The sequence below is a fragment of the Arthrobacter woluwensis genome (assembly GCF_030816155.1).
Lineage (GTDB): Bacteria > Actinomycetota > Actinomycetes > Actinomycetales > Micrococcaceae > Arthrobacter_E > Arthrobacter_E woluwensis_A.
Genome location: NZ_JAUSXR010000001.1, coordinates 1660749 through 1717974 on the forward strand (window position 1 = coordinate 1660749; position 57226 = coordinate 1717974).

The 57226-nt window shown below is 68.9% G+C and carries 48 protein-coding genes, 2 tRNA genes and 2 pseudogenes (2 of these 52 only partly in view); 27 read left to right on the top strand and 25 right to left on the bottom strand.

What is annotated here, in order from left to right; genetic code table 11:
- The 3 genes from QFZ52_RS07525 to QFZ52_RS07535 all read left to right on the top strand — a co-directional run.
- Position 1, top strand: a tRNA-Val gene (locus QFZ52_RS07525); it begins 71 nt to the left of the window's first position.
- 20 nt (positions 2–21) lie between these two features.
- Positions 22–97, top strand: a tRNA-Gly gene (locus QFZ52_RS07530).
- 138 nt (positions 98–235) lie between these two features.
- Positions 236–433 (top strand): antitoxin, encoded by a 198-nt coding sequence (locus QFZ52_RS07535; RefSeq protein ID WP_373425640.1) that lies wholly within the window; start codon positions 236–238, stop codon positions 431–433.
- 128 nt (positions 434–561) lie between these two features.
- Here the strand turns inward: QFZ52_RS07535 and zapE are convergent, their stop codons facing one another.
- Positions 562–1611, bottom strand: a complete 1050-nt coding sequence (zapE, locus tag QFZ52_RS07540) for a cell division protein ZapE (protein ID WP_307496996.1) — start codon at positions 1609–1611, stop codon at positions 562–564.
- Positions 1612–1847: 236 nt separating this feature from the next.
- Between zapE and QFZ52_RS07545 the strand changes: the two genes are divergently transcribed.
- The 3 genes from QFZ52_RS07545 to ybaK are packed head-to-tail and all read left to right on the top strand — an operon-like array spanning position 1848 to position 3777.
- The gene (locus tag QFZ52_RS07545) at positions 1848–2765 is read left to right on the top strand and encodes a sulfurtransferase (protein ID WP_208188902.1); all 918 of its coding nucleotides are present in this window, start codon (positions 1848–1850) and stop codon (positions 2763–2765) included.
- 22 nt (positions 2766–2787) lie between these two features.
- Positions 2788–3282, top strand: a complete 495-nt coding sequence (locus QFZ52_RS07550) for a SufE family protein (protein ID WP_307496997.1) — start codon at positions 2788–2790, stop codon at positions 3280–3282.
- A 6-nt stretch (positions 3283–3288) separates the two neighbouring features.
- Positions 3289–3777, top strand: coding sequence for a Cys-tRNA(Pro) deacylase (gene ybaK / locus QFZ52_RS07555; RefSeq protein WP_307496998.1), 489 nt, complete (start codon positions 3289–3291; stop codon positions 3775–3777).
- Between the two features lie 46 nt (positions 3778–3823).
- Here the strand turns inward: ybaK and QFZ52_RS07560 are convergent, their stop codons facing one another.
- Positions 3824–5095 carry an alpha/beta hydrolase family protein gene (locus tag QFZ52_RS07560; RefSeq protein ID WP_307496999.1) on the bottom strand — a complete coding sequence of 424 codons (1272 nt, stop codon included), beginning with the start codon at positions 5093–5095 and terminating at the stop codon, positions 3824–3826.
- 57 nt (positions 5096–5152) lie between these two features.
- Between QFZ52_RS07560 and QFZ52_RS07565 the strand changes: the two genes are divergently transcribed.
- From QFZ52_RS07565 to QFZ52_RS07605, 9 genes are all read left to right on the top strand, one after another.
- A complete protein-coding gene (locus QFZ52_RS07565; protein WP_307497000.1) occupies positions 5153–5647 on the top strand; it encodes a hypothetical protein in 495 nt (164 codons plus the stop codon).
- A gap of 46 nt (positions 5648–5693) precedes the next feature.
- Positions 5694–6113, top strand: a complete 420-nt coding sequence (gene msrB, locus QFZ52_RS07570; protein WP_208188907.1) for a peptide-methionine (R)-S-oxide reductase MsrB — start codon at positions 5694–5696, stop codon at positions 6111–6113.
- 337 nt (positions 6114–6450) lie between these two features.
- Positions 6451–7821 (top strand): DUF6421 family protein, encoded by a 1371-nt coding sequence (locus tag QFZ52_RS07575; protein WP_307497002.1) that lies wholly within the window; start codon positions 6451–6453, stop codon positions 7819–7821.
- A gap of 37 nt (positions 7822–7858) precedes the next feature.
- Complete coding sequence (locus QFZ52_RS07580) at positions 7859–8581, top strand: SDR family NAD(P)-dependent oxidoreductase (RefSeq protein WP_307497003.1); 723 nt, start codon at positions 7859–7861, stop codon at positions 8579–8581.
- Positions 8582–8634: 53 nt separating this feature from the next.
- Complete coding sequence (locus QFZ52_RS07585; RefSeq protein WP_307497005.1) at positions 8635–9690, top strand: threonine aldolase family protein; 1056 nt, start codon at positions 8635–8637, stop codon at positions 9688–9690.
- 136 nt (positions 9691–9826) lie between these two features.
- Positions 9827–10426 carry a DUF3000 domain-containing protein gene (locus QFZ52_RS07590; RefSeq protein WP_307497006.1) on the top strand — a complete coding sequence of 200 codons (600 nt, stop codon included), beginning with the start codon at positions 9827–9829 and terminating at the stop codon, positions 10424–10426.
- Between the two features lie 45 nt (positions 10427–10471).
- Positions 10472–11770 carry an HRDC domain-containing protein gene (locus tag QFZ52_RS07595; protein ID WP_307497007.1) on the top strand — a complete coding sequence of 433 codons (1299 nt, stop codon included), beginning with the start codon at positions 10472–10474 and terminating at the stop codon, positions 11768–11770.
- A 126-nt stretch (positions 11771–11896) separates the two neighbouring features.
- Entirely contained in the window at positions 11897–13141 is a 1245-nt protein-coding gene (locus tag QFZ52_RS07600) for a thiolase family protein (RefSeq protein WP_066212299.1), read from the top strand.
- Complete coding sequence (locus QFZ52_RS07605; protein WP_307497008.1) at positions 13138–15258, top strand: 3-hydroxyacyl-CoA dehydrogenase NAD-binding domain-containing protein; 2121 nt, start codon at positions 13138–13140, stop codon at positions 15256–15258. Before QFZ52_RS07600 ends, QFZ52_RS07605 begins: the two co-directional genes overlap by 4 nt.
- Before the next feature lie 235 nt (positions 15259–15493).
- Here QFZ52_RS07605 and QFZ52_RS07610 read toward each other — a convergent pair whose 3' ends face one another.
- The 4 genes from QFZ52_RS07610 to dxs all read right to left on the bottom strand — a co-directional run bounded on the left by QFZ52_RS07610 (position 15494) and on the right by dxs (position 19697).
- Complete coding sequence (locus QFZ52_RS07610) at positions 15494–16471, bottom strand: aldo/keto reductase (RefSeq protein WP_307497009.1); 978 nt, start codon at positions 16469–16471, stop codon at positions 15494–15496.
- Between the two features lie 82 nt (positions 16472–16553).
- Positions 16554–17114: a hypothetical protein gene (locus QFZ52_RS07615; protein WP_307497010.1), complete on the bottom strand. Its 561-nt coding sequence runs from the start codon at positions 17112–17114 to the stop codon at positions 16554–16556.
- Positions 17107–17727: a DUF402 domain-containing protein gene (locus tag QFZ52_RS07620; RefSeq protein ID WP_307497011.1), complete on the bottom strand. Its 621-nt coding sequence runs from the start codon at positions 17725–17727 to the stop codon at positions 17107–17109. Before QFZ52_RS07620 ends, QFZ52_RS07615 begins: the two co-directional genes overlap by 8 nt.
- Positions 17724–19697, bottom strand: a complete 1974-nt coding sequence (dxs, locus tag QFZ52_RS07625; RefSeq protein WP_307497012.1) for a 1-deoxy-D-xylulose-5-phosphate synthase — start codon at positions 19695–19697, stop codon at positions 17724–17726. The genes QFZ52_RS07620 and dxs overlap by 4 nt, the downstream gene beginning before the upstream one ends.
- A 275-nt stretch (positions 19698–19972) precedes the next feature.
- Between dxs and QFZ52_RS07630 the strand changes: the two genes are divergently transcribed.
- The 3 genes from QFZ52_RS07630 to QFZ52_RS07640 all read left to right on the top strand — a co-directional run bounded on the left by QFZ52_RS07630 (position 19973) and on the right by QFZ52_RS07640 (position 22587).
- On the top strand, positions 19973–21013 hold the full coding sequence (locus QFZ52_RS07630) for an NADP-dependent oxidoreductase (protein ID WP_307497013.1): 1041 nt from the start codon (positions 19973–19975) through the stop codon (positions 21011–21013).
- Positions 21010–21894 carry an alpha/beta fold hydrolase gene (locus QFZ52_RS07635; protein ID WP_307497015.1) on the top strand — a complete coding sequence of 295 codons (885 nt, stop codon included), beginning with the start codon at positions 21010–21012 and terminating at the stop codon, positions 21892–21894. The genes QFZ52_RS07630 and QFZ52_RS07635 overlap by 4 nt, the downstream gene beginning before the upstream one ends.
- A gap of 87 nt (positions 21895–21981) precedes the next feature.
- Positions 21982–22587: a TetR/AcrR family transcriptional regulator gene (locus QFZ52_RS07640; RefSeq protein ID WP_307497017.1), complete on the top strand. Its 606-nt coding sequence runs from the start codon at positions 21982–21984 to the stop codon at positions 22585–22587.
- Between the two features lie 105 nt (positions 22588–22692).
- On the opposite strand, the gene acnA is transcribed toward QFZ52_RS07640, so the two are convergent.
- From acnA to QFZ52_RS07660, 4 genes and pseudogenes are all read right to left on the bottom strand, one after another.
- Positions 22693–25527, bottom strand: a complete 2835-nt coding sequence (gene acnA, locus QFZ52_RS07645) for an aconitate hydratase AcnA (RefSeq protein ID WP_307497018.1) — start codon at positions 25525–25527, stop codon at positions 22693–22695.
- 106 nt (positions 25528–25633) lie between these two features.
- Positions 25634–26045, bottom strand: a pseudogene (locus tag QFZ52_RS07650) (VOC family protein).
- Between the two features lie 82 nt (positions 26046–26127).
- Positions 26128–27468 carry a class I SAM-dependent RNA methyltransferase gene (locus QFZ52_RS07655; RefSeq protein WP_307497019.1) on the bottom strand — a complete coding sequence of 447 codons (1341 nt, stop codon included), beginning with the start codon at positions 27466–27468 and terminating at the stop codon, positions 26128–26130.
- Positions 27465–29477 (bottom strand): APC family permease, encoded by a 2013-nt coding sequence (locus QFZ52_RS07660; RefSeq protein WP_307497020.1) that lies wholly within the window; start codon positions 29475–29477, stop codon positions 27465–27467. The genes QFZ52_RS07655 and QFZ52_RS07660 overlap by 4 nt, the downstream gene beginning before the upstream one ends.
- Positions 29478–29592: 115 nt before the next feature.
- On the opposite strand from QFZ52_RS07660, the gene QFZ52_RS07665 reads away from it, so the two are divergent.
- Positions 29593–30267, top strand: coding sequence for a potassium channel family protein (locus QFZ52_RS07665; protein WP_307497021.1), 675 nt, complete (start codon positions 29593–29595; stop codon positions 30265–30267).
- Complete coding sequence (locus tag QFZ52_RS07670) at positions 30264–30986, top strand: potassium channel family protein (RefSeq protein ID WP_307497022.1); 723 nt, start codon at positions 30264–30266, stop codon at positions 30984–30986. The genes QFZ52_RS07665 and QFZ52_RS07670 overlap by 4 nt, the downstream gene beginning before the upstream one ends.
- Before the next feature lie 90 nt (positions 30987–31076).
- Here the strand turns inward: QFZ52_RS07670 and QFZ52_RS07675 are convergent, their stop codons facing one another.
- The 4 genes from QFZ52_RS07675 to dut all read right to left on the bottom strand — a co-directional run bounded on the left by QFZ52_RS07675 (position 31077) and on the right by dut (position 33520).
- Positions 31077–31850 carry a DUF3159 domain-containing protein gene (locus tag QFZ52_RS07675; protein WP_307497024.1) on the bottom strand — a complete coding sequence of 258 codons (774 nt, stop codon included), beginning with the start codon at positions 31848–31850 and terminating at the stop codon, positions 31077–31079.
- A gap of 69 nt (positions 31851–31919) precedes the next feature.
- On the bottom strand, positions 31920–32246 hold the full coding sequence (locus QFZ52_RS07680) for a hypothetical protein (protein ID WP_307497025.1): 327 nt from the start codon (positions 32244–32246) through the stop codon (positions 31920–31922).
- A 5-nt stretch (positions 32247–32251) separates the two neighbouring features.
- A complete protein-coding gene (locus tag QFZ52_RS07685) occupies positions 32252–32959 on the bottom strand; it encodes a DUF3710 domain-containing protein (RefSeq protein WP_278266422.1) in 708 nt (235 codons plus the stop codon).
- Positions 32960–33007: 48 nt separating this feature from the next.
- Positions 33008–33520: a dUTP diphosphatase gene (gene dut / locus QFZ52_RS07690; protein WP_444861216.1), complete on the bottom strand. Its 513-nt coding sequence runs from the start codon at positions 33518–33520 to the stop codon at positions 33008–33010.
- A 125-nt stretch (positions 33521–33645) separates the two neighbouring features.
- Here dut and QFZ52_RS07695 point away from each other — a divergent pair, with 125 nt between their 5' ends.
- Complete coding sequence (locus QFZ52_RS07695; protein ID WP_307497029.1) at positions 33646–34128, top strand: DUF3093 domain-containing protein; 483 nt, start codon at positions 33646–33648, stop codon at positions 34126–34128.
- Positions 34129–34315: 187 nt separating this feature from the next.
- On the opposite strand, the gene QFZ52_RS07700 is transcribed toward QFZ52_RS07695, so the two are convergent.
- On the bottom strand, positions 34316–34618 hold the full coding sequence (locus tag QFZ52_RS07700) for a DUF4193 domain-containing protein (protein WP_278266425.1): 303 nt from the start codon (positions 34616–34618) through the stop codon (positions 34316–34318).
- 247 nt (positions 34619–34865) lie between these two features.
- Here QFZ52_RS07700 and sepH point away from each other — a divergent pair, with 247 nt between their 5' ends.
- Entirely contained in the window at positions 34866–36221 is a 1356-nt protein-coding gene (gene sepH, locus QFZ52_RS07705) for a septation protein SepH (protein WP_307497030.1), read from the top strand.
- A gap of 61 nt (positions 36222–36282) precedes the next feature.
- On the opposite strand, the gene QFZ52_RS07710 is transcribed toward sepH, so the two are convergent.
- From QFZ52_RS07710 to QFZ52_RS07720, 3 genes are all read right to left on the bottom strand, one after another.
- Positions 36283–37488, bottom strand: a complete 1206-nt coding sequence (locus QFZ52_RS07710) for an alkaline phosphatase family protein (protein WP_307497032.1) — start codon at positions 37486–37488, stop codon at positions 36283–36285.
- Positions 37485–38183: a DUF5998 family protein gene (locus tag QFZ52_RS07715; protein ID WP_307497033.1), complete on the bottom strand. Its 699-nt coding sequence runs from the start codon at positions 38181–38183 to the stop codon at positions 37485–37487. The genes QFZ52_RS07710 and QFZ52_RS07715 overlap by 4 nt, the downstream gene beginning before the upstream one ends.
- Positions 38184–38300: 117 nt before the next feature.
- Positions 38301–41018, bottom strand: coding sequence for a bifunctional acetate--CoA ligase family protein/GNAT family N-acetyltransferase (locus QFZ52_RS07720; RefSeq protein ID WP_307497034.1), 2718 nt, complete (start codon positions 41016–41018; stop codon positions 38301–38303).
- Between the two features lie 67 nt (positions 41019–41085).
- Here QFZ52_RS07720 and QFZ52_RS07725 point away from each other — a divergent pair, with 67 nt between their 5' ends.
- Complete coding sequence (locus QFZ52_RS07725; RefSeq protein WP_307497035.1) at positions 41086–43566, top strand: DNA gyrase/topoisomerase IV subunit A; 2481 nt, start codon at positions 41086–41088, stop codon at positions 43564–43566.
- 99 nt (positions 43567–43665) lie between these two features.
- Here the strand turns inward: QFZ52_RS07725 and QFZ52_RS07730 are convergent, their stop codons facing one another.
- Complete coding sequence (locus QFZ52_RS07730; RefSeq protein WP_307497036.1) at positions 43666–44496, bottom strand: VanW family protein; 831 nt, start codon at positions 44494–44496, stop codon at positions 43666–43668.
- Positions 44497–44718: 222 nt separating this feature from the next.
- On the opposite strand from QFZ52_RS07730, the gene QFZ52_RS07735 reads away from it, so the two are divergent.
- Positions 44719–45237 (top strand): DinB family protein, encoded by a 519-nt coding sequence (locus QFZ52_RS07735; RefSeq protein WP_307497037.1) that lies wholly within the window; start codon positions 44719–44721, stop codon positions 45235–45237.
- Here QFZ52_RS07735 and QFZ52_RS07740 read toward each other — a convergent pair.
- Genes QFZ52_RS07740 through QFZ52_RS07755 form a run of 4 tightly spaced genes read right to left on the bottom strand, consistent with a single transcriptional unit; the run spans position 45227 to position 52308 of the window.
- The gene (locus tag QFZ52_RS07740; protein WP_307497039.1) at positions 45227–46198 is read right to left on the bottom strand and encodes a GNAT family N-acetyltransferase; all 972 of its coding nucleotides are present in this window, start codon (positions 46196–46198) and stop codon (positions 45227–45229) included. The genes QFZ52_RS07735 and QFZ52_RS07740 overlap by 11 nt on opposite strands.
- A gap of 40 nt (positions 46199–46238) precedes the next feature.
- Positions 46239–49652 carry a thiol reductant ABC exporter subunit CydD gene (cydD, locus tag QFZ52_RS07745; RefSeq protein ID WP_307497040.1) on the bottom strand — a complete coding sequence of 1138 codons (3414 nt, stop codon included), beginning with the start codon at positions 49650–49652 and terminating at the stop codon, positions 46239–46241.
- A gap of 3 nt (positions 49653–49655) precedes the next feature.
- Positions 49656–50705, bottom strand: coding sequence for a cytochrome d ubiquinol oxidase subunit II (gene cydB, locus QFZ52_RS07750; RefSeq protein WP_307497041.1), 1050 nt, complete (start codon positions 50703–50705; stop codon positions 49656–49658).
- A gap of 13 nt (positions 50706–50718) precedes the next feature.
- Positions 50719–52308: a cytochrome ubiquinol oxidase subunit I gene (locus QFZ52_RS07755; RefSeq protein ID WP_307497042.1), complete on the bottom strand. Its 1590-nt coding sequence runs from the start codon at positions 52306–52308 to the stop codon at positions 50719–50721.
- 234 nt (positions 52309–52542) lie between these two features.
- Between QFZ52_RS07755 and QFZ52_RS07760 the strand changes: the two genes are divergently transcribed.
- Positions 52543–52938 carry a BlaI/MecI/CopY family transcriptional regulator gene (locus QFZ52_RS07760; RefSeq protein ID WP_307497043.1) on the top strand — a complete coding sequence of 132 codons (396 nt, stop codon included), beginning with the start codon at positions 52543–52545 and terminating at the stop codon, positions 52936–52938.
- An 8-nt stretch (positions 52939–52946) separates the two neighbouring features.
- Positions 52947–53903: a M56 family metallopeptidase gene (locus QFZ52_RS07765; protein WP_307497045.1), complete on the top strand. Its 957-nt coding sequence runs from the start codon at positions 52947–52949 to the stop codon at positions 53901–53903.
- Between the two features lie 20 nt (positions 53904–53923).
- Here QFZ52_RS07765 and QFZ52_RS07770 read toward each other — a convergent pair.
- Positions 53924–56033 (bottom strand): annotated as a pseudogene (locus QFZ52_RS07770) (DNA gyrase/topoisomerase IV subunit B).
- 198 nt (positions 56034–56231) lie between these two features.
- On the opposite strand from QFZ52_RS07770, the gene QFZ52_RS07775 reads away from it, so the two are divergent.
- Positions 56232–56450, top strand: a complete 219-nt coding sequence (locus QFZ52_RS07775) for a DUF7455 domain-containing protein (RefSeq protein WP_066212230.1) — start codon at positions 56232–56234, stop codon at positions 56448–56450.
- Between the two features lie 191 nt (positions 56451–56641).
- Here QFZ52_RS07775 and QFZ52_RS07780 read toward each other — a convergent pair whose 3' ends face one another.
- Positions 56642–57226, bottom strand: the 3' portion of a protein-coding gene (locus QFZ52_RS07780) for a MaoC/PaaZ C-terminal domain-containing protein (protein ID WP_307497046.1). It continues 339 nt past the right edge of the window; only the last 585 of its 924 coding nucleotides appear in the window; its start codon lies off the right edge, out of view; it ends in the stop codon at positions 56642–56644.

Sequence of the window (57226 nt, forward strand, 5' to 3'; positions counted from 1 at the left end):
ACGGACACGCAAGTGTTCCATGCGGACGTAGCTCAGCTGGTAGAGCACCACCTTGCCAAGGTGGATGTCGCGAGTTCGAATCTCGTCGTCCGCTCCACCTTCTCCCTCGGGCCCTTCACGGTCGGGATGAAGATCTGAAAGACCACCTTCGGGTGGTCTTTTTCTTTTCCCCTCTTTCCACTATGCTCGTTGATCGAACGGGGCGTCTGGCCCCGCCAACGGAAAGGAGGTGCCTGTGTCTGTCTTTGACGATCTGAAGGGCAAGGCCCAGGATCTGGTCCAGGGCAACGAGCAGGCCATCAAGGATGGCATCGAGAAGGTCGGCGACTTTATCGATGATAAAACCGGTGGCAAGTTCGCTGGCCAGGTGGACGCAGTCCAGGATGGCGCTTCCAACTTCGTGGAGAACCTCGAAGGTAAGGACAACGCCTAGGCCGGAAGCCTGAGGCGCCCAAAGCATTTGTCAAGCGAGGCGCCGGTACTGCCGAGAGGCAGCACCGGCGCTTTGGCGTTTAAGTATGCCTTCCGGACGACGGCGACGGCGGGCGGCCGCGTGCGCTGTCAGGCCGCAGGCTCGTGCTGCTGCGCCTCGCGTGCCAGGGCCGTCAGGCGGGACACGGCACGGAAGTACTTCTTCTGGTAACCGCCGGCCATCATCTCCGGGGTGAAGAGCTGATCGAACGACACCCCACTGGCGAGAATCGGCACATCCTTGTCGTAGAGGCGGTCGGCCAGCACCACGAAGCGCAGTGCGACGGCCTGCTCGGTCACCGGGGTGACGCCCTTCCAGACCACGGCCTCCACGCCGTCGAGCAGAGCGCGGTAGCGGCTCGGGTGCACGCCGGCCAGGTGGGAGATGAGGCTCGGGAAGTCGTCCACGGCCACCGTCTTGCCCTCGAACTCCGCCTTCATGCGGGAGTTCAGCTCATCGGCGCGGACCGGCTGAGGGGCCGCCGGCAGGCCGCGGTGGCGGAAGTCCTCGCCGTCCACACGGATCACGTCGAACTGATCGGACAGCACCTGGATCTCGCGCTGGAAGTCGACGGAGGCGAAGCGCCCCTCCCCCAGCGAGCCCGGCAGGGTGTTGGAGGTGGCCGCAAGCTTCACGCCGGCGTCGGCCAGTTCGCGCATGAGGCGCGACATCAGGACGGTGTCGCCCGGATCGTCCAGCTCGAATTCATCGATGCACACGAGTTTGTAGCTGCTCAGCGCTTCCACGGTCTTCCGGAAGGAGAGCGCGCCCACCAGATTGGTGTACTCCACGAAGGTGCCGAAGGCCTTCGGCCCGGGGACGGCGTGCCAGAGCGAGGCGAGCAGGTGGGTCTTGCCCACGCCGAATCCTCCGTCGAGGTAGATGCCCGCCCGGCCGGCGTCCTTCTTCTTGCCGAAGAACTTCCCGAACAGCCCTCCCGAGGAGGAGGTGCCCACGCCGGCCGCGAACTCCCGCAGGGCCTTCACCGCAGCGGCCTGGCTCGGATGCGCAGGATCGGGACGGTAGCTGTCGAAGGACACCTCCCCGAAACGGTAGGTGGGAGCGAACCCCGCTAGGATCTCATCGGCTGAGACGGCGGGCGTCCGGGTGGAAAGCTGTTCGATCTGCAAGGGTTCCATTCCTCCAAGGCACGGCAGCCCGGGCGACTGAACCGCAGTGCCCAGGATACCGGGCCTAGGCCCCTCGACGGGGGCGGGCTTCCTCACACCCCGGGAATATCGACGACGGCGCAGTGTTGCCCCATGTGAACACTCACCTTCCCTGGGGAGCCGGCGTGGTTAAGGTTGACTCAACGGCACAGTCCCGTCCCCGGGGCACGAGCCGATCCTGTCCCCGAAGAAAGCCAGGCTGACCCATGAGCATCGCCCCTGAAGAGAACGACAAGTTCGCCAGCTACGCACACCCGGAACGCCTGGTGTCCACGGACTGGCTCGCCGAGCAGATCGCCTCCGGCGCCGTCGCGGACGGCCGCCTCGTGGTGGTCGAGTCGGATGAGGACGTCCTGCTGTACGAGACCGGCCACATCCCCGGCGCCGTGAAGATCGACTGGCACACGGACCTCAATGACGAAGTGACCCGCGACTACGTGGACGGCGCCGCCTTCGCCGAGCTCGCCGCGTCCAAGGGCATCTCCCGCGACTCCACCGTGGTCATCTACGGCGACAAGTCGAACTGGTGGGCCGCCTACGCCCTCTGGGTCTTCACCCTGTTCGGGCACGAGGACGTCCGCCTCCTGGACGGCGGCCGCGACAAGTGGATCGCCGAGGGCCGCGAGCTCGTCACCGACGTGCCCGCCCCCGCCGCCGGCGACTACCCCGTCGTCGAGCGTGACGACCAGCCGATCCGTGCCTTCAAGGAGGACGTGCTCGCCCACCTCGGCAAGCCCCTCATCGATGTCCGCTCCCCCGAGGAGTACAGCGGCGCCCGCACCCACATGCCGGCCTACCCGGAGGAAGGCGCGCTCCGTGGCGGCCACATCCCCACCGCTGCCTCGGTTCCGTGGGCCCGCGCGGCCGCCGAGGACGGCAGCTTCCGTTCGCGCGAAGAGCTGGACGCCATCTACGGCGGCGAAGCCGGACTCACCGCGGGTGACGAGGTCATCGCCTACTGCCGCATCGGTGAGCGGTCCAGCCACACCTGGTTCGCCCTGAAGTACCTGCTGGGCTTCGAGAACGTCCGCAACTACGACGGCTCCTGGACCGAATGGGGCAACGCCGTGCGCGTCCCGATCGTGAAGGGCTCCGAGCGCGGCGAGGTTCCGGCCGGCTTCTGAGCCAGGCGTAGGATTGATGCCCATGAGCAGTCAGCTTCCCCCCGCCCAGCTTCCGCCAGCACTTCCATCGGCACTGGCCGAGATCGTCGAGGAGTTCCAGGCTCTTGAGGAGCGGGACCGCCTCCAGCTGCTCCTGGATTTCTCCAGGGGCCTGCCGGAGCTTCCCGCCCGGCTGAAGGATCACCCGGAACTTCTCGAGCAGGTGGTCGAGTGCCAGTCGCCCCTCTTCCTCACCATCGAGGCGGAGGGCCGCGGGGCGGACGCCCGGATCCAGCTCTTCTTCCAGGCGCCGGCCGAGGCCCCCACCACGCGCGGTTTCGCGGGGGTGCTCCATGAAGGTCTGAACGGCCTCAGCGCGGCCGAGATCCTCGCGGTTCCGGATGACATGCCGGATCTCCTGGGCCTGACCCGTGCGGTGTCCCCGCTCAGGATGCGCGGCATGACGGCCATGCTCGGAAGGATCAAGCGCAAGGTGACGGCTTACGTGGCCCAGTCCACCGCCGTCGCTCCGTCCTGATCCGGCATGGCCGGTAAGAAACACGGCACCGGGACCCCGGCCACCCTCGCTCTCGAGGCCGCCGGGGTCCCGTTTACGCTGCACGCGTACGAGCACGACCCGCGGAACACGAACTTCGGGCTGGAGGCGGCGGAGGCCCTCGGCTTCTCCCCTGCCCAGGTGTTCAAGACCCTCATGGTGCAGCTCGCGGACGGCATGGCCGTGGCCATCGTGCCCGTGAGCGGCACCCTGGATCTCAAAGCCGCCGCCTCCGCGTTCGGCCAGAAGAAGGCGTCCATGGCCGACCCGGCCGCGGCCCAGCGCCGCACGGGCTACGTCCTGGGTGGGATCTCACCCCTGGGTCAGCGCACTCCGTCACCCACCGTCCTGGACGATTCGGCCTTCGGCCATGACACAATCCTGGTCTCCGGCGGACGGCGGGGCCTCGACGTCGAGCTCTCGCCGGAGGACCTGACCCGCCTCACCGGGGCGGTGCGCGCCACGATCCGCGCCTGAGCGGCACGCCGGCACCTTTCCGACCCCGCACCTTCCCCACCCGGTGTCAGACCGCGGCGGACGGCCCCTTGCGTTCCTCCAGCTGGGCGCCGAGCCATTCCCGGACCGTGGATTCCCAGCGCTCCCGGTCGACGTTCCACTCCCGGGTGTGCCCGGCGCGCTCGAACGGCACGAACCTCACCATCTCGGGATTCTTCGAAGCCAGTTTCCCGGACGGCCCATAGGGGACGAAGTCGTCGTCCACGCTGTGCAGGATGAGCGTGGGAGTGCGCAGCTCGATCGACCGGGTCACCCAGTCCATGGACTTCAGATCGACCGGCGCGGACAAACCCGTCAGACGACGGCCCAGCGGATGGGACAGCATGAACTGCCCGTAGCGCCCCACCTCGGCGGGGATGCGGTTGAGCCGGGCCTGGAAGGCCAGCACGTCCACCCAGTCGATCACCGGCGCATCCAGCACCAGCGCCCGGATGGCATGCCGGTTGCGGGCCTGATCCGCGGCCTGCAGGGAGACGGCGCCTCCCATCGACCAGCCGAAGAGGACCACGTCCGTGGCCCCCTGATCCTGGGCATAGGTGATCGCGGCTTCCACCTCCCGCCACTCGGTGGAGCCCAGCCCGTACCGGCCTGCGTCGGCGGGAGGGGCTTCGCCGTCATTGCGATACGAGATGAGAAGGCTCGGCAGCCCGAGCTCCTGGACCACGGGCAGCGCACGCAGACCCTCCATCCGCGTGGCGCCACGGCCGTGCACCATGATCGCCCAGACGTTCTGCCCACCGGGAGCGGCATGCTTACGGTGCCCGTCACCGGCGCCGTCCTCCGGCGCCGGGACCAGCCAGGCGGGGAACTCACCGATCTCGTCCCGGAGCAGGACCTCGTCGAAGTCATATCCGAGGGCGGCGGGATCCGGATAGGTCGCTCCGCCCCAGCGGCCCCAGCGCACCCGGTCCAGACTGCCGGAGTAGATCTCCTCGATTTCGCGCTGCACCGTGCCCTCCAGGGGCGAATAGGACGTGATGCGGCCGATCCGGGCCAGGCCGGCCTCGCCGTCGAAATGGAAGCTGTAGACGCCCTCCACGGTGTTCTCCGCCGTGGCGCGGAAGATCGCCTCGGGACCATGGTCCCCCTGCACGACGGCGAGCAGTTCCTCCCCCTGGCTCTTCACCCGGTCGGGGGTGATGATGCGCCGGGCGAAGTAGGCGGCCAGGGCGGAGCTCCCAGCCCCCAGCAACGCCGTCGCCGCCAGGGCCGACGCGACCCCCAGTCCCGCGATCCTGAAGAAACCATGACCACGTCCCGTGCTGCTCTGTTCTTCCATGACATCCATTCTGCTGGGTGTGGCCGGGAATCTCCTGTACCGGACTAGTCTTGTCACATGATTCAGCCAATCGTCATCCTGACGGAAACCACACTGGACGACTCGGACCGCACGAGCCTGGAGGAACTCCTGGACGGTGGGGAGTTCTCCGCGAAGCTCCTGGTCCAGGCCGACACGCAGCGCCACCTCCTGGTGGACTTCGTCGAGCACCTCTCCCTCCTCGAATTCGCCGAGGCCTTCCGCGAACTGGGCGCCAAGGCGCCGGATGCCGCCGACGCCCGTCTGGATGCCTCCCAGATCCTGGAGCAGTCGCTGGCCGCTCTGGACGGCCTCTTCCAGGAGATCGACGGCAGTGTCGTCGACGAAGGGTCCGCCGTCCAGGCCCTCGTGGACGCGGTCAAGGAAACCGGCGCCACCCAGGCGGTCGTGTTCACCACGCCCCACGCGGTGCTGGACACCTTCCACGCTGACCTGGCCAGCAAGGCCCAGCACGCCCTCGGGCTGCCGGTGCTGCATCTCTACGCGGGTTCGGGATTCATCGGGGACTCCTGAGCGTTAACACCTGTGCCGAACAGATCATCGGAGTGAGGAGCACATCATGGACCGCCCGGGAAACGGCGCAGAGGTCGTCAAGAGTGACCAGGAGTGGCGTCAGGAGCTGACGCCCGAGGAGTATCAGGTGCTCCGCCAGGCCGGCACGGAGCGCGCTTTCACCGGCGAGTACTGGGACACCAAGCAGGAGGGCGTGTACAGCTGCCGGGCCTGCGGCGCCGAGCTGTTCACCAGCTCGGAGAAGTTCGACTCCCACTGCGGGTGGCCGTCCTTCTTCGCCCCGCTCGCGGAGGGCCGGGTCCGGTATCTCCGGGATTCGACGCTGGGCATGGAGCGCGTCGAGGTCCGCTGTGCCAGCTGCGACTCGCATCTGGGACACGTCTTCGAGGGAGAGGGGTATGACACCCCCACCGACCAGCGGTACTGCATCAACTCGGTCTCGCTGAAGCTGCGGCCCACCGAATAGCGCAGGAAACCACGGCTCACCGGCCGCCCTCTGCGCTCCGGTGAGTCCGCTGTGAGGGGCGTGAGTCCGCTACGTGAGGTAGCGGACTCACGCCCCTTTGCGCTGACTCGGCGGGGCCTGTCGAGGCGCCAGAGGAACCCGCCGGACGGAGCTTCCGCCGTCCGTGGGCCTCGAACCGCCAGAGACCCACCAAGCATAAGAACTGCTGTTGCTTGGCCAGAATTTGCATCAGCCCTGGTTGCTCACGGCTACGCTGAATCCAGATGTCACGGTGTGGCGGATCACACATGATCCCCCGCACCTTCCCCTCGGGGATCAGAGGAAAAGGAGCCTGGCCATGACCGCCACCACCATCGAGACCACCTCCCGCGTCACTGCCGAGCACCCGGCCTGGCAGCGTCTGAAGAACGCCGTCAGCAGCGTGCAGCCGTTCCAGTCCAAGAACGGCGCCATCGAGGACGCCGAGAACCACGCCGCAGCGGCCACGGCTGTCGACACCGTCGTCGAAGCCGTCGCCGAGCTGGCCCCGCACTTCCCGCACGACGCCGAATACCTCACCCTGCTGCAGAAGGACCTCAAGGCCTGGGCCGCCGCGGGCTTCGGCGAGCCGGACTTCCTCGACTCCCTCATGGCCTTCCAGCCGCAGGAGCACCGCATCGACGGCCTCCAGCACCTGGTGGTCTTCCCGATGTACACCCAGAACGGCAGCACCCAGCGTCTGCTCGAAGCCGTGCTGGTGGAGGTCCTGTGGCCCGAGTTCATCTCCGAGCTCGAAGCCGGCGCATACTCCAACAAGCTGTTCGTCCCGCTGAGCTTCGTCGACTTCACGGCCGGTTACGACACCAACTCCGCCGTGCTCTTCCCCGAGTCCGTGGCCGTCCGCGAGACCCCGGCCTTCACCTGGGGCGCCATCTTCCAGGACCGTGAGGCCGCCCGCTTCCGCCGCGTGCTGAAGGCCGCAGCCGAGATCACCTCGCTGGACCTCCCCGAGGACGCCGCCGAGCTGATCGAGGACCAGCAGCTGACGCAGGAGGCCTTCATCATGTGGGACCTCATCCACGACCGCACCCACATGCGCGGCGACCTGCCGTTCGACCCGTTCATGATCAAGCAGCGCATGCCGTTCTTCCTGTACTCCCTCGAAGAGCTCCGCTGTGACCTCACCGCCTTCCGCGAATCCGTCCTCGTGGAGAAGGACGAGAACGCGAGCCCCGAGGCCCGCAAGCACGCCAAGCTCGTGCAGTACGCGGTCATCTTCGACCGGATCTTCCGCTTCTCCATCACCGGCTCCCGCGTCCGCAACTACGACGGCCTGGGCGGACAGCTGCTCTTCGCGTGGATGCACCAGCACCGCGTGCTGCACTGGACCGATGGCAAGATGAGCATCGAGTGGGACAACGTCGCCGACGTCGTCGTGGCCCTGGGTGAGCAGATCGAAGAGCTGTACTGGCGCTCGATCGACCGCCCGAAGGTCGCGCACTGGATCGCCGCCTACGAGATGATCTCCGCGACCGTCACGCCGCACCCGGCCTCCGTGTGGGCCAAGGGTCCGGACGCCCTGCCGCTGACCGGCACCCCGCGCGAGATCACCGACCAGGTCATGGACGACGAGTTCCCGCTCTCCATGTTCTTCGAGGCGCTCGAAAAGAAGATGCGCACCGTCATCGAGTCCACCGCGGGCATCACCGGCGCCACCGCGCTGTCCTGAACCACGGCACCCGGAACAAGAGCCTAGACTCGACATCATGAACAGCCTCACCGTTGTCGTCGCCGGCGGCAGCAGCCCTTCCGGGGTTGCTGCCGCCACGGCGTTTTCCCAGGCCGGACACCGCGTCTACACGATCGGGTCCTCCCCCGCACGCATCGAGGCGGCCGCGGCCGCCTCGACCGGCGCCTCCGGGCACCCCGTCACCCCGCTGGTCTGCGATCTCTCCGACCACGCCGCCGTGGAGCGGCTCGCGGCCGAGATCACGGACGACGCCGGCGGAGTGGACGGCGTGCTGCATCTCGTGGGCGGCTGGCGGGGCGGGACCTCGCTACTGGACCAGAGCGACGAGGACTGGGACTTCCTGCACCGCCAGGCGGTCCAGACCCTGCGCAACACCAGCCGCGCCTTCCTCCCGGCCCTCCTCGCCTCGCCGTCCGGGCGGTTCGTCATGGTGGGCTCCACCATCGCCGAGAACCCCACGGCCAAGGGCGCCAACTACGCGGCGGCGAAGGCCGCGGCGGAGGCCTGGACCCTATCGGTGGCGGACGCTTTCCGCACGTCGGAGACCGGCGACGCCGCCGCCGTCGTGCTCGCGGTGAAGTCCCTCGTGGACGAAGCCCAGCGCGCCGCCCACCTCGAACGCAAGTTCCCGGGCTACACGGACGTCACCCAGCTCGCCCAGGCGGCCCTCGACCTCTTCGGCGAAGACGCGGCGGATCTCAACGGCACGCGCCGGGTCCTGCCGGCCTGGAACGCGTGACCCGCCTCCTCTCCCATCGCCTCACGACAACAGAACAGGAAACACACGCCGCCATGGCATCCGCACCCCTGCATGACGTCACCAGCCGGGGCTTCGCCTCGGACAACTACTCCGGCGTCCACCCGGAGATCCTGGAAGCCATCGCCCAGGCCAATCACGGGCACCAGATCGCCTACGGCGAGGACCAGTACACCGAACGCCTCGGAGAGGTCCTGGAGGGCCACTTCGGCACCGGGATCGAGTTCTACCCGGTCTTCAACGGCACCGGCGCCAATGTGGTGGCTCTCCAGTCGCTGCTCCCCCGCTGGGGCGCCGTGGTGTGCGCCACCACGGCCCACATCAACGTGGATGAGAACGGCGCCCCGGAGCGGATGGGCGGCATCAAGCTGCTCTCCGTGCCCACCGACAACGGCAAGCTCACCCCCGAGCTCATCGATCTGGAAGCCTGGGGCTACGGGGACGAGCACCGCGCCCAGCCGCTCGCGGTCTCCATCACCCAGAGCACCGAACTCGGCACCGTGTACACCCCGGAGGAAGTCCGCGCGATCGCCGATCACGTGCACGCCAAGGGGATGAAGCTTCACATGGACGGCTCCCGCCTGGCCAACGCGGCCGCCACTCTCGGACTGCCGCTGCGCGCCTTCACGCGCGACGCCGGCGTCGACATCCTCTCCTTCGGCGGCACCAAGAACGGGCTGATCTTCGGTGAGATCGTCGTGGCGCTCAACCCGGAGGCCGCGCCGGGCCTGATCTACCTGCGCAAGATGAGCATGCAGCTCGCGTCCAAGATGCGCTTCATGTCGGCGCAGTTCATCGCGCTCCTGGAGGGCGACCTCTGGCTGCGGTCGGCGAGCCACTCCAATGCCATGGCGCAGCGCCTGCGCTCGGCCGTGGAGGGCCTGCCGGGGGTGGAGATCACCCAGGACACTCAGTCCAACGGCGTCTTCGCCATCCTCCCGGAGGGCGTGGCGGACGCGGTTCGTGCGAAGTTCCGCTTCTATGACTGGGACGCCGGCCGCCGCGAGGTCCGCTGGATGTGCTCCTTCGACACCACCGAGGCCGATGTGGACGCCTTCGCCGCCGCCCTGCGCGCGGAGCTCGGCGCCTGACCGGACGCCTCTGATCCGGCCTCATCGCGCCGGATCAGGCGCCGCGGAGCCCCGGAAAGGGCCACCGAGGCGTCAAACTCGCAACGTGCGGGCGTGGCTCAGTCGAGCCGCGCCCGCACGGCAGTATTCTCGTGCCGTGAACGCCAATGCGCCGTTGCCCTCGGGCTTCAACAGAGCACTCTCCTCGCTGAAGGCCGCGCGGTCCCGCGCGGAACTCCGGCTCGAGGAGATCCCCGCTCCGGCACGGCTCGCGCCCTTCGCCGTGGCGCTCGGCGCGGAGATCTCCCCGTCGGCCCTCGGTCCCGGACTCGCGGATGCCGAAGGGCTCGCCGACCTGGCCACCGGCCGCTTCATCCTGCTCCACGATCCGGCCGGATCCGAGGTCTGGGGCGGTGACTTCCGCGTGGTGACGTTCATCCGGGCGCAGATGGACGCCGAGATGGGCAACGACGAACTCCTGGGCACCGTCGCCTGGACCTGGCTCGTCGAAGCGCTGCAGAATCACGGCGCCGACTATCGGTCCGCAGGCGGCACTGCGACACGGGTGCTGTCCGATTCCTTCGGAACGCTCGCCGAGCGCGGCAGCACCATCGACATCGAACTCCGCGCCTCGTGGACGCCGGCGGACTGGCGCGTGCAGAACCACCTCGAAGCCTGGGCGGACATGGTGTGCTCCTTCGCCGGTCTCCCCCCGCTGCCTGAAGGTGTGACAGCCCTTCCGGGGCGACGTTTTTGAGCCTTGGGCGGTCCCACTCCGGGGCACCGATAAACTGAGAGCACCATGACCCTGAAGCGAAACCTGACCACGGCCGGCGATCCGGCCGCTGACACAGCCTCCCATGACCTGGACGACCTCGCCCTCGAGGCGCCCGACGTCGTCGAACTGGACACCCCGCGCGAAGGCGTCCCCTTCGTCATCAGCACCGACGCCGGCCTGCAGCGCTGCGCCGACGCGCTGGCCGCCGGGACCGGCCCCGTCGCCGTCGACGCCGAACGCGCCTCCGGCTTCCGCTACGGCCAGCGCGCGTTCCTCGTGCAGATCCGCCGCGAGGGCGCGGGAACCTGGCTCATCGACCCCGAACCGTTCGAGGACCTCGAGCCGATCCAGGCCGCGCTCCTGGGCAGCGAATGGATCCTGCATGCCTCCACCCAGGATTTGCCGTGCCTGAGCGAGCTCGGACTGTGGCCCTCGGCCCTGTTCGACACCGAGCTCGCCGCACGCCTGGCCGGGCTGCCGCGCGTCGGCCTCGCCGCCGTGATCGAGCAGCTCTTGGGCTTCCGCCTGGCGAAGGAGCATTCGGCCGCGGACTGGTCCACGCGCCCCCTGCCCGAGCCCTGGCTGAAGTACGCCGCCCTGGACGTCGAGGTGCTCATCGAGCTGCGGGAGGAACTGATCGAGCTCCTGAGCAGCCAGGGCAAACTGGAGTTCGCCCTGGAGGAGTTCCAGGCGATCCTGGACGCCGGCGTCGCGCCTCCGCGCCAGGAACCTTGGCGACGAACCTCCGGCATGCACCAGATCCGTGACCGCCGGCAGCTGGCCGCGGTGCGTCAGCTCTGGCTCGAGCGCGAGGATCTGGCGCGCAAGCGCGACGTCGCCCCGGGACGTCTCCTTCCGGATTCCGCGCTCATCGCCGCGGCCCGGGCCATGCCCACCACGGTGCCGCAGCTCATCGCCACCCGTGGCTTCGACGGCCGGGCGGCGCAGCGTGAAGCACCCCGCTGGCTCCGGGCACTGATGTCCGCCCGGGACACCGAGGACCTTCCCCCGCTGCATCTGCCGACCAACGCCCCGCCTCCCCCGCGCGCCTGGGCGGACAAGGACCCGGTCGCCGCCGCCCGACTGGCCACCGCCCGCCAAGCGCTCACGGATCTCGCTGCCGAGTGGGACATGCCCGTGGAGAACCTGCTCACGCCGGATCACCTGCGGCGGCTCATGTGGCGTCCGCCCACGGAACTGACCACGGAGAGCGTCGACGCTGCCCTCGCGGAGCTGGGCGCACGCTCCTGGCAGCGGAAGCTCACGGTGCCCCTGCTGCTGGAGGCGCTGCTGCACCCCCAGCCGGAGTCCCCGGCCGTCTGACGGCCACCGGACACCCCTTGCCCCAACAAGTTACTGACGAGTAACATGTCGTTGAACGCGTCCGGCGCCCGCCGGACACCAGCGTGTCGCCCGCTCGGCGGGCGTTGAACTCAACGAGGAGCAAGCGTGAGCCGCATCCGCAAAGGCCTGGCCGGCCGCGATGTCGTCTTTGTCGACGGCATCCGCACACCGTTCGGCAAGGCAGGAGACAAGGGCATCTATGCCGAGACCCGTGCCGACGACCTGGTGGTCAAGTGCATCCGTGAACTGATGCGACGCAACCCGGGCCTCCCGGCAGAGCGTGTGGACGAGGTGGCCATCGCCGCCACCACCCAGACCGGAGACCAAGGCCTGACCATCGGGCGCACCGCGGCACTGCTCGCGGGTCTCCCCCAGTCCGTGCCGGGCTTCGCCATCGACCGCATGTGCGCCGGCGCCCTGACCGCCGTGACCACGACCGGCTCCGGGATCGCCTCGGGCGCGTACGACGTCGTCATCGCGGGCGGCGTGGAGCACATGGGTCACCACCCGATGGGTGTCGGCGCCGATCCCAACCCCCGGTTCCTGGCCGAGCGCATCGTGGATCCCGCCGCTCTGAACATGGGCAACACCGCTGAAAACCTCCACGACCGGTTCCCGGCCATCACCAAGGAGCGCGCCGACGCCTATGCCGTCGCCTCACAGCGGAAGGTCGCCGAAGCCTACGAAAGCGGCGACATCCAGGCCGGCCTCGTCCCCGTGGCGAGCAAGAAGGCCGGCGCCGGCTGGACCCTGAACACGGTGGACGAGCCGCCGCGGCCCGGCACCACCCTGGAAGACCTCGAGGGTCTCCGCACCCCCTTCCGCCCGCATGGCCGCGTCACCGCGGGCAACGCCGCCGGTCTGAACGACGGCGCGACGGCGGCCCTGCTCGCCGACGCGGACACCGCCGAAGAGCTGGGCCTGCCGGTCCGCATGCGCATGGTCTCGTACGCCTTCGCCGGCGTGGAGCCGAGCGTCATGGGCTACGGCCCCGTCCCGTCCACCCTCAAGGCCCTCGAGAAGGCCGGGCTGGGCATCGAGGACATCGGACTCTTCGAGATCAACGAGGCGTTCGCGGTGCAGGTCCTGAGCTTCCTGGACTACTTCGGCATCGCCGACGACGATCCCCGCGTCAACCGCTTCGGCGGCGCGATCGCGCTGGGTCACCCCCTCGCCTCCTCCGGCGTGCGCCTGATGAACCAGCTCGCGCGCCAGTTCGAGCAGGACCCGAGCGTCCGTTACGGCATCACGACGATGTGCATCGGCCTCGGCATGGGCGGCACGATCATCTGGGAGAACCCCCACCACCCCGACTATGGAACCGACGCACAGGCAGGAGAGGCAGCATGAGTCTCGACGATTTCACGGAACTCGCAGGGCTCTTCAGCACGGAGACGGTGACCCACTCGCTGGTCCAGGACGTGCCCTTGCCCGGCATCGGCACGCTGGCGCTCGTGACCCTGGACAACGGGCTCGACCACCGCAAGCCCACCACGCTCGGCCCGAACACGCTTCTCGAGCTCGGGCACACCCTCGAATCCCTCGCAGAGCGCGCCACCAAGGGTGAGATCCACGCCGTGGGCATCACCGGGAAGCCGTACTTCCTGGTGGCCGGCGCCGACCTCACGGCCGTCTCCGCCATCTCCGAGCCGGAGCACGGCCTGGCGATGGCACGGCTGGGTCACGAAGTGTATGGACTGCTGCGGAACCTGCCGGTGCCGAGCTTCGCGTTCATCAACGGCCTCGCCCTGGGCGGCGGCCTCGAGATCGCCCTCCAGTCCACCTACCGCACGGTCAGCGCCTCGGCCGGCGCTCTCGGCCTCCCGGAGGCCTTCCTGGGCCTCGTCCCGGGCTGGGGCGGCGTCTATCTCCTGCCGCGTCTGATCGGGCCGGAGAACGCCGTCAAGGTGATGATCGAGAACCCTCTGAACAACAACCGGACCCTCAGCGGCAAGCAGGCCCTGGAGCTCGGCGTCGCCGACGCCCTCTTCGACGCCGCCGACTTCCTGGAGCAGTCCCTCTCCTGGGCCGCCCAGGTGCTCAGCGGCGAGGTCGCGCCGGAGCGCACGCACGCCGTCGACGCCTCCGATCCGCAGGTGGCCGAGCGCTGGCAGGCAGCCGTCGACGCCGGACGCGCCTTCGTGAGTCGTAAGATCTCCGACGCTGCCCCGGCCCCCGGCAAAGTCCTCGACCTGCTCGAGGCCAACCGCACCCAGACGCAGGAGGAGTCCGCCGCGGCCGAGTGCGAGGCCCTCGCCGGGCTCATGCAGACCGGCGAGTTCCGCTCCACCGTCTACGCATTCCTCGATCTGGTGCAGAAGCGCGCCAAGCGTCCCGCCGGCGCGCCGGATGCCAAGCTGGCACGCCCCGTCACCAAGGTGGGCGTGGTGGGCGCCGGCCTGATGGCGGGCCAGCTCGCCCTGCTCTTCGCCAAGCAGCTCAAGGTGCCCGTGGTCATGACGGACATCGACCAGGAGCGCGTGGACCGCGGCGTCTCCTACATCCACGGCGAAGTCGACAAGCTGCAGGCCAAGGGCCGCATGTCCGCCGACGCCGCGAACCGGACCAAGGGGCTCATCACGGGCGCGGTGGACAAGCAGGCGTTCGCCGACGCCGACTTCGTGATCGAAGCGGTGTTCGAGGAACTCTCGGTCAAGAAGCAGGTGTTCGCGGAAGTCGAGGCGATCGTCTCCCCCGAGTGCATCCTGGCCACCAACACCTCCAGCCTGTCCGTCACGGAGATGGCGCGCGATCTGGAACACCCGGAGCGGCTCGTCGGCTTCCACTTCTTCAATCCGGTGGCGGTCATGCCGCTCCTGGAGATCGTGCGGGCGCCGAAGACGTCGGACGAGACCCTGGCGACGGCGTTCCTGCTGGCCAAGAACCTGAAGAAGAGCGCCGTGCTCGTCAAGGACGCCGCCGCCTTCGTGGTGAACCGCGTCCTCCTGCGCCTCATGGGCGAAGTGACGGCGGCCTTCGACGAGGGCACCCCGGCCGACGTCGCGGACAACGCGCTGCGCCCCATGGGCCTGCCGATGACCCCGTTCACGCTGGGAGCGATGGTCGGCCTGCCGGTGGCGCAGCACGTGCAGGAATCCCTCCACGCCGCGTTCGGCGACCGCTTCACGGTCTCGACCAACCTCCAGGCCCTCATCGACAACGGAGTGAAGAGCCTCTGGGCCCCCACCGACGACGGCGGCCAGGAGATCCCGGAGCGCGTGCTGGCCCTGATGACGTTCGGGGACAGCCCATCGACGTCCGAAGAGGTCCTCACGCGCACCCAGGACGCCCTGGCGGAGGAGATCGGCCTCATGCTCGAGGAAGGCGTGGTGGCGGGTCCCGAGGACATCGACCTCTGCATGATCCTCGGCGCCGGCTGGCCCATGTTCCTCGGCGGCATCACGCCGTACCTGGACCGGGTGGGCGCGTCCGAGCGGGTCAACGGCAAGCGGTTCCACGCGGCCTGAGCCACTCACCTCGAGCCACGCACCCTGAGCCGCGCGGGCGACGGGGACCACGACGAAGGGGACGGCACCAGCAGGTGCCGTCCCCTTCGTCGTCGTCGCTCAGCCCGGTGCTCTCACCCGTAGCCCCCGCCCCGATCGACTGCTCCATACGATTCCTTTTTCGAGCGAAATCCCGCCGGAATGGAATCGTATGGAGCAGTCGATGGGCCGTGAGAGGCGCCGAGACCAGCCGAGGCTAGAAGAGCGCCACCTTGGGCACGGGCGGGAAGATCTCATCCAGGACGGCCAGGTCCTCGGGACTCAGCCGCGCTTCGACCGCCCGCGCGTTCTGCTGGATCTGCTCGACCTTGGTCGCGCCGGCGATCACGCTGCTGACGGGCTCCTGGGCCAGGAGCCAGGCGAAGGCCACCTCGACCTCGGTGAGTCCGCGCTCACGGGCGAACTCCGAGTACTTGGCCATCTGCTCCCAGTCGGCGTCGCGCACCATGTTCTGGCGCGTGTGGCTGAGGCGCGAGCCCTCGGGCACGCGGTCCGGCGCGTACTTGCCGGTCAGGAAGCCGTTGGCGAGCGGGAAGTACGGCAGGACCCCGAGACCGTAGGCGCGGGCGGCCGGCAGGACTTCGAGCTCCGCACGGCGGTCCAGCAGGTTGTAGTGGTTCTGGCTCGAGATGAACCGCTCGGTGCCGAGCGAGTGCGCCAGGAATTCAGCCTCCGCGATCTGCCAGCCGGCACGGTTGGAGTGCCCGATGTACCGCACCTTGCCGGCGGTCACGAGGTCATCCAGAGCCCGGAGCGTCTCCTCGACAGGGGTCCCGTCGTCCGGGGTGTGGAACTGGTACAGATCGATCCAGTCGGTGCCGAGTCGCCGCAGGGACGCCTCCACGGCGCTGATGATGTAACGGCGCGAGCCACGGGCGCCGTAGTCCGCGCCGTTGGCGCCGTTCATGTCCATGCCGAACTTGGTGGCCAGGACAACCTCGGAGCGCCGGTCCCCCAGGGCCTTGCCCAGCATCTCCTCGCTGAGGCCCGGCGTCGCTCCGTAGACGTCCGCGACGTCGAAAAGCGTGACGCCCGCGTCCAGCGCCGCGTGGATGACGGTGTCCGTGCCTTCCTGGGTGAAACTCGGCGTGTTCGGCCGGCCGAGGTTGTTGCACCCCAGGCCGATGGTGGAGACGACGAGTCCGGATGTTCCCAATCTGCGGTATTCAGTCATGGTGCCAGCCTATCGAATGCCCCCGGCAGAGCTCAGGCCCCTCCGGACACACCGGAAGGGCCTGAGTGGAAACGCGGAGGACTCAGAGGCTGAACGGCGCTCCGGGGCCGGCCGGGTGGCGGCGCTTGAAAGCCTCCGGCTCCGAGTACGGCGCGACGCCGATCGTCAGCTTGGTCGGGTCCAGATCGGCTTCGCGCGCCACCGACACCACGGCCTTGACCGCCTTGGACGGCTCGGGCGAGATCAGGAAGATGTTGAGCTTGCCGTTCTCGATGGCGCTCCGGTCCACCACGCCCAGGCCGCGCCACGCGAAATGGCCCGTCAGCGCCGCGACGGCGGAGCGCTCCAGGTAGCGGTCGCGTTCGGTGCCGACCTTGGTCTTCAGCGCGAACTGGGCGACCACCCAGTGCTGCTCCTCGACGGGGATCTCGGCAAAGCCGTCCTCGGCGCACTGCGCGCTGAACGCCTCCAGCAGCGCCACGGCGGCCTCATCCGACGCCACGGACTGCACGTCGTCCTTGCTCACATGGCCGACGACGCCGTGGTTGACCACGACCACGCCTTCCTCCTGCTCGTACCAGGCCTCGCGGAAGCTGAGGACGCCGTCCTCGTCACGCCGGTAGGCGCGCAGCAGTTCATTCATCGTTCTCTCCGTCTTCTGGGATCCAGTCATCGTGCCATTCGCCCGTCCGGGTGGCCTCCAGCCCGCGGGCCAGCCAAGTGTCGGCCACGCCGGCGAAGGGACCCTGCCGGGCCTCCACGGCGGCCAGGACGTCGCGGCTGGAGCTCTCCGTCGTCTCCACCAGCCAGGCCGGGTAGTCCATGCTGACGCGCCGCTCGGCGAACTCGTCCTCGTCGTCGAGGTGGCTCGTGCCGTCGGCGAACAGGATGACGTCCAGATCCATGTCGACCACGTGGAACTCGGTCACCGTCGGCCGGATGCGCTTGAACTCGTGCCCGACCGCCATGTCCACGTAGACGCGGAAGTCACCGGGGTGGTCCTCGTCGTAGAACGTCGCGACCCATTCGCCCGCGCGGGGCACGAGCAGAACGTTGTGGCTCTGAGTGTAAAACGCCGCGCCGGGCCGGGAGCAGAACTCGCCTTCGGCCTGGTAGATCCACCAGCCGTGCTCGTCCTCCCCGAGGTAACGGCCCGGCACCACCCAGTGCGCGGTGCCGTCCCATTTGCGGTTGCGGGCCACGACCAGCTCACCGGGGGCCACCTCGAGTGGCGCCCGGCCGGATCCGGCCGTCACAGTGCGGGAATGCTTCCCGTGCTGGGTGCCTGCTGACCCGGGAGAGGCCGCGCGAAGGGGACCTTCGTGCCGAGAACCTGCGCGACGACGTCGTGCGTCACCTGCTGCGCCGTGAGGCCGACGCGCTCGAGGACTTCGCCGCGCGTGCCGTGCGCGAGGAACTCCGCCGGAAGGCCGACCTCATTCAGCGCGGTGTCGACGCCGGCTGCCCGCATCTCCTGGCGGATCCTGGAGCCGACGCCGCCCGCGCGGACGCCGTCCTCCAGGCACACGACCAGACGGTGACGCGCGGCGAGGGCGATGATCGAGCGGGGCACGGGAAGAACCCAGCGGGGATCGACCACTGTCGAAGTGATGCCGTGGGCGGCGAGCCGCTCCCCCACCTCGAGCGACAGTTCGCTCAGGGCGCCCACCGAGATGAGCAGCACATCGTTCTCCAGCTGTCCGTCCTCGGGCCGGGCGAGCACGTCCACGCCGTCCTTGAGCCGTTCCACGGCGTTGACCTCGGGACCCACCGCGCCCTTGGAGAAACGCACCACGCTGGGCGCGTCGTCGATGGCGACGGCTTCCCGCAGCTCCTCCCGGAGACGGCTCGCATCACGGGGCGCCGCGAGGTGCAGGCCCGGCACGGTCTGGACCATGGCCATGTCCCACATGCCGTGGTGGCTGGGCCCGTCGGGACCGGTCACGCCGGCGCGGTCGAGCACCAGGGTGACCCCGGCCTTGTGCAGCGCGACATCCATCAGCAGCTGGTCGAAGGCACGGTTAAGGAAGGTCGCGTACACCGCGACCACGGGGTGCAGGCCACCGAAGGCCAGCCCGGCGGCCATGGTGACGGCATGCTGCTCGGCGATGCCGACGTCGATCACGCGATCCGGGTGCCGGGCCGCCATCTCGCTGAGGCCCACGGGGATCAGCATGGCGCCGGTGATGCCGACGATGTCATCCCGCTCATCCGCGATGGACGCGATCTCCTCACCGAAGACACTCGTCCAGGACCGGGCCCCACCGCTGGAGGTCGGCAGTCCGGTCTCCGGGTCGATGACGCCGACCGCATGGAACTGGTCCGCCTCGTCCGCACGGGCGGGCGCATAGCCACGGCCCTTTTCGGTGATCGTGTGCACCAGCACGGGGCCGCCGAAGTTCCGGGCCAGGCGCAGGGCCTCCTCGACGGCGGCCTCGTCATGGCCGTCCACGGGGCCGATGTACTTCAGACCCAGATCTTCGAACATGCCCTGGGGCGCCCACCAGTCCTTCACGCCCTTCTTGGCGGCGTGCAGGCTCTTGTAGGTGAACTGGCCGACGGGGCCGCCCTCCTGCAGGCGCGTCTTCCACCAGGTCATGGCGCCCTCGTAGCCGGGCTTGGCGCGCAAGGCGTCGATCGTGGGGCGCAGGGAGGCGAGGTAGTCCGCGAAACCGCCGACCGTCGGAGCATAGGAGCGGCCGTTGTCATTGACGACGATGACCACCTTGCGGTCCTTGTCGGCCGCGATGTTGTTCAGGGCCTCCCAGGCCATGCCGCCTGTCAGGGCGCCGTCGCCGATCACCGCGACCGTGTAGCGGTCGGTCTCGCCGCGCAGCTTCCGGGCGCGGGAGATGCCGTCCGCCCAGGACAGGGAGGAGGATGCGTGCGAGGACTCGACGATGTCGTGCTCGGACTCGCCGCGGTCCGGGTAACCCGAGAGACCGCCCTGCTGGCGGAGCGTGCCGAAGTCCTGCCGTCCGGTGAGCAGCTTGTGCACATACGACTGATGCCCGGTGTCGAAGACGATGGAGTCGACGGGCGAATCGAAGACCCGGTGCAGCGCGATGGTCAGTTCCACGACGCCCAGATTGGGACCGAGGTGTCCACCCGTCTGCGAGACGTTGCTGATCAGGAACTCGCGGATCTCCGCCGCGAGAGGTTCCAGCTGGTCCTGGTTCAGCCGCTGCAGATCATGCGGTTCCCGGATACCTTCCAAGATGCCCAAGGGCCCTCCTTCTCCCGCCGGTTGTGCTCTCCCACTTTACCGCCTCCCCGGCCGGAGGGGCGCCGCGACTTCACTCGAATCGGACGGCTCCGGCAGCGCGAGCGGGCAGGGTCGTCGACGGCGCCGAACGCGGCAGGCAGCCCCGAGACCGGCTCCGGCACACACCGCCGCACGCTTCGCCCGGCTGATCCGGCAGCAGGGTCAGCCTTGACACTTAGCTGAGTTAAGTCATAATTGAGTGTACTCAGTTATTGATTCCCGGAAGGACTCAGGCCATGCGAGCGTTCGCCGTCACCAGATACCAGGAGCCACTGCTCGAAGTCGAAGTCGCCGAGCCTGTCCTCGGTGACCGAGATCTGCTCGTGGGGGTGCAAGCAGCCGGCCTCAACCAGCTGGACGAGAAGATCCGGCTCGGCGAGTTCAAACAGATCCTCCCGTACAAGCTCCCGCTGGTCCTCGGCCACGACGTCGCCGGGACCGTCCTCCGGGTCGGCGCCGAGGTGCGCGGCTTCAAGCCCGGCGACGAGGTCTATGCCCGCCCCCGCGACGGCCGCATCGGCACCTTCGCCGAGCGCATCGCCGTCGCCGAGGACGACGTGGCGTTGAAGCCCGCAACACTGAGCATGGTGGAGGCCGGCTCACTGCCACTCGTGGCGCTGACCGCCTGGCAGGCCCTGGTGGAGCGGGGCGACGTGAAGCCCGGGCAGAAGGTTCTCATCCATGCGGGCGCCGGCGGGGTCGGCTCGATCGCCATCCAGCTTGCCAAGCATCTCGGCGCAACCGTCGCCACCACGGCGAGCGGCGCCAACGCCGACTTCGTCCGCGGCCTCGGGGCGGACGTCGTGATCGACTACCGCACCCAGGACTTCGAACAGCTCCTGAGCGGATACGACCTGGTGCTGGACAGCCTGGGCGGGGAGAACCTTCAGAAGTCGCTGCGCATCCTCCGGCCCGGCGGGAAGGCGATCGGGATCTCCGGCCCACCCGATCCGGCGTTCGCCCGCGAAGCCGGCCTCAACCCGGTGCTGCGCCTTGCGATCGCCGGGCTCAGCGCCGGGATCCGCAGACAGGCGAAGAAACTCGGTGCCAGCTACGAGTTCCTCTTCATGCGCGCCAGTGGGGAGCAGCTGCGCCGGATCAGCGCACTGGTCGACGACGGCGTGCTGCGCCCGGTCGTGGGGGCGGTCTTCGGCTTCGAGCAGACCCCACAGGCGCTGGAATCCCTCGCCAAGGGCGGCCTCCGCGGCAAGGCGGTGGTCACGCTGACCGACCGGGCCATGCCCACTACGAACCCCTCAGGAAAGACGGCATCATGAGCGACATCAGCACGCCTGCGGATTCCAGCGCACCGAGCGACCTCCTGGTGACCTCCTACGCGACGGCACCGACTCAGATGGTCACCGCCGGCGGCGTCACCTACGCGTACCGGGAGCTCGGACCGAAGAAAGGCATCCCGATCGTGTTCTTCGTGCACCTCGCGGGAACCCTGGACAACTGGGACCCCCGGATCATCGACCCGATCGCGGCGAACCGCCACGTCATCACGTTCGATCAGCCCGGCGTCGGCTCCTCCACCGGAAAAGTGCCCGGCAGCATCGAGGCGATGGCAGACGACGCCTACACCTTCATCCGAGCACTTGGTTTCACCACGATCGACGTCTTCTCCTTTTCGATGGGCGGCATGATCGCCCAGGACCTGGCCCTCAAGCATCCCGGCCTCATCCGCAGGCTCGTGCTGACGGGCACCGGGCCGCGCGGCGGCAAGGACATGGACAAGGTCGTCGGCACCACATACCGGGACATCCTCCGCGCGGCCCTGACCCGATCAGATCCCAAGGAGTTCCTGTTCTTCAACCGCGACGCCGCAGGAAAGCAGGCCGCGAAAGCGTTCGTGAAGCGCCTGCAGGAGCGCACGGCCGACCGGGACAAGCCGGCCAGCACCCGGGCGCTCAGGGTGCAGCTCAAGGCCATCCAGCGGTTCGGCCGCTCCGCGCCGTCGGACCTGTCGAAGCTCACCCAGCCCACCTTGATCGCGAACGGCGACAACGACCGCATGGTGCCGTCCGCCCTCTCCTGGGACCTTCACCACCGCATCAAGGGATCCGAACTGATCATCCACCCCGGTTCCGGCCACGGCGGCATCTTCCAGTTCCACGCCGAGTTCGTTCCCGCCGCCGTCGAATTCCTGGGCGATTGACCCTCCCGCGCACCGCACAGCCCCGCGCCGTCTCCGGGGATATAGTCAACACCGAGTACGGTCAGTTTTTTCTTGGGAGGAGCCGCCATGCCTGTCGCGCCCCAGCCGCTCGGACGACGCGAGCGGAACAAGCAGCAGAAGCTCGATCGCATCACCGCCGCGGCCGCCGAACTGTTCGCCGAACACGGAGTCGATGATGTCACGACGCAGCAGATCGCCGACAAGGCCGACATCGGCACCGGCACCCTGTTCCTCTATGCCAGGACGAAGGGAGAGCTCCTCCTGCTCGTCCAGAACGCCCACTATGCCGAAGCGCTCGAGCGCGGCCGGACTGATGCAGAAGCGGCCTCGGAGACCCTCGACGCGGTGATGTGCATCGTGCGTCCCATCGTGGAATGCAACCGCGTCCAGGTCGACAACGGGCGCACCTACCTGCGGGAGATGGTCTTCGGGGACCCGGCCGAGCCGCACCACGCCGAGGCCCTGTCCATCGTCGCGCAGACCGAGGAGGCCATCGCCGGCGTCCTGGCCCGGGAGACGCCTGCCGGGCTCCCGGAGGCAGCGGCCACGGCACACATCATCTCGGCGATCATGTTCCTCAGCATGGCGGCAAGCGTGAACGCCGCCCTGAGCACCGAGGCGGTCGTGCAGGACATCAGGAGTCAGATCAGCGTTCTGCTGCCCGGCACGTGACCCGGTGACGCGAATGCCCCGTCAGGCTGAAGCCTGACGGGGCATTCGCGGTGGATCCTGGAATGACGGTGAGTCAGCTACCAGGTCCTCCGGTCTCCGAGCCGATCAGCTACCGCTGATCTGCCGCAGCACGTACTGGAGGATGCCACCGTTGCGGTAGTAGTCAGCCTCACCGGGGGTGTCGATGCGGACGACGGCGTCGAAGGACTTGCTCGTGCCGTCCTCCTTGGTGGCCGTGACCTTGAGGGTCTTCGGCGTCACGCCTTCGTTCAGCTGGGTCACACCCGAGATCGAGAACGTCTCGGTGCCGTCCAGGCCCAGAGTCGCGGCGTTCTCGCCCTCCGGGAACTGGAGCGGCAGGACGCCCATGCCGATCAGGTTCGAGCGGTGGATGCGCTCGAAGCTCTCGGTGATGACGGCCTTGACGCCCAGCAGCGCAGTGCCCTTGGCAGCCCAGTCACGGCTGGAGCCGGAACCGTACTCCTTGCCGCCCAGGACCACCAGCGGGGTGCCCGCTTCACGGTAGTTCTGCGCCGCGTCGTAGACGTACGCCTGCGGGCCCTCGGGCTGGGTGAAGTCGCGGGTGAAGCCACCCTCGACGCCGGCGCCGTCGTTGAAGTCCGCGAGCAGCTGGTTCTTGATGCGGATGTTCGCGAACGTGCCGCGGATCATCACCTCGTGGTTGCCACGACGGGAACCGTAGGAGTTGAAGTCCTTGCGCTCCACACCGTTGGCCAGCAGATACTGACCCGCCGGGGTGTCCGACTTGAAGGAACCGGCCGGGGAGATGTGGTCCGTGGTGACGGAATCGCCCAGCTTGAGGAGCACGCGGGCGCCCTCGATGTCCGTGACGGGATCCGGCTGTGACTTCATACCCTCGAAGTACGGGGGCTTCCGGACGTAGGTGGAATCCTCGGCCCAGGCGAAGGTGTCGCCGGCAGGGGTGTCGAGCGCCTTCCAGCGATCGTCGCCCTCGAAGACGCCCTCGTAACCCTTGGCGAACATGCCCTCGTCGATGGAGGAGTCGATGACCTGCTGGACCTCGACCGGGTTCGGCCAGATGTCCTTGAGGAACACGTCGTTGCCCTGCTCATCCTGGCCCAGCGGATCGACGTCGAAGTCGAAGTCCATGGTGCCGGCCAGAGCGTAGGCGATGACCAGCGGCGGGGAAGCCAGGTAGTTCATCTTGACGTCCGGGTTGATGCGGCCCTCGAAGTTGCGGTTGCCCGAGAGGACGGCGGTGACGGAGAGGTCGTTGGCCTGGATGGCCTCGGAGATCTCCGGCTCCAGCGGACCCGAGTTGCCGATGCAGGTGGCGCAGCCGTAACCGACGATGTAGAAGCCGAGCTTCTCCAGGTACGGGGTCAGGCCGGACTTCTCGTAGTAGTCCGTGACGACCTTCGAGCCCGGGGCGACGGAGGTCTTGACCCACGGCTTGGCCGTGAGGCCCTTCTCCACGGCGTTGCGGGCCAGCAGAGCGGCGGCCAGCATCACGGACGGGTTCGAGGTGTTGGTGCAGGAGGTGATCGAGGCGATCGACACCGCGCCGTGGTCCAGCTCGAAGCTGCGGCCGTCGGCGGTCTTCACGGTGACGGGCTTGGACGGACGTCCGTTGGCGCCGTTGGCCGCGGATGCCACCACGGTGACCTCGTTGTCCTCGGTCATGTGGGAGTCCGGCGAGAACGACGGGGAGTCGGAAGCCGGGAAGGACTCGTCCAGCGCCTCGTCGACGCTGCCATCGGCGAGCGTGACGTAGTTGTGGATGTCCTTGCGGAACTGCTCCTTGGCGTCCGTGAGCTCGATGCGGTCCTGGGGACGCTTCGGGCCGGAGATGGACGGAACCACGGTGGACAGGTCCAGCTCGAGGTACTCGGAGAAGCGCAGCTCGCGGGACGGGTCGTGCCAGAGGCCCTGCTCCTTGGTGTACGCCTCCACCAGGGCGACGTTCTCCTCGCTGCGGCCGGTGAGGCGCAGGTAGTCGAGGGTGACGTCGTCGATCGGGAACATGGCGGCCGTGGAGCCGAACTCCGGGCTCATGTTGCCGATGGTGGCGCGGTTGGCGAGCGGCACGGCCGCGACGCCTTCACCGTAGAACTCGACGAACTTGCCGACGACGCCGTGCTTGCGCAGCATCTCGGTGATGGTCAGCACCACGTCGGTGGCGGTGGCACCGGCCGGGATGGAGCCGGAGAGCTTGAAGCCCACGACGCGCGGGATGAGCATGGAGACGGGCTGGCCGAGCATCGCCGCTTCGGCCTCGATGCCGCCGACGCCCCAGCCCAGGATGCCCAGGCCGTTGACCATGGTGGTGTGGGAGTCGGTGCCCACGCAGGTGTCCGGGTAAGCGCGCAGCTTGCCGTCGACCTCACGGGTCATGATGGTGCGGGCCAGGTACTCGATGTTGACCTGGTGCACGATGCCGGTTCCCGGCGGGACGACCTTGAAGTCGTCGAAGGCCGTCTGGCCCCAGCGGAGGAACTGGTAACGCTCCCCATTGCGCTGGTATTCGATCTCCATGTTCCGCTCGAGCGCGCCGGCATTGCCGAACGCGTCGATCTGCACGGAGTGGTCGATGACCATCTCGGCGGGCGCCAGCGGGTTGACGCGCTTCGGGTCACCGCCCAGGTCCTTCACGGCCTCGCGCATGGTGGCCAGGTCAACCACACACGGCACGCCGGTGAAGTCCTGCATGATCACGCGGGCGGGGGTGAACTGGATTTCCGTGTCAGGCTCGGCTGCCGGATCCCAGGCGGCCAGGGCGCGGACATGGTCGGCGGTGATGTTGGCACCGTCCTCGGTCCGGAGCAGATTCTCCAGAAGGACTTTCAAGCTGTAGGGAAGGCTTTCCGCGCCTTCCACAGAGTTCAGCCGGAAGATTTCGTAATCGGTGCCTTTGACGTTCAGTACGCCCTTGGAACCGAAGCTGTCCACAGTGCTCATATAGCAGGACTCCTCTCGCAACACTTTCATCTTTGTCGCGTCACAGAACGCATGCTAGTTAGGTCTGCCTAACCGTTCGTGACTGGCGCGCCACCCGCCGGATTCCTCACTGACCGGCGATGTTGACCATCCACGTGACGCCGAACCGGTCCACGACCATGCCGAAGGTGTCGCCCCAGATCTGCCGTTCGAGCGGCATCACCACCTGCCCCGCCCTCGGAGAGTGCGTCCCAGTAGCCCTGCAGTTCCGCGGCGTCATCCCCCGAGAGACTCACCGAGAAACCGGCGTGGCCCGAGAACTGCATCTGGTTGGGGGTGTCCGCCGCCATCAGCGTGAAGCCCGCGGGGGTCTTGAGCAGCCCGTGCATGATCTTGTCAGCCTCGGCCGGGTCCTCGGACGCGTGGAACTCACCGAAGGTGTTGAGCGTCAGTTCACCGCCGAGCGCACCTTGATAGAACTCCATGGCCTGCCGGGCGTTGTCCTGGAAGTTCAGATACGGGTTGAGGTTCGATGCCATGACGGGCTCCTTTCGCGGCGCCGCCATGGCGCCCCACGGTCAAGCTACACCCGGTGTCAGCACCCCGCAATGGTCCCGGACGTCAGCCCTTCGGCAGGAGCAGGCCGACCGTCTCGAGGTGGTGCGTATGGGGGTACAGGTCGAAGGCCCGCAGTCCGGCGAGCTCCCAGCCCTGGCCTTCGAAGAACTTCACATCGCGGGCGAACGACGCCGGATCGCAGGACACGTAGGCGATGGCACGGGGACCGGACTCCACCAGCTGCTGGACGACGGTCCGGCCGGCGCCCGCGCGCGGCGGGTCCAGCACGACGGCGTCGAGCCTCCGGGGCCTCTGCCGCAGCACGCGCTCGACCTTTCCCTGGACGATCTCGACATGCCGCTGACCGTGGAAGTTCTTCCGCGCGTCGCGGCTCGTGCCCGGGGCGCCCTCCACCGACAGCACGGCGCCGCCATCACCGACGGCCGCGGCCAAAGGGGCGGTGAAGAGGCCTGCGCCGGCGTACAGGTCGGCCACGGAGGCGCCTTCACGGAGGAAGCCGCCCTCACCCAGGAAGCCGGTCACGGCGTCCATGAGCGTCTGCGGCGCACGGCGGTGGATCTGCCAGAAACCTTCGCCCGTCACGCGGTACTCGAAGCCGTTCACGCTCTCCCGCACCCAGGAGCGGCCCCGCCAGCGCAACAGCTGCTTGCTGGCCGGATCCATGACGGCGACGGAAACGCCGTCGGGGATCTGCGCGACGGCGCGGTTGAGGGCCTTCCCCTGCTCCTTCTCCCCCAGCGCCTCTTCGGGCCAGAGGATCACGAGGGGCTGCGAGCCGTTCGCCGGGGCCGCCACCTCGACGCGGGCGACGCCCTTCCACTGGTGATCCCACAAGCCGAGGTCGACGATCGCTTCGGAGGCGAGCGGCATGGACTCGACGGGCAGCACCTCGTCCGAGCGGTGAGCGTGCATGCCCAGGCGGCCGTCCGCCGTCACGGCGAAGGCCATCCTGGTCCGCCAGTGCAGGCCCTGGCCGGCGTCGTCCTCCACGGCCTCCACCACGGTGCTCCGGTCCAGACCCGCCAGGCGCTGGAGCTGCTCCGCGAGGACCGCCTCCTTGAGGCGCCGCTGGGCCGCCAGTGTGGCGTGGCCGAACTCCGCCCCGCCCAGGGGCTGCGCGGAGGTCCGCGCGGCGTCGAGCGCGGACGCCTGCCGCCACGGATGCTCCTGGCGGTCGGGAGACGCCTCCAGGACCTCGACGACGTCGCCACGCCAGAAACGAGCGTCCGGGGCCGACTCGGTCAGGCGGACCCGCACCTGCTCCCCCGGCAGACCGTGGCGGACGAACACCACCCGCGAGTCGTGGCGGGCCACCGTGTGTCCGCCGTGCGCGACGGGCCCCAGGGTGAGAGTGACGGTCTGCTCTGCGGAGTGTGGATTCACCTGAGTTCCTGCAATTGCTGGGCTTCCTTGGACGATTTGAGCTGCCAGGGCACACTGGCCACCATCACTCCGGGCTCGAAGTGCAGACGGGTCTTGATGCGCAGGGCGGTCTGGTTGTGCACCAGTTGCTCCCACCACTTGCCGACCACGTACTCAGGGATGTAGACGACAATCAGATCGCGCGGCGAGTCCTTCCGCATGTTCTTCACGTAATCGATGATCGGCGTGACCGTTTCGCGGTAGGGGCTGGCGAGGACGGTCAGCGGGACCGGGATGTCGAGCTTCTCCCAGTCCTCGACCGTCCGGGCCGTCTCCTCGGGGCTGATGTCCACGATCACGGCGTCGAGCTTCCACGGCCGGGAGGCGCGGGCATACGCGAGTGCACGCAGCACCGGCTTCCGGACATGGGAGACCAACAGGACGGCGTGCACCCGGGACGGCAGTGCCCGCGGAGCGGAATCCTCGTCCACGGCCAGTTCCTTGGCGACGTTGTCGTAGTGCGCGCGGATGCTCCACATGATGAGGAACAGCACCAGCATGGCGAGCAGGGCGATCCAGGCGCCCTGCTCGAACTTGGTGATGAGCACGATGGTCAGCACCAGCGCGGTCATGCCGAAGCCCAGCATGTTGATGGTGCGGGACTTCATGAGCCGCAGCCGGGTGGCCTTGTCCCGGACCTTCTTGAGCTCACGGCCCCAGTGCCGGACCATGCCGAGCTGGCTCGCCGTGAAGGAGATGAACACGCCCACGATGTAGAGCTGGATCAGCTTCGTGACGTCGGCGTTGAAAGCCAGGATGAGGACAAGCGCGCCCGCGGCGAGAGCCAGGACGCCGTTGCTGTACGCGAGACGGTCGCCACGGGTCTTGAGCTGGCGCGGCAGGTAGCCGTCCTGCGCGAGGATCGAGCCGAGGACCGGGAAGCCGTTGAACGCCGTGTTGGAGGCGAACACCAGGATGACGCCCGTGGCCGCCACGATGACGTAGAAGGGGATGGATCCCGCGCCGAACACCGTCTGCGCGATCTGGCTGATCGCCGGGTTCTGGATGTATCCCTCAGGAAGCGGCTTGCCGTCCTTCAGGAACTCCGTGGCGGGGTCCAGCACGATATGGACCTTGGTGGCGTTGGCCAGGAAGAGGATGCCCGCGAGCATGGTCGTCGCGATGACTCCGAGCAGGAGCAGCGTGGTGGCCGCGTTCTTGCTCTTGGGTTTCTGGAAGTTGGGGACGCCGTTGCTGATCGCCTCCACACCGGTCAGAGCCGCGGCGCCCGAGGAGAAGGCCCGCAGCAGCAGGAACGCCCCGGCGAGGCCGACCAGCCCCTGATCGAAGTGGCTCTCCGGGACGATCTCGAACGCCGCGGACTCGGCCAGTCCCAGCGTGCCCGTGGCGGCCTGGACGGCGCCCACGAGTGACATGCCGATGATGGCCGCCATGAAGATGTAGGTGGGCAGGGCGAAGACCGAACCGGCCTCCTTGATGCCCCGCAGATTGATCAGTGCCAGCACCACGACGCCGAGCGTCGCGATCAGCGCCTGGCTCCCGTGCAGGGACGGCACGGCCGTGGCCAGGTAGTTGGCGGCGGAGGACATGGACACGGCCACCGTGAGGACGTAATCCACCAGAAGCGCGGACGCGACGGTCAGACCCGCGAACTTGCCGAGGTTCACATTCGCGATCTCGTAGTCGCCACCGCCCGAGGGGTAGGCGTGCACGTTCTGCCGGTAGGACGCCACCACGGTCAGCAGGACGACGGCGACCGCCAGCCCGACCCACGGGGACAGCGCGACGGCGGAGACCCCGGCCAGCGCCAGGGTCAGGAGGATCTCATCGGGGGCGTAGGCCACGGAGGACAGGGCGTCCGAGGCGAAAACCGGCAATGCGATGCGCTTGGGAAGCAGAGTATGGGCCAGACGGTCGTTGCGGAACGGCCGGCCGACGATCACCCGCTTGACCGCATTCAGAAGTGACAGCACCTGACTACGGTAGTCTGCGCGGTGCCCCTGTGTCATGACGGACCGAAATCTCCCGGCCTCCGCGGCACGGATGACGCACCGCCCCGGATACAGTGGTGTTCTGATCCGTACGGATGCGCACCCGCCATCCGCAGAATTGAAGGAATGGTTCGTGGCGCATTTCGTCATCATGGGCTGTGGCCGTGTGGGCGCGACCCTGGCCCACACACTGGAGGACTCCGGCCACAGCGTGGCCATCATCGACCAGGACGAGCGGGCCTTCCGGCGCCTGCGCAACGGCTTCCAGGGCCGCAAGGTCACCGGCGTCGGCTTCGACCGGGACACGCTGCGGCACGCCGGGGTGGAGGAGGCGTACGCCTTCGCTGCCGTCTCCAGCGGTGACAACTCCAACATCCTTGCCACCCGCGTGGCCCGCGAGACCTTCCACGTCCCCCACGTGGTGGCGCGGATCTACGACCCGGGTCGCGCCGAGATCTATCAGCGGCTGGGCATCCCCACGGTGGCCGCGGTGAAGTGGAGCGCCGACCAGGTGCTGCGCCGCATCCTCCCGGAACAGTCCATCACCGGCGATTTCCGTGAGCCGTCCGGGCGTCTGGTCCTGACAGAGCTCGCCGTGGACCACGGCTGGGAGGGCCGTCCTCTGACCGAACTCGAGGAGGCCGCGGACATCCGCGTGGCGTACCTGACCCGTTTCGGGGAAGGCGCCATGGTGCACCCCGACTCGCGCTTCCAGGAAGGCGACAGCCTCCATGCCATCGTCCCCGTGAAGCGGCTCGACGCCGTGACCCGGATCCTCTCCAAGGCACCCGTGAAGGAAGCAGAGTGAAAGTCGTGATCGTCGGCGCGGGAAGCGTCGGAAGCTCCATCGCCCGGGAACTCCTGGGCCACAGCCACGAGGTGCTGCTGATCGACCTCAAGCCCGAGGTGATCGGCCGCAGCGGCCTGCGCGGCGCGCACTGGCTGGTGGGCGACGCCTGCGAACTCAGTGTGCTGAAGGAAGCCCGCCTGGACGACGCCGACGTGGTGGTCTCCGCCTCGGGCGATGACAAGGTGAACCTCGTGGTCTCCCTGCTGGCCAAGACCGAGTTCGGCGTGGGCCGGACGGTGGGCCGCGTGAACAATCCGAAGAACGGGTGGATGTTCGACGACTCCTGGGGCGTGGACGTCGCGGTCAACACCCCGCAGCTCATGACGGCCCTCGTGGAGGAAGCCGTGGAGATCGGCGACGTGGTCCGCCTCCTGACGCTCCAGACGGGAGTCTCCTCCCTGGTCGAGTTCACCGTGCCGCATGACGCCTCGTTCATCGGCTCCACTGTCGGCGACATCGACTGGCCACAGGATGCCACTCTCGTCGCCATCCTCCGGGATCAGGCTCCCATCACGCCGAGCCGCGACGACGTCATCGAGGGCGGTGACGAGCTCTTCTTCGTCACGACCCTCGCGGCCGAGGACGAACTCCGCCAGCTCCTCTCGGCGGCCCACACGAGCGAATCCGCGCCGGAATCCGCGGCGGCTTCCCAGTACGACGACGGCTTCGACGGCTGAGCGGAACACCCTCTCCGGACACGACGACGGCGGGGCGCGGCGATTGTTCGCCGCGCCCCGCCGTCGTCGTACCGCCATGTCAGGGGACCGTCAGGAGTCCTGTGCTCGCTCCTCGACGGGAGCCGCGGGCCTGCTGAGCAGCCACGCGAGCCACAGCCCGAGCACGTACAGCGGTGTCCCCATGATCAGACGCGTGGTCCCGAGGGCGGTGAGGCCGGCGTCGCCCATGAAGTACAGCGGAAGCTGGACGGCCAGGCGCAGGCCGAAGATCGCGATGATGACCCAGGTCGCGAGGGTGTAGCGCTTGAGACGCGCCGGGTCCTGGCGCCAGTGCACCCCCTCGTTCCGCAGGAAGCCGAACAGGAGCCCCGCCAGAGGCCACTTCACGATGATGGAGACGAGAAGCGCCAGGAGGTAGCCGCCGTTCGTGAAAAACCCCGGCACGTAGAAGTCGGAGGCCTTGCCCGTGCTCTGCGCGACCCAGGCCGAGATCGCGACACCCACCACGCCGGCCAGCGCCATGGTGAGCTTCTGCTTCTGGATCAGGCGGAGTGCCGCGAACACCGCGCTCACGCCCAGGGCCACGCCCAGGCCCCAGCCGAGGGATTCCGTGACGGTGTACAGGACCAGGAACACCAGGCCCGGCAGGATGCTCTCGCAGATCCCCTGCCAGCCGCCCGCCGTGCGCAGCAGGTCGACCCGGCCGTCCTCATGGTGATGGACGCCGGCAGCGGCGGCCACGCTCCGGGCCAGGTCCTGCTTGTCGGGGCCCGGGTTCCCGGGGTCCGGGCGTGCGGCGCCGCCTGCCGGGGTGGCGGGCGCGGCTGCGCCGGGCTCCACCGTGTTCCGGTCCTCAGTGCTCATGGGTTGCTGGCCTTTCCAGACGCCGTGCGGATCCGGACCGGTGCGGTCAGGATCGTCGGGGTGCATGCCTCAGTGTTCGCCGGCCGAGATGATCTCGTAGCCGGGGTTGATGATCGTGGCCAGGCCGCTCCTCGAAGTGAGCATGCCGCGGACGCGCAGCGTGGAACCGGGCTCGATGCCGCCGACGGACCGGCGGCCCAGCCACAGCAGACGGATGTCCGCCACCGAGCGGTCCCCCGGGGGAACCGGAAGGTCAGGCCCGCTCACTTCCCCCAGACGCGCCGTGAAGCGCGGCTTGCTGGTCTTGGGTTCCAGAGTGACCGAGGAGATCCGGCCCACCCATTCACCACGGACCCGCGCGACGGGTCCGTGGCCAGGGATGTTCGGTTCCGCCATGGGGATCAGCCGATCTCGGTGATCTCGGGCCCTCGTTCGGGAGCCTGGAGGGACGGCCTGCCGTCCTCAGCCTGCGGGGCCTCCGTGGGCGCCTTCGGCATGGTGAGGGGCAGCAGCTCCCGCGGCGGCATCGGGCTGTCGCCGCGCACCACCACGAGGGCCCGGAACAGTTCCTCGAGTTCCGTGGCGGCTTCCCGCTGGATGGCCGCGGGACCGCTGAAGACGCCGCGCAGGAACCAGCGGGGGCCGTCGACGCCGACGAACCGAGCCACGCGGTAACCGGCCGTGCCGTCCGGGGCTTCCGCCGGGACACTTGCAATGAGTTCCGAGCCCAGAGTGCCCTCGAGCTCGTCGATCTGTCCGCCCTGGCTGCGCACGGACTCGGCGATCTGCTCGCGGATCTCGGGCCACAGGCCCTCGGAACGGGGAGCGGCGAACGCCTGGACCTGAACGGAGGAGTCACCGATGTCCAGGGACACCGCGATGACCCGCTGGCTGGATTCCTCCACTTCGAGCCGGAGCTCCAGACCGGGCCGCGGCGAGACGAGAATCGCGCCGAGGTCGAGGTATTCCTCGCGGTCCTCGATCTCGTGGACGTCGAAGGGCCCGCTCGTGGAGCGGCCTTCCGTGTCCTGCTCCTCGATCACGGACTCACTGGGGGTGAGGACTTCGTCGGATTCACGCTGGGACTTGCGGGACCTGCCGAATAGCATGCGGGGTTCTCCTCAGGGGCGCCGTGGTGCCGTGGTTAGGGGGTGCGTTCAGGCGTGCGCACCGGCGAAACCGCCGGTGGATCCGAAGCCGCCAGCGCCGCGGACCGAGTCCGGCAGCTCACTCACGGCGACGAAACGGGCGTGTTCCACGCGCTGAATCACCATCTGTGCGATTCTATCGCCGCGGCGCAGATCGATCGCGTGCTCACGGTCCGTGTTGATCAGGGTGACGGCGATTTCCCCGCGGTAGCCCGCATCGACGGTGCCGGGTGCGTTGACGATGCTGAGCCCCTGCTTGGTGGCCAGACCGGACCGCGGGTGGATCAGGGCCACGTAACCGAACGGCAGGGCGATGGAGACGCCGGTCGGGACCAGCCGCCGCTCCCCCGGCTCCAGGTGCACATCCACCCGGGCCCGCAGATCGGCTCCGGCGTCGCCCGGCTGGGCGTACGACGGCGGCTCGAGCCCGTCGTCGAGCATGCGGAGTTCAACATCAAGAGTGTGCGGTTGGGGTTCAGTCACGGGATCAAGCCTAGTACGGCCGCCCGGGCGCCGGCTCATCCTGCCCGGCCTCCCTCAGGACCGGAGAGGCCCGTGGGAGCGCCTACGGAAAGAGTGCGCGGGAGGCGCCTTCCACGGGACCGGGCCGAGATGAAATGCCCAGGGAAAGGTGCCAAGCTAGTGTCATGCCCTCCACGAACACCGGTCCGGCCATGCCCTCGGACGCCTCCACCACCCCTGCGCTCTTCAGCGAGCGGCTCTGGCCCGGGCCCGGCGCCTGGATCATCGTGGCGGTCCTGTCCCTCGCCGGGATCCTCGTCCTCGCACCGATCGGGATCGGGTACGGCATCGCCGCGGCGGTCGTGATCTTCCTCCTCGTGGGCGGCGCGCTGTACCTGAACACCCCGCGCATCGAGGTGACGGCCACCGAGTTCCGCGCGGGCAAGGCCGTGATCGATCGCGCCTTCCTCGGCGACGTACAGGCCTTCAGCCGGGACGAGGCCTTCCAGGAGCGTGGGCCCCGGCTCAACGGTCTCGCCTTCCTCTGCATCCGCGGCTGGGTGGACCCGGTGGTCCGGGTCGAGATCACCGACCCCGAGGACGAGACACCGTACTGGCTCGTCTCCTCGCGCCGCCCCCAGCAGCTCGTCGCCGCGCTGTCCTCCTGAAGGGTGACTTCTGACCGCTGGTGTCCTGAACGCTGACTTCCTGATTCGGGCGGGATCCGCATGCGGTCCGCCGCACACCCCCGTCAACGGCGAAGGGCCGGTGCCTGTGCACCGGCCCTTCGCCGTTGGTGAGAATTCCAGCGCCCGTCTGCCGGGCGCCGTCGTACTGTTTGTCGCCTTCTGGGTGTCAGCCTTCGCAGTCGACGCAGTACGCCAGACCGTCCTTTTCGCGGGCGATCTGGGAGCGATGCCGCACCAGGAAACAGGACGCGCAGGTGAACTCGTCCGACTGCTCCGGAAGGACGGTGACCTGGAGTTCTTCGTGGGACAGATCCGCCCCGGGCAATTCGAAGGAATCGGCGAGGTCCGCCTCATCCTCGTCCACCACGGCAGAGGTGCCGTCCGCACGGTGCGTGGTCTTCAAGGCTTCCAGGGACTCGTTCGCCCGGTCTTCCTCGGTCTTGCGGGGCGCATCGTAATCGGTGGCCATGTGGTGTTGTTTCCCCCTTATGAGAAATCGGGAAGCCACCCTCGAGTGGCCAGGAACTACAGCGTCAACGTCGAGAGGGCGAATTTTGTGCCCGAGCCGAGGCACGCGCCCGATTCTGGCGGAGATCCGGCCTTAAAGCCAGTCAATACGGGGGAAATTTCGCGGCACGCCCTCCAAGCTGACCCCGATGCCGGTCCGGAGATGGCAGAGTTTCGATTGACGGCAACGCACACATGGAGGTATCAGGATGCAGGAGCTGCGGCTTCTCGGAGTTCACGACGACGGTGATCGCCTCTTGCTCAGCGACTCCAGCGGAGAACGTTACGAGCTTCCTCTCGATGAGGCGCTGCGCCGCGCCATCGCCCGCGCGGCCGCCCGGCCCAGCGCCCGGAACGGTTCCGCCCCCGCCCTCAGCCCCCGCGACATCCAGGCCCGTATCCGGGCCGGCGCCACCGCGGCCGAGGTCGCCGAGGAATCCGGCCTGCCCCTGGCCAGCGTGGAACGCTACGAAGGCCCCGTGCTGGCCGAACGCGCCCATGTGGCGGACCAGGCTCGCGGTGTGGAGGTCCCCGGCCACCTCGACGACGGCGAGGGCTACCGCAGCGCCTTCGGCCAGGACCGCGCGTTCCTGGGCGAGATGGTCGAGCACCGTCTCAAGCAGCTCGGCGTCTCCGTGGACGGCCTGAGCTGGGATTCCAAGAAGGTGGCGCACGGCCTGTGGGAGGTCACGGCCGACTTCGACATCCCGGAATCGCTCGGAGGTCAGCTCGGCGAGGAGCCTCCAGCCCGCTGGACTTACTCCCCGCTCACCAAGACCCTGCAGAACGCCAATCGCTGGGCACAGCACCTCAGTGAGCTCGAACCCCTGCCGCTCCACGTGGACAGCCCGTGGGGCAGCCGCCGCCTCTCCGCCGTCCGGGATCACCCGTTCGATGTGGAGGCCGACGCCGTCGAGCAGCCTGCGCCCGAGGATCTCCTGAGCGACTCTGAAAGCCTGGTCGACCTCCTGAACTCCCGCCGCGGTCAGCGCCTCGGAGTGGATGAGGACAGCGACGACACGCTCGCCCTTCTGCTCTCCCAGGGCATCCCCGCCGCGCATCCCCGCCCCTCCGAGGTGGACGAGGACGAAGACGACACACCGGCCGCTGAGGCTCCCCGTCTGCGCCTGGCCCTGCCGGAAGAGGACGACACCGACGACGACGGCATCTCGCTGTCCGAGGGCGTGAGCACCCACACCCGCGAGATCCGCGTGGTGCCCCCGGCGGACCGGAATGCCCGGAAGGGCAGCCCGAGCCTGGCCGATGAGATCTTCGCCAACGCCACGGAGGAGGAAGCCGAAGCCGGCGAACGCACTCCCCTGCGGCAGCGTTCGGTCCTGCGCGGTGCGAGCTTCCATAAGGATCCCGAGGACTTCGCGCGGGCCGAGGCGGAACGCCGTCAGCGGGAAGAGGATGCCCGCCGCGAGGACGAGGCCCAGAAGGGCGCGCGCTCCGCGAAGGACGACTCCACCGACTCGGAGAACAAGACCCCGGAGAAGCCGGCGAAGCGGCGCAGCGTCCCCAGCTGGGACGAGATCGTCTTCGGGACCAAGGGCGACAGCTGACGGCTGGTCACCAACCGGCTGCTGCTCTCGGCTGACCGCGTCAGCCCATCAGAGCAGCCCGTCAGGACCGCCGTCGTCCGGTCCCGCCGCGGCTCCCGGCCTTCGGGCCGTTCGCCAGGAAACTGAGCAGGGGCACTTCCCGTTCGGCCCTGGTCAGCGAGCCGTGCTGACCGATCATCTCCATGGCCTCGGGCCGCACCCTGCGGAGATCGAAGAACGCCACCTGCTCGCGAGCCAGGATCAGCACGTCACCGATCCTCGGCAGCACCTCGTCCCGGACGGTGCCGAAGTAGCCGTCACGAACGGCCTGTTCCTTCTCGAGCACCCAGATGCGGTCACCGAAGCGTGACTCCCACGCCTCCCGCAGGACCGCGGGATCCCGGCCCTCCTCCAGGTGCAGATGCAGCATCCGTGGTTCGCCGGCGGTGTACTTCACGCCGTCGATGAGTTCCGGCACGGCCGAGAAGTCGATACGGCCACTCCTCGGCACATCCACCATGCCGTGATCGGCCGAGACGAGGACACGCGTGTCCAGGGGGAGCCGGGCGGCGAGCTGCCGGAGGGTGAAGTCCACCTCCTCAAGCGCGGCCAGGAACTCCGGGGAGTCCACGCCGTGCTTGTGCCCCGCCTTGTCCACGTCGTTGAGGTAGAAGTACACCAGGCCCGGCTTCTGGAGGATGTCGACGGCCGCGCCGATCCGGCCTGCCAGCGTGCCCGAGCCATGGAACTCGGTCCCGCGCAGGGCGGCGGTGGTCATGGCTGAGGACGCGAAGCGCGGGATGCTGACCGTGTGCACCGGCACCTCAGCGGACGCTTGCTCGAACACGGTGGGCAGCGGCTGCCAGCGCTCGGGGTCGACCCGCGCGTCCCAGTTGCCGAGCTGGTTGACGACCTTGCCCTGCTCCGGGTCCAGCACGTCGTAGCCGACCATGCCGTGCTGCCCGGGAGCCGCACCCGTGCCGAGGCTGGCGAGGGAGCTGGCCGTCGTGGTGGGGAATGCCGCGTCCAGGCGCACGGGGAGGCCGGAGTCGCCGCCGGCCTGGACCAGCGACCTCATGAACGGCACGTGAGCCGCGTAGCGTTTGAGCACCTGGGCGCCCATCCCGTCCACCAGAACGAGGCATACGCGGCTCGCGGCGGGGATCTTCAGGGCGTTGGGCAGCGTGGTGGCACCTGCCGCGGAAGCAGCGCTGCTGAGAAGTTCGGCGATGCTGCGGCGGCCGTACGCCGGGGCCTGGGGCGGCGCCGTCGTCGTCGCGTCCGTCACTGGCGGTGGCTGCTGCGCGAACCGAGGCGACCCGAGAGCGCCGCCAGGCCGCGGGCCGGCTTCCGGACCGGCGCGTGCGGCGCGGACTCGCCCCGCAGGGCCGGGGCCGTCTGAGTTTCGGGGAGGTCGCCGACCCGCTGGCCGGTGCTCGCAGAGCGCAGGGAATGAGCGAAGTTGCGGGCCTGCTTGAGCGACTTGGGGCCATCGGCCTCGGCGCTGACGCGCAGCACGATGTCCTCGGCGCTGCTGGTGCCGTTCAGCCCGTGATCGGCCTCGCACTGGGGATCGCCGCACGTGGCGGGCATGAGGTCGAGGCGGCGTCCGCCGGACCAGGCGATGGACAGGGTCAGCTCACGCGGCTGTTCCTTGCCGCTGTACTCCTGAGGCTGGGCGTACACGAAGCCGAGCACCACGCTGCGGATCTGGTGCAGCGGCACGGTCTCCGTGGAGACCTGGGCCATGACCTGCTCACCCTTGTCATCGAGCTGGTGATCGTCCACGTGGACCACCACCAGGACGTCATGGGTGAGCACGAGCGCCGTGACATGACGGCGCACCTCGGCACGGTCGAAATGGGTCTCCAGGTGCACCAGCTGCTGCAGCGGGACCTGTCCGTCCAAGGCGTCCTGGATGACGTCCATGACCAGTCGCGGATAGAAACCCGCCCGGTCCACGGAGGCCCGGAGATCACTCATGGGATGTGCTTTTGAGGCGCTGCTGGGCTGGCTCATGGGATCCATTTTCCCATGATCCGGCCGGTCCACGCGAATGCATCCCCGCGCGACGGCGACCGGGCCGCCGCCCGCCGTCGCTCACTGGTTGCGCAGGGCCCTCCGCGCACTGTCGGTGCGCTGCGCCGCGTTGGCGATGTGCACGGTGGCCGAGAGCACATTGAGCCCGTCCTGCCCGACCAGCACCGGGGTGAACTCCAGGAGGGCGATCTCCGGGTGGTTGTCCTTCAGCTCGGCGACGCGGTGGAGCAGCCCGGCCAGCGCCTCGACGTCCATCGCGGGCAGGCCCTCATAACCGGTCAGTTTCACCGACGCCTTGGGGGCGTGCACGAAGTCCCGTGCCTCCTCGTCGCTGAGCGGCGGGACCCGGTAAGCCCAGTCGTCCAGGAGTTTGACCGCGTCTCCTGCCAGACCGTACGCCACCACGGGGCCCAGCAGCGGGTCTTCGATCGCCCGCACGGTGCAGGCCTGGCCCACCCCCGCCATCGACTGCACTTCCAGGTCCGTGGCGCCGTACACGGCCAGCACCTCCTTCATCTGCTCGATGTTCCGGGCCAACGACTCCCGATCCTGGATGTTGAGACGGACGCCCCCGAGATCCAGACGGTGCCGCAGTGCCGGACTGAGGGTCTTCAGCGCGACGGGCCAGCCGAGCTCCTCGGCCGCCTCCTGCGCCTCCGCCACGGTGCTGAACGGCCGGGACGGGAGGACCTGGATCCCGTAGCAGCCCAGCAGCGACTCCAGCCGGTCCTGGTCGAGGGCGACGAGCTGTGGTCCGTGAACGGGCCGCAGCCATTCCGCCAGGAGCGCCGAGGCCTGCTCCCGCGGCTCCCGGCAGTTCGCGTCGCCCGTCATGTCGGGGGCCGCTTCGGCGGACAGTTCGCGATCCCTCCAGCGCACATAGCCCGCGACGGCGGCCAGCGCGGCGAGTGCCGCCCCGGGGCTTTCGAAAGCGGGCAGACCGCGCTGGCCGTCCGGTGTGCCGCCGAGCACACCGCTCTCCCGCTGGGCGGGGTCGAAGTTCCCCGGGAAGACCGCCACGAGGGGCTTCTCCCCCTCCCGGGCGAGGGACGCCAGGCAGTCCACGAGCGCGTTATGATCGAGCCCGAGCGACGGCAGCACCGTCACCACGACGCTGTCCACCGAGGCGTCCTCCTGGAGCGTCACGACCTCGCGCCGCAACCGGCCCAGCGCGGCGGACTGGCCACCGTCGAGGGCGAGGGCGCCGTGCACGGCGGAAATGCTCAGGCCGTGCCCTTCCGCGGTGTCGGCCACGATCCGGGCCAGGTTCAGCGAATTGGAGAGGATGCCCACCCGTCCGCCCCGCGGAAGAGGCTGCGCCTCCACGAGCTGCGCGACATCCAGGAGTTCCTCCATGGTCCCCACCCGGATGACGCCGGCCTGCCGCAGCATGGCGTCCAGCGCACGCGCCGGGGCCTGCGTGGTCCGGACCGCGTGACCGGGCGGCAGGCGGAGTCCGATGGTCTCCGGCTTCGCGACGATCACCGGTTTGCTCCGGGCCAGTCGGCGCGCGATCCGGGAGAACTTGCGGGGATTGCCGAAGGACTCCAGGAACAGCCCCACGGCCCGCGTGCGTGCATCGTCCTCCCAGTACTGCATGACGTCGTTGCCGGAGACGTCGGCGCGGTTGCCCGCGGAGACGAAACTCGAGATGCCGACCGCTCGCCGCTGAGCCGTGGCGTACAGCGAGATCCCGACGGCGGCGGACTGGCTGAACAGCCCGAGCCCACCCGGCGCCGGCATCCCCGGCGCCATGGAGACGTTCAGGGCCACGGCGGGATCGCTGTTGATGAGCCCCAGGGACGCCGGACCGATCACGCGCATGCCGGCGGCCCGGGCCTGGCGCACGATCTCGTTCTGGCGCGCGAGGCCCCGCTCGCCGTCGTCGGCGAATCCGGCCGTGATGATCAGCACACCCCGCACCCCGGCGGCGCCGCATTCGGCCACCACGCCCGGGACTTCGTCGTAGGGCACCGCGATGACGGCCAGGTCCACGGGTCCCGGGACCTCGGTGATGCTGCCGTAGCTCAGGCCGCCGCCCACCTCCAGCGCCGACGGATTGACCGCATAGACGGTGCCGGTGAAACCGCCCTCGACCAGGTGGACCATGATCTCGTGGCCGATCTTGCCCCAGTGCCGGCTCGCGCCGATCACCGCCACGGACGCCGGCGCCAGGAGTTCCTGCACGCTGCGGGCCTCCGCGCGGTGTTCGCGGGATTCCATCACGGCGCGGGATTTCACGGTGGGGTCGATGTCGAAGCCGACCAGGATCACCCCGTCCTCGAGCTGGCGCTGCACTTCGTACCCGGCGTCGGCGAACACGCTGAGCATCTTCCGGTTCTCCGGCAGGACCTCCGCCGTGAACCTCCGGATGCCGTTCTCCAGGGCGGCTGCTGCGAGGTGTTCCAGGAGGATCGAGCCGAGCCCCCGGCCCTGGTGCCGGTCCGAGATGTTGAAGGCCACCTCCGCCTCCCGGGTGCCATCCAGGCGGTCGTACCGGGCGATGCCGACGATCTCCCCCGCGATCGTAATCACGAGGGCGACGCGATCCCGGTGGTCCACCTCGGTGAAGCGTTTGAGCTCGGTGCGGCTGAGCTTGGCCTTGTAACTGAAGAAGCGCAGATAGATGGACGACTGCGACTGGGCCTGGTGGAAGGCCTGCACCGCCTCGGCGTCGGAGGGGGCGATGGGCCGGATGTGACCGGTGCCTCCGTCCCGCAGCACGACATCGGCCTCCCAGTAGTCCGGATATCCAGCAAGTTCAGCCGCGCGCGCCATAAGCTTTAGAGTAGTCGTCGCGCCACCGGGGCGCGCCGCAGCACACCACGAGGTCTTTCGTAAATCCATGGCGCGACGCACCACTAGCCGGGGAGCCCAGCCCCTGGAACCGTTCACTGAGAACATCGTCGAGATCGACGTCACCACCGAGATGGAGACGTCGTTCCTCGAGTACGCCTATTCGGTGATCTACTCCCGTGCCCTCCCGGATGCCCGGGACGGCATGAAGCCCGTGCAGCGGCGCATCCTCTACATGATGAGCGACATGGGCCTCCGACCGGACAAGGGCCACGTCAAGAGCGCCCGCGTCGTCGGCGAGGTCATGGGCAAGCTCCACCCGCACGGTGACACCGCCATCTACGACGCCATGGTCCGCATGGCCCAGGACTTCTCTCTGCGCCTGCCACTCATCGACGGGCACGGCAACTTCGGCTCGCTCGACGACGGACCCGCCGCCCCGCGTTACACCGAAGCCCGTCCCGCTCCCGCCGCCCTGGCGATGACCGGGAACCTGGACGAGGACGTCGTCGACTTCGTCCCGAACTACGACAACACCATCCAGCAGCCGGAGGTCCTGCCGTCGGCGTTCCCGAATCTGCTGGTCAACGGCGCTTCCGGCATCGCCGTGGGCATGGCCACCAACATGGCTCCGCACAACCTGGTGGAGGTCATCGCGGCCGCCCGGCATCTCCTGGAGCACCCGGACGCCACGCTCGAGACGATCATGGGCTTCATCCCCGGCCCGGACCTGCCCGGTGGCGGCCGGATCGTGGGCCTCGACGGGATCCGGGACGCCTATGCCACGGGCCGCGGCAGCTTCAAGACGCGTGCCAAGGTCACCGTGGAGCAGCTCTCGGCCCGGCGCACCGGTCTCGTCGTCACCGAGCTGCCGTACATGGTCGGCCCTGAGAAGGTCATCGAGAAGATCAAGGACGCGGTCAACGCCAAGAAACTGGCCGGGATCAGCGACCTGGTGGACCTCACGGACCGCCAGAACGGCCTGCGTCTGGTCATCGAGCTGAAGAACGGCTTCAATCCACAGGCCGTCCTGCAGCAGCTCTACCGGCTGACACCGCTGGAGGACTCCTTCGGCATCAACAACGTCACGCTGGTGGACGGTCAGCCGCGCACGCTCGGCCTGATGGAGCTCCTGCACGTCTACCTGGGGCACCGCCTGGACGTGGTGCGCCGCCGCACCGCCTTCCGGCTCGGCAAGAAGAAGGACCGCCTCCACCTGGTCGAGGGCCTCCTGATCGCGATCGTCGACATCGACGAGGTCATCCAGATCATCCGCTCCAGTGACGAGGCCGCCGTGGCCCGTGAGCGGCTCATGTCGATCTACGACCTGTCCGAGGCCCAGGCCAACTACATCCTGGAACTGCGGCTCCGCCAGCTGACCAAGTACTCGCTGATCGAGCTCGAGAAGGAGCGGGACGAACTCCGTCGGCAGATCGCCGAGCTCGAGGAGATCCTCGCCTCGGATGCCCGGCTGCGCGAGGTCGTCTCCTCAGAACTGGCCGAGGTCGCCGAACAGTACGGCACGCCGCGCCGCACGGTCCTGCTGGAGAAGGAGGACGCCCCGGTCAAGGCACTCGCCGCACCCGCGGGAAAGAAGGCCGCGGCGCAGCAGCTGCCTCTCGAGATCGCGGACGAGCCCTGCTGGGTGGTCCTCAGCGCCTCCGGCGTCGTGGCCCGCACCGATTCGGCCGAACCGCTGGCGGATCCCGGCAACCGCGCCAAGCACGATGTGCTCGTCTCCACCGTCCGCACCACCGCCCGCGGTGAGCTGGGCGCGGTCACCGACCGGGGCCGCATGCTGCGGATCCAGGCCATGGACCTGCCCGTCGTGCCCATGCCGGGCGGTGCGCCGAACCTCGCGACGAGCGTGCCGGTCAAGGAGTTCCTCCCCCTGCCCAAGGGCGAGAGCGTCATCGGCATCGTCCCGCTCAACGAGGTCATCGCGCTCGGCACCGCGCAGGGCGTCGTGAAGCGTCTGCAGCCGGACTACCCGCTCAACCGTGAGGACTGGGAGGCGATCACCCTCAAGGACAAGGACCGGGTGCTCGCGATCGCGCCCGCGCCGGATGACTCAGACCTGGTCTTCGTTACGCGGTCCAGCCAGTTGCTCCGGATGGGCGCCACCGCTGTGCGGCCGCAGGGCCGTCTCGCGGGCGGCATGGCCGGCATCAAACTGGCCGACGACGACGAGGCGATCTTCTTCGGCGTCGTCGCCGCGGGCGACCCCTCCGCCGTCGTGGTCACCATCGCCGGATCGTCGGACGCGCTGCCGGGCACCAACCCGGGCGCCGCGAAGGTGACGGAGTTCTCGGAGTTCCCGGTCAAGGGGCGTGCGACGGGCGGCGTCCGGGCCCACCGGTTCCTGAAGGGCGAGGACCGCCTGCTCCTGGCCTGGGCCGGACATGGCCCCGCCCGGGCGTCCAGCGCCGCGGGCGTGGCGCGGTCCCTGCCGCAGGAGCACGGCCGTCGGGACGGTTCGGGAGTGCCCCTGAGCCAGTCCGTGGACCTGATCGGGCCGAGCCTGGGCTGAGACCGCCGGGCCAGCCCAGGCCCCCGGGCCAGCCGGTCGGCCGCTCAGTCAGCCGGTCGGCCAGCCCCCGGCTCCCGGATGGCTCGGCCCGCCGGCCGGTCAGCCGGCCAGCATCGGTGCCGGGCGTTCCCCGACCGGACGTTCCCCGACCGGACGTTCCTCGAGAATCGGCGCGGTGATCAGCGCTTCGTCGTAACAGACCAGCGCGTTGTTCTCGAGGAGTTCCTCGTGAAGCACCTCGTTGCCCGTGGCTTTATCCCGTGCCGTGCGGTAGATCCGGTTGTGCCGGTAGACTTTGCCGCCGTCGCGATGGAAGTACGCGTCCTTCTCGTGGACGTGGAACTTCTGCCCCAGCGGGCGCTCCGCCCGCAATTCGCCGCAGAGGTGCTCCTCGGTGACATAGGTGCGCAGCTGGAACGTCTGGTCCGTCGGATTGTGGAACCGGTAGTCCAGGTAGTTGAAGACGATCGACGTGCCGGTCCCGAACGGGATCTGCCGGTTGAAGTCCGGGAACAGATCGAGGCCGCCATGGTGATGGTGCTCCGTGATCTCCAGTGGCGTGTGCAGCACCATCCAGTGGATCAGATTCGTGAACTGACACAGTCCACCGCCTACACCCCGCGTGGCGCGGTCGTTGCTGATGGTCAGGCCTTCCTTGTATCCACGGCGTGAGCTGACCGGACCGACCAGGGTCCAGAAGGAGAACGTCTCGCCAGGGCGGATCAGAATCCGGTCGACCTTCGGCGCCGCGAGGCCGAGACTCACGGCCTTGTTCTCCTGAAGCTCCAGCTCGACGTTGGCCAGGCGCCGGCGGATGAGCGACTTGTGGCGGTAGACCACCACCGGCAGGTCGTCCTCGACCTGTTCCCGCGCCAGACGGGCCGACGGCGCCAGATTTCTCAGCCGGCGCACCAGCTTCTGTTTCTCCACGGAAAGCGCGTACGCGAGCGGATGGATTTCGCAGAAAAGCCTGCGTGCCATGAAGGTCCCCCAATATCGGTGATGTGAGGCATCCCCCTGATGCCCATCGCACTCTATCGCCTTCCGGCGACCGCACCACGCAGCCACCGCAGGCACCGCAGGCCGGTGTCGACGCGCGGCCGATCTGCGGGCCGGTCTGCCAGCACGATGGCGCCGAATTATGCTGGACCCATGGCGATTGAACCGGATGTGAAGGACTGGACCTGGGTGATCGAGAGGATCTGCCCCGAATGCGGCTTCGACCCCGGGGACATCACCCCTGCGGCTGTGGCCCGGGAGATCCGAACGCATCCGGCCCGCTGGGAGGCGGTGCTGGTGCGCCCTGACGTCACCGTCAGGCCGGATGAATCCACGTGGTCTCCCCTGGAGTACGCCGCTCACGTGCGGGACGTCCTCGAACTCTTCCGGGAGCGCCTGCATCTCATGCTCGGCCGGGACGGCGTGGAATTCGCCAACTGGGACCAGGACGCCACCGCCGTGGCGAAGGAGTACCGGCAGGAGAGCCCCCGGCGCGTCGCACATCAGATCGCGGAGGAGACCGAGCTGACCGCCCGCGCTTTCGACGAGGTGCCGGAGGAACTGCTCGGACACCGCGGCGTGCGCAGCAACGGCTCCCAGTTCACGGTGGCGTCGCTGTCCAGCTACTTCCTGCACGACGTGGTGCACCACCTGCACGACGTCACGGCGTAGCGGGCACCGTCTTCTCCCAGACGGGGGCCCGGTTCACCACGCGGTAGCCGAGGCCCTCGTACAGCGCGAGGGCCCCGGTGCCGTTGCCGGAGTCCATGTCGAGCGCCGCGGTCGTCATCCCATCCGCGGCGTAGCGCCGCAGAGCCTCCTCCAGGAGATGGCGCGCGAGACCACGTCCGCGGTGTTCCGGATGCACGCCGACCAGCTCCGTGTAGCCTTCCACGCGGCCGTGCAGCCGTTCGATCTCGGGGTCATGGCTGCCCAGGTGATACGCCACGGGTGAGCCGGTGGACATCTCCCGCACCACGAAGCTCCAGTCCCTCCGGACCTCGGGATTCCCCACGCGCCGGGCCCAAGACTCCTCGGTCCGGGGCGCGCTCCCCCAGTGGCCGGCGAAGGCGATGTTGTGCAGGACCCGGGTCGCCTCGTCCAGGTCCGGCGTCCAGTCCAGGAGTTCGTAGCCTGGTGCGATCGGGCGGGCCGGAGGCAGTTCGTCCAAGCCACGGTGCATCTCGTTGAACCAGCGCACGATCGCGAAGCCCTCGGACTCCAACAGCCTCGCGGGGCCCTGGACATGGTCCTCATGCTGGGCCCGGAGCGCCATCCCGGGCAGCCCGCGGTCCGCGGCGAGGCGCCCGGTCCGCTCCTGCTGCCAGCGGAGAACGTCTCTCCCGATGCCTCTTCGGAGCCAGGCGGGATCCACGCCGCCTTCGGTGCGCACGACACCGCCGTCCCCCACGGCGGTGACCCGGCCGTGGGCGCGGGGCACGCCGTCGTCGTCGAAGGCCAGGATGGCGTCCGAAGCCGCGTCGTGCAGCTCGAAGAACGTCTCCAGGTCCTCGGCCTTCTCAAACCACGTGTGCTGCTCCGCCTCGGCGATCCGTGCCACGAGCTGCGCCCAGGCCGGAATGTCGGTCCGTTGCGGCGCACGGACCCGGAGTCCCCCGAATTCCTCAGTCATCGGCACAGCCTATCCCGGGCACGCCGGGCGCCACCCGCTGTCAGGGGCGGCGCGTCGGGCCACCCACCGGCTCCCGCGTGCCCAGATCCAGCCGGCCCGGAAGACGTGACAGATCCTCGGTGCGGTGCGAAACGACCACGAGCGTCTCCCCGTCCAGCGAGGTGACGAGGTCGCTCAGGAGCGCATCCGCCGCCTCAGCGTCCAGATGGGCCGTCGGCTCATCGAGAAGCAGGACGTTCGCCCCGGCCAGCAGAGTTCGCGCGACGGCAAGACGCTGCCGCTGGCCACCGGACAGGAAGCTCCCGCCCGGTCCGATGCGCGTGTCGAGACCGTCCGGCATGCTCCGGACCGCATCGGCGAGACCCACCCGTTCGAGGCTCGCCCACAGGGCGTCCTCCCCCGCCGCGTCATCCCGGGAACGGGCGAGCGCCAGATTGCCGCGGACGGTCGAATCGAAGACATGGGACTCCTGAGGGCACCAAGCGAGGTGCCCGCGCACGGAGATCGCGCCCTCCCGCGGCGGCAGGAAGCCCAGCAGCGCGGCGAGCAGCGTGGATTTGCCGCTGCCGGACGGCCCGGAGATCCCGAGAGGCCTGCCCGGTTCGGCGGATCCACTGAAGCCGGCGAAGACGGCGTCCGAGTCCGGCCAGGCGACGGACAGGTCCTCGAAGGAGAGCCCGCTGGGAGTCACGGCAGGCTCCACGAGCCGGGTTCCCCGCACCTCCCGGGCAGGTTCCGGCGCGGTGGCAGCCGTCAGCCGCTCCTCCAGCCGGCGGAGGGCGGGCTTGAGACGGGTCGCGGAGAGGTGCGCCTGGAAGGACTCCTGCAGCGCGAGCAGCATGAAAGCGACGACCGCGGTGCGCTCCGCCAGTTCCTGCCCGGTCCCGAGGGTCACCGACTGCACGACGACGGCGGCGGCCCCCGCGACGCACGCCGCCACGGTGAGAGCCAGCCCGGACCCTTCGGCCCACGCCGCGCGACGGGCGGCCTGCACCATCTCGCCGGAGAGGCGTCCCGCCTCCGCGACGACCCGCCCGCTCAGACCGTTCCCCCGCACGTCCTTCCAGGACTGCAGCGCGGACGCGACCCAGCGCAGGAGCGCCGACTTGCTCTCCAGCACGGCGCGGCTGGAACGCCGGTCGGCCCGGACGGCCACGGCCGGGGCCACGACCAGCCCGATCAGACTGGCGAGGACCGTGACGGGTAGTGCGGCCGGCAGGACGAAGGCCGTCGCGGCCACGGCCAGCACGGCGGTGCCCACGGCGGTCCAGCGGGGCGCCAGGACCCGCGGGAGGATGTCGCGGTACTCGTCGACGTCGGCCACGACGGTGTCGAGGACGTTGCCGCCCTGCATGACGCGCCGGATGCCGAGGGCCCGCCCGGAAAGACCTTCCCACACGCGGCCCCGCAGGTTCGTGGTCACGCGGAAGACGGCGTCGTGCATCACGAGCCGGTCGCAGTACCGCAGGACCGCCCGTCCGATGCCGAAGAACCGTACTCCGACGATCGCCGCCATGAGGTAGAGGATGGGCGGCTGGGAGCTCGCCCGGACGATCAGCCAGCCGGACAGCGCCGCGAGGGCGATGGAGAACAGCTGCGCCAGGACGCCCAGCGCCGCCGCCCGCACCAGCCGCCAGCGGGAGCCGGCGAGGAGCGACACGGAGGCGCCGGACGCGGGCATGACCGCAGGCGACGAGGGTTCGCTCGCACGCTCCGCTGCAGGAGCCGCGGATGCCGCGGACCCCGCGGATGCCGTCGCTCCGCCGTCGCCGTCCGCCGTGGCCGCTGCGGCGCGCGTGACCGACTGGGCGTCAGAGGTCTGAACGACACCACCACGGACGGGCACGGACTCCTCCGCCAGTGCGAGCGTCGCGGGTTCGTGGCTGACCAGGAGCACGGGAAGCACTCCGGCCAGCTCACGGAGCGAGGCACGGACCGTCTCGGCACGTGCGGGATCCAGGTGGGCCGTGGGTTCATCCACGAGCAGCACGTCCGCGCCGAGTTCCGCGAGCAGGAAGGCCCGCGCGAGAGCCACACGTCGCTGCTCCCCCGGGCTGAGATCGGCGATCCGGAGATCCGCCAATTCGTCAGCAGCGGCCAGGCGGGTGCTCCGTGCCAGCCGGTCCGGCGTCGCCTGGTCACCGGCCCAGAAGGCGAGCTCATCGCGCACCCGTTCCTCGAGGAACTCGGGGTGCTGCGGAGCGTACGCCACGGCGAGTTCGCCGGTCTCCTCCGGACGGGATCCCTCCGGAGACGCCTCCCTGAGGCGCAACACCGTGCCCACGGACTCCGCACCGGGTTCCAGCGTTCCGGCCAGGGCCGAGAGCAGCGTGCTCTTGCCGCAGCCGCTCGGACCCGTGAGGGCGGTGATCTTTCCTGGGCGCAGCGTGGTGGTCACAGGCCCCAGGGTGATCCCGCGGGATGGGAAGGTCACGGCCAGGCCTTCGAGCCCGAGCCCGGGACCGGTCGCGGAGGCGACGCTCTCGATCTGAAGCCGGCGCGGCTTCGGCGCGTCCAGGACGTCATTCACCGCTTCCAGCGCCAGTTTGCCGTCCTCACTCGCGTGGTAGGCGGCGCCCATGGACCGCAGCGCCTGGTAGCACTCGGGCGCGAGAATGAGGGCCAGCAAGCCGGCTTCGAGCGGCATCTGTCCGTGCACCAGGCGCACGCCGATCGTCACGGCCACGAGGGCCACGGAGATGGTGGCGATGAGTTCCAGGGCCAGAGCGGACAGGAAGGCGACGCGCAGGGTCGCCATGGACTCCCGGCGGTGCTGTTCGCCCACAGCTTCCAGCGCCGAACGCTGCTGCTTCGAACGCCCGAGGCCCAGGAGCACGGGCAGCCCGCGCGCGAGTTCCACCAGATGTGAGGAGAGGACGTCGAGCGAGCGGTATGCCTTCTCCAGGTTCTCCTGGCTGTGCCGCCCGATCAGGATCATGAACAGCGGCACCAGCGGGATCGTCAGCACGATGATCAGGGCGCTGAGCCAATCGGCCAGCAGGATCCTCGCCCCCACGAGCAGCGGCACGGTCGCGCAGTTGACCAGGCTGGGCAGGAACTCGGTGTAATAGCGGTCCAGCTCATCCAGCCGCCGGGTGGCCAGCAAGGCGTCGGCCCCTCGTCCCGCGGACCCGGCAGGCCGGCGCCCACCGAGGAGGGCGGCGAGCAGACGGGTCCGCAGGCTCTCCTTCACCTCGACGACGGCGGCCCGCGCGGCGACCGACTGCCCCCACGCGGAGGCGGCCCGGAGCAGAGCCCCCAGCACCCCTCCGCCGACCAGCGGGACGAGCGCGCCGGCGTCGGCGGCCCTCCCCGCGGCGAGGAGGGCGATCCCGCCCGCCAGCGCCTGGGCCAGCAGCACCAGCCCCAGGGCGTTGACGGCCCCGAGCAGCCCCATCACATAGACGGGTCCCTTCGGCCCGGGCGGGAACGGTGACTTCGTGGTCCGCGCCATGCGTCAGGACTGCCTGGTGAGGGCGCGCTGCAGGACGGCCGGCAGCACCGTGTGGGACTGCGGGATCAGCTCCGCGCTGATCCGGCGACGGAACACCCAGTACGTCCACGCCTGGTAGGCGATGACGAGCGGCAGACCGATGCACGCGACCACCGTCATGAGACCCAGCGTGTAGTCGCTCGAGGAGGCGTTCGAGATGGTCAGGTTGAAGGCCGGATCCAGCGTGGACGGGAGGACCACGGGGTACACGGCGGAGAAGATCGCCGCCGTCCCGCTCGCCAGGAAGGCGCCGAGCAGGATGAAGGCCTTTCCTTCCTGGGCCTTGCGGGCCAGGAGCCAGGCGCAGACCGCCGCGACCACGGCCAGGCCGGTGAGGGCCCAGCTCCACCACTTGCCGTGCTGGAACTGCACCAGCAGGACCCAGCCGGCGATCGGGAGCAGGCCGAGGGGCAGCCAGCGGATCAGCCAGCGGCGTGCGCGGTGCCGGATCTCGCCGTCGGTCTTGAGCATGAGGAACGCGAGGGCGTGGACCAGCGCGAACAGCACGACGGCGAAGCCGCCGAGGATCGCGGGAGGCGTCAGCCAGGCGAACGGTCCGCCGACGCGGTCACCGTTGGCGTTCAGCGGCAGACCCGTCGTGCTCAGGGCCAGCGCCGCCCCGACACCGAACGCGGCCACGAAGGAACCCAGGGCGATCGCCCAGTCCCACGTAGTGCGCCAGCGGTCCGTGTTGATCTTGCCGCGGTATTCGAAGGCCACGGCGCGGAAGATCAGGCCCAGCAGCACCAGCAGCAGCGGGAGGTACAGGGCGGAGAAGAGGGAGGCGTACCAGTTCGGGAAGGCCGCGAACGTGGCGCCGCCGGCCGTCAGGAGCCACACTTCATTGCCGTCCCACACCGGGCCGACCGTGTTGAGGAGGACGCGGCGCTCCTTGTCGTTCCGGGCGAAGAGCTTCATGAGCATCCCGACGCCGAGGTCGAAACCCTCCAGGAAGAGGTAGCCGGTCCAGAGGACGGCGATGGCGATGAACCAGATGGTGGGCAGGGTTTCCATGCTGTCTCTCCTCTCAGTAGGCGAAGGCCAGGACGTCGGTCTCCCGCTGGGAGCCTCCGCGTCCGTCCTCGTCCGGGGTGTCGTCGTCGTGGTGGGCGAGTTCCGGCATGGCGGAGGCCACCCCGCCGCGGATGTACGTGGTCAGCAGTCTGATCTCGACCACCATCAGCACCGCGTAGACCGTGGTCAGTGCGATGAGCGAGGTCAGGATCTCTCCCGCCGAGACCCCCGGCGACACCGCCGCGGCCGTGTACATGAACACGGGGTCTATGCCGTTCATATCGGGATTCGGCGCGACCACGAAGGGCTGCCGTCCCATCTCGGTGAAGATCCAGCCGGCGGCGTTGGCGCCGAACGGCGCCAGGATCCCGAACACGGCCAGGCGCATGAGCCAGCGGCTCGCGGGCACGGTCCCCCGGCGGGTCAGCCAGAGCGCGACGACGGCGGCCAGCGCGGCCAGGCCGCCGAAGCCGATCATCATCCGGAAGCCCCAGTAGGTGACTTCCATGACGGGGACGTACTGAATCTCCTTGCCCGCGCGGTCGCCGAGCTTCGGATCGTTCGGCAGGTGGGTGCCGTACTTCTCCTGATACTCCGGCACCAGGGTGTTCACGCCCTTGACCTCAGTGGTGAAGTCGCCCTTGGCCAGGAAGGAGAGGAGCCCGGGAACCTCGATCACGGCGACGATGTTGGAGCAGTCCTTCGACCCGAGGTCACCGACGCTGAGCACGGAGAACTGGGTGCCGTCGTGGCAGGCGGCCTCGGCGGCGGCCATCTTCATGGGCTGCTGCTCGAACATGAGCTTGCCCTGCAGGTCACCCGTGATCGACGTGCCGGCGAAGGAGATGGCGGCCACGATCGCGCCGATGCGGAGCGAGCGGAGCCAGACGGTGTGGTCCGTCTTGTCCCGGCCCGGGACGGAGCGGGCCTCGCCGACCACCACGCGGCCCGAGGCGTCGACGGTGTCGATGCCGTCGGTGCGGCGCCGCCACAGGTGGTACCAGGCGATGCCCAGGAGGAATCCGCCGGCGACGGCGAGGGCGCCCATGATGGTGTGACTGAAGGCCACGACCGCGGTGTTGTTCGTGAACACCGCCCAGGCGTCCACCATGCGTCCACGCCCGTCCTCCAGGGTCACACCCACCGGGTGCTGCATCCAGCTGTTGGCCACGATGATGAAGTACGCGGAGATGACGGAGCCGATCACCGCGATCCAGAGGCAGGCGAGGTGGACGCCCTTCTTCAGCTGCTTCCAGCCGAAGATCCAGAGCCCCAGGAAGGTCGACTCCACGAAGAACGCCAGCAGCGCTTCCATGGCGAGCGGGGCGCCGAACACGTCACCGACGAAGCGGCTGTACTCGCTCCACGCCATGCCGAACTGGAACTCCTGCACGATGCCCGTGGCCACGCCCATGATGAAGTTGATGAGGAAGAGCTTCCCCCAGAACTTGGTCATGCGCAGGTACTCGGCCTTGCCGGTGCGATACCAGAGCGTCTGCATGAAGGCCACCACGAGGCCGAGGCCGATAGTGAGCGGCACCATCATGAAGTGATAGACGGTGGTGATGCCGAATTGCCACCGTGCGACTTCCAAGGCGTCCATGGATTCCCCATTCCCTCGTCGAGGCACAACTTCTACGTTTCGTAGAAAACCTTCTTCTACAGAGTGTAGAACAAAAAGGACCGTGACGCCGCCGCACGTGACACGCGAGACAGAGGCTTCTACTGAACGTAGAAAAACGGGCCGAAACACGATAGATTGAGAGCTGCGCACCCACCGGGGACACCCGTCCCCCGAGGGTCATCATCAGCATTACAGAGGAGATGGACGCTTTCAATGGCAAGCCTCGGGGATCTTGAGCGATCCGTCATGGACCTGCTGTGGGCCGGAACGGAGGCCACCACGGCCAACGACCTGCGTGATCAGCTCGCCAGCACCGACGCGGCCAGCGGAGGCAAGGAGCTCGCCGTGACCACGGTGCTCACCGTGCTCTCCCGGCTGGAGAAGAAGGGACTGGTGACCCGCGAACGCGGCACCCGCCCGCACCGCTACCGCGCCGTCTCCACGCGCGCCGAACACACCGCCGAGCTGATGCGCGAAGTCCTGGGCTCCGCCCCGGACCGTGAAGCCGTCCTGGCGACCTTCGTCGGTTCCGTCAGCCCCGCCGAAGCCGACGCCCTCCGTCGCCTGCTCGGCGTGGACCCCTCCTCGGACCTCCCCTCCAGCAGCTGAGGCATGCGGTGCTGATCACCGCCTGGTTCCTGGCGGTCCTCGCGATCATCCTCGCCTGGCCGGCACCGGTGCTCCTGGCCCGGAGTTCCTGGCCGTCCCGCTCCCCCTTCGCCGCACTGGTGCTCTGGCAGGCCATCGGCCTCGCGGGCGGACTCTCCATGATCGGCGCCATGCTCTGTTACGGGCTCTCCCCGCTCGGGGACAATCTGGTCGCGGGGCTGCACGCCCTGATCCTGGTCATGCTCGGCAGTCAGTCCACCGAAGGCCTCGGCTTCTGGCACGCCTTCGCGCTCTCGACCGCCGGCGTGCTGACCGTGCACCTGCTCTTCACGCTGTTGCTCACCTACGTGCGGATCAGCACCGAACGACGCCGGCACCGAGAGCTCCTCGGCATCCTGAGCCACCCGCACGGCGACTCCGGCACCGTGGTCATCCCGCACGCGGCGCCCGTGGCCTACTGCCTTCCTGGCGGAGCCCGCTCCATCACCGTGCTCTCCGACTCGCTCATGGAGGCCCTGGACGAGCGCGAACTGTCCGCGGTCCTGGCCCATGAAGACAGTCACCTGACGCAGCGGCACCACCTGCTGCTCTGGGCCTTCGCCGCCTGGAGGGCGGCCCTCCCCTGGCTCCCCACCACCCGCGTCGCCCAGCGCGCGGTGAACGAGCTGCTGGAGATGCTGGCCGACGACGACGCCTTGAAGGTCACTGACGCGGGCACGCTCGTGCGCGCGGTCGCCGTCGTCGCGGAAGGTCAGCAGCCGCGGCGCACCGCCCTGGATGCCGACACGGCCCTGGCCGGCGACGACGCCGCGGTGTCCGCCACGACGGTGGCCCGCGTGAAGCGGCTGCTCAACGGCGCTCCCGCCCTCCCGGCCGCGCAGCGGGGCCTGGTCCTGGCGTCCTCGGTCCTGCTGCTTCTGGTGCCGACGGCCCTCCTGATCGTCCCGGGCCTCATCCACCTCTAGAGTGGCAGCACCGGGCCGGATCAGGCGTCGATGCGTTCCCGGTCCAGGTGCTGGGCGCCGGCCACGATGAAGTCCTTGCGCGGCGCCACGTCCGAACCCATGAGCAGTTCGAAGACGCGCTCGGCGCTCTCCGCGCTGTCGATGCTGACGCGGCGCAGCGTGCGGTGCCGCGGATCCATGGTGGTCTCCGCCAGCTGATCGGCGTCCATCTCACCGAGACCCTTGTAGCGCTGGATGGGCTCCTTGTAGCGCTTTCCCTCCGCCTGGAGACGGTCCAGGAGCGTGTGCAGTTCCTGCTCTGAGTAGGTGTAGATGATCTCGTTGGCCTTCGACCCCGGAGTTCACCACTTCCACCCGGTGCAACGGCGGCACGGCGGCATACACGCGACCCGCTTCCACGAGAGGCCTCATGTAGCGGTAGAAGAGCGTGAGCAGGAGGGTCCGGATGTGGGCGCCGTCGACGTCGGCGTCGGTCATGAGGACGACCTTGCCGTAGCGCGCGGCGTCCAGGTCGAAGCTCCGGCCCGAGCCGGCTCCGACCACCTGGATCAGGGCGGCGCATTCGGCGTTGGAGAGCATGTCCCCCACCGACGCCTTCTGCACGTTGAGGATCTTGCCGCGGATGGGCAGCAGCGCCTGGAAGTCCGAGGACCGGGCGAGTTTCGCCGTGCCGAGCGCGGAGTCACCCTCCACGATGAACAGCTCGGAACGGTCCACATCGCTGCTGCGGCAGTCCGCGAGCTTGCTGGGCATCGTGGAGGACTCGAGGGCGTTCTTCCGCCGCTGAGTCTCCTTGTGCACCCGCGCCGAGACGCGGGACTTCATCTCGTTGACGACCTTCTCCAGCAAGAGGGCCGCCTGGGCCTTGTCATTGCGGTTAGTGGAGGTCAGCCGCGAGGTGATCTCCTGCTCCACCACGCGGGAGACGATGGCGCGCACCGCGGGCGTGCCGAGGATCTCCTTGGTCTGCCCCTCGAACTGCGGTTCGGCGAGGCGGACGGTCAGCACGGCGGTGAGGCCGGCCATCACATCGTCCTTCTCGACCTTGTCGTTGCCGGCCTTCAGCTTGCGGGCGTTGGCTTCGACCTGCTTGCGGAAGGTCTTCAGCAGCGCCTGCTCGAAGCCGGCCAGGTGGGTGCCGCCCTTGGGGGTGGCGATGATGTTGACGAAGCTGCGCACCGTGGTGTCGTAGCCGATCCCCCAGCGCAGGGCGATGTCCACCTCGCAGTGGCGCTCCACCTCGGCCAGCTGGCTGTGGCCGTGATCGTCCAGGACCGGCACCGTCTCCTTGAAGGTTCCGGAGCCGTTCAGCCGCCAGATATCGGTGACCGCGGAGTCCGCGGCCAGGAACTCGGCGAACTCCGAGATGCCGCCGTCGTGGTGGAACACCTCTTCATAGGGCCCGTCCGCGCCTGGAGTCCCGGCGAGCCGCCGCTCGTCCCGGACGGTGATCTTGAGCCCGGGGACCAGGAAGGAGGTCTGGCGCGCACGTCCCGTGAGTTCGTCGTACAGGAACTTGGCGTCCGGGGTGAAGATCTGACGGTCCGCCCAGTAGCGGATCCGAGTGCCGGTGACGCCGCGCTTCGCCTTGCCGACCACGTCCAGCATGGAGTTCTCCAGGAACGGGACGAACTTCGCGTCCGGCTTGGGCTTGCCGCTGCCGTCCTCGAAGCGGCCGGGCTCCCCTCGCCGGAACGACATCTGGTAGGTCTTGCTGCCGCGGTCCACCTGGACGTCCAGTCGGGCGGACAACGCGTTCACCACGGATGCGCCCACGCCGTGCAGACCGCCCGAGGCGTTGTAGGAGCCGCCGCCGAACTTGCCGCCGGCGTGCAGCTTCGTGAACACGACCTCGACGCCGGTTAGTCCGGTCTTCGGTTCGATGTCCACGGGGATGCCGCGGCCGTCGTCGTGCACCTCCACGGAGTTGTCCGCGTGGAGGATGACCTTGATGTCGTGGCCGTACCCGGCCAGGGCCTCATCGACCGCGTTGTCGATGATCTCCCAGAGGCAGTGCATGAGGCCACGGGAATCGTTGGAACCGATGTACATGCCCGGGCGCTTGCGGACGGCTTCCAGCCCTTCCAGAACGGAGAGGTGCCGGGCGTTGTATTCCGAACTCGGTGACACGGGTGGTGGACTCCTTTGGGGCCTGAAGACGCTCTTTTCAGGGTAGCGGCAACGGCCCTCATCCCCGCGCAGGCGCACCGTGAGAGCCACCACGGCGAGACGCCCGACTACGCGCAGAGCGAAAGAGACCGAATTGTGGCATGTATCGGGCCTGTCCGCTGGTTATATAGACGTACAGATCTTTCGAAGGAGGCCCCGATGTCAACAGCAATTGCGGAACGTACGCTCAACGCGGCTGACCGTTGCGACCGTTGCGGCGCCCAGGCATTTGTCCGGGTGGTGCTTGAGGCCTCTGGCGGAGAGCTTCTCTTCTGCGGGCACCACGCCCGTGCGGTCGAAGCGACCCTGAAGCCCCTGAGCCGTGAATGGCACGACGAAACTTCCCGTCTCCTGGAGAAGGAAGTCGTCGTCGACTAGGACTCTCCGAGTCCGTCACAGCGGAAGTGCCCGGTCCCTTGAGGGGCCGGGCACTTCTGTCGTCCAGGCACTTCTGTCGTCCGGGCGCTTCTCCCTTCCGGGCACGAGGCCTGACTGACACACGAAACTGACACACGAAGGGCCGGCGGCAGGGACATCTCCCGGCCACCGGCCCTCGCGTCGTCAACGGGTCAGGACGCCGTCCCGCTCAGAGGCTCCACGGTTCCATGGAAGTGCCGCCGGGCACTGCGCTGATTCCACGCCTGGAAGTCCGTCCCGGACCACGCGCCGTCCGCTTCCTCATCCCGGATGCCGACAGCGACCGTGGCCGGCAGGTACACCGGCGCCTCGAAGGCGACGTGCCACCGGATCCCGGCGTCGCTGTCGTGGCCGGACTCGGCCAGCGCCCGGGCCACGGAGTACATCCCGTGCGCGATCGACGTCTTCATGCCGAGCGCCTTGGCACTCAGCGAGCTGAGGTGGATCGGGTTGTAGTCACCGGACACCGCGGCATAGTCCCGGCCCGTGTCCACCCCCAGCCGCCAGAGTCCCGTGGGCACCGGCGGGCGGAAGTCCTCCCGCTCGGAAGCGGGCACGGCGGTGTCGACGCCGGGAAGGAAGACCCCCTTGGCCAGGTACCGCGAGGTGCCACGCCACAGGAGTTCCCCGGTGCCGGCGTCGAGCACGTCCGCCACCATGTCCACCAAGGTCCCGGAGCGATGAGCCCGCAGACCGTCCGCGTGGGCGCGCACCGTGAGGCGGGCGCCGAACGGGAT

Excerpts from the sequence above, each read along its gene's own strand:
- QFZ52_RS07715 (WP_307497033.1), bottom strand. The coding sequence starts at position 38,183 with ATGAGTGATCTCCGGGCCTCCGTGGACCGGGCGGGTTTCTATCCGCGA.
- QFZ52_RS07680 (WP_307497025.1), bottom strand. The coding sequence starts at position 32,246 with ATGGCGGAACCGAACATCCCTGGCCACGGACCCGTCGCGCGGGTCCGT.
- cydB (WP_307497041.1), bottom strand. The coding sequence starts at position 50,705 with ATGGAAACCCTGCCCACCATCTGGTTCATCGCCATCGCCGTCCTCTGG.
- QFZ52_RS07775 (WP_066212230.1), top strand. The coding sequence starts at position 56,232 with ATGTCAACAGCAATTGCGGAACGTACGCTCAACGCGGCTGACCGTTGC.
- msrB (WP_208188907.1), top strand. The coding sequence starts at position 5,694 with ATGGACCGCCCGGGAAACGGCGCAGAGGTCGTCAAGAGTGACCAGGAG.
- QFZ52_RS07755 (WP_307497042.1), bottom strand. The coding sequence starts at position 52,308 with ATGGACGCCTTGGAAGTCGCACGGTGGCAATTCGGCATCACCACCGTC.
- QFZ52_RS07545 (WP_208188902.1), top strand. The coding sequence starts at position 1,848 with ATGAGCATCGCCCCTGAAGAGAACGACAAGTTCGCCAGCTACGCACAC.
- dut (WP_444861216.1), bottom strand. The coding sequence starts at position 33,520 with ATGAGCCGGCGCCCGGGCGGCCGTACTAGGCTTGATCCCGTGACTGAA.
- QFZ52_RS07575 (WP_307497002.1), top strand. The coding sequence starts at position 6,451 with ATGACCGCCACCACCATCGAGACCACCTCCCGCGTCACTGCCGAGCAC.
- zapE (WP_307496996.1), bottom strand. The coding sequence starts at position 1,611 with ATGGAACCCTTGCAGATCGAACAGCTTTCCACCCGGACGCCCGCCGTC.
- QFZ52_RS07760 (WP_307497043.1), top strand. The coding sequence starts at position 52,543 with ATGGCAAGCCTCGGGGATCTTGAGCGATCCGTCATGGACCTGCTGTGG.
- cydD (WP_307497040.1), bottom strand. The coding sequence starts at position 49,652 with ATGGCGCGGACCACGAAGTCACCGTTCCCGCCCGGGCCGAAGGGACCC.
- QFZ52_RS07740 (WP_307497039.1), bottom strand. The coding sequence starts at position 46,198 with ATGACTGAGGAATTCGGGGGACTCCGGGTCCGTGCGCCGCAACGGACC.
- QFZ52_RS07640 (WP_307497017.1), top strand. The coding sequence starts at position 21,982 with ATGCCTGTCGCGCCCCAGCCGCTCGGACGACGCGAGCGGAACAAGCAG.
- QFZ52_RS07585 (WP_307497005.1), top strand. The coding sequence starts at position 8,635 with ATGGCATCCGCACCCCTGCATGACGTCACCAGCCGGGGCTTCGCCTCG.
- QFZ52_RS07615 (WP_307497010.1), bottom strand. The coding sequence starts at position 17,114 with ATGAATGAACTGCTGCGCGCCTACCGGCGTGACGAGGACGGCGTCCTC.
- QFZ52_RS07725 (WP_307497035.1), top strand. The coding sequence starts at position 41,086 with ATGGCGCGACGCACCACTAGCCGGGGAGCCCAGCCCCTGGAACCGTTC.
- QFZ52_RS07660 (WP_307497020.1), bottom strand. The coding sequence starts at position 29,477 with ATGACACAGGGGCACCGCGCAGACTACCGTAGTCAGGTGCTGTCACTT.
- QFZ52_RS07550 (WP_307496997.1), top strand. The coding sequence starts at position 2,788 with ATGAGCAGTCAGCTTCCCCCCGCCCAGCTTCCGCCAGCACTTCCATCG.
- QFZ52_RS07695 (WP_307497029.1), top strand. The coding sequence starts at position 33,646 with ATGCCCTCCACGAACACCGGTCCGGCCATGCCCTCGGACGCCTCCACC.
- QFZ52_RS07735 (WP_307497037.1), top strand. The coding sequence starts at position 44,719 with ATGGCGATTGAACCGGATGTGAAGGACTGGACCTGGGTGATCGAGAGG.
- ybaK (WP_307496998.1), top strand. The coding sequence starts at position 3,289 with ATGGCCGGTAAGAAACACGGCACCGGGACCCCGGCCACCCTCGCTCTC.
- QFZ52_RS07675 (WP_307497024.1), bottom strand. The coding sequence starts at position 31,850 with ATGAGCACTGAGGACCGGAACACGGTGGAGCCCGGCGCAGCCGCGCCC.
- QFZ52_RS07630 (WP_307497013.1), top strand. The coding sequence starts at position 19,973 with ATGCGAGCGTTCGCCGTCACCAGATACCAGGAGCCACTGCTCGAAGTC.
- QFZ52_RS07595 (WP_307497007.1), top strand. The coding sequence starts at position 10,472 with ATGACCCTGAAGCGAAACCTGACCACGGCCGGCGATCCGGCCGCTGAC.
- QFZ52_RS07580 (WP_307497003.1), top strand. The coding sequence starts at position 7,859 with ATGAACAGCCTCACCGTTGTCGTCGCCGGCGGCAGCAGCCCTTCCGGG.
- QFZ52_RS07560 (WP_307496999.1), bottom strand. The coding sequence starts at position 5,095 with ATGGAAGAACAGAGCAGCACGGGACGTGGTCATGGTTTCTTCAGGATC.
- QFZ52_RS07610 (WP_307497009.1), bottom strand. The coding sequence starts at position 16,471 with ATGACTGAATACCGCAGATTGGGAACATCCGGACTCGTCGTCTCCACC.
- sepH (WP_307497030.1), top strand. The coding sequence starts at position 34,866 with ATGCAGGAGCTGCGGCTTCTCGGAGTTCACGACGACGGTGATCGCCTC.
- QFZ52_RS07565 (WP_307497000.1), top strand. The coding sequence starts at position 5,153 with ATGATTCAGCCAATCGTCATCCTGACGGAAACCACACTGGACGACTCG.
- QFZ52_RS07700 (WP_278266425.1), bottom strand. The coding sequence starts at position 34,618 with ATGGCCACCGATTACGATGCGCCCCGCAAGACCGAGGAAGACCGGGCG.
- acnA (WP_307497018.1), bottom strand. The coding sequence starts at position 25,527 with ATGAGCACTGTGGACAGCTTCGGTTCCAAGGGCGTACTGAACGTCAAA.
- QFZ52_RS07720 (WP_307497034.1), bottom strand. The coding sequence starts at position 41,018 with ATGGCGCGCGCGGCTGAACTTGCTGGATATCCGGACTACTGGGAGGCC.
- QFZ52_RS07685 (WP_278266422.1), bottom strand. The coding sequence starts at position 32,959 with ATGCTATTCGGCAGGTCCCGCAAGTCCCAGCGTGAATCCGACGAAGTC.
- QFZ52_RS07635 (WP_307497015.1), top strand. The coding sequence starts at position 21,010 with ATGAGCGACATCAGCACGCCTGCGGATTCCAGCGCACCGAGCGACCTC.
- QFZ52_RS07605 (WP_307497008.1), top strand. The coding sequence starts at position 13,138 with ATGAGTCTCGACGATTTCACGGAACTCGCAGGGCTCTTCAGCACGGAG.